Genomic DNA, 55,085 nt, shown 5'->3' on the forward strand with positions numbered 1-55,085 from the left:
GTAGTGCCACTTATCCGCCGGCACGAATTCTGGAACGATCATCGAGATGCCCATGGCAGTGAGGATCATAACGCCATAGGTCTTTCCCGAGTTGTCATTGTATGGCTGCTCTCCGTGTTTCAAGCCACCGAGCAGGGCGGCGAGGCCAAGGATGCCGTTGATGTCGAGCATCAGGGCTGCATAGATCGTGTCGCGAACGAGCGTGGGGGAGCTTTCGCCACTCATCATGATCGCGAGGATGATCACTTCCACGGCAACGGCCGACAGCGTCAGGATCATCGTGCCATAGGGATCGCCAACCTTGATTGCCAGGATCTCCGCATGATGGGCGACGCGAACCGAGGCAACGACGATGGTGGCGACAAGCGCTGCGGCCGCGATGAGCGATATGCCGCGGCCCATCTCAAGAACCGCATGCTCTGACATGTACGCGAAAGCGGCGACGACCATCGCCAATACCAAGAACATTTCGTCTTTCAGTCGCGGCACAATTTTCACGGAAAGCTCCGATCTTGATTCATCCGGAAAGTCTAAAGCGATGATTTTGCATGGCAAGCGAGCACGCGCAGAGGTGCGTTTGCAGTCTTGAGAATTTAATGGAATACTAACGCATCGGTCAGCCGGAAGCATATCGCGGCGCCCACTCGTCTCTTGCAATGCGGCCCGCGCAGAACTGGATGCAATCCGGTCAGTGTTCGGGCGCGAACAAGAAGAGGAGTGAAATGCATGGTCAAGGTGGTCTACGAGGTCGTTCCTCACGACGGGGGCTGGGCCTACCGGTTGGGCAATGTCTATTCCGAAGCATTTCCCACACACTCCGAAGCGCTCGAAGCAGCCCGCATCGTTGCGGCCGAACAGCAGGTTGGCGGTGATTCCGCGGAGATCAGCTGGCAGGATGATAAGGGCAAATGGCATGAGGAGTATGCCGAAGGCGGGGACCGGCCGGAGACCGAGGTCGTCGACGGCACCTGGAAAAGCCATTCCAGCGAAGCCTCGCCCCGCGCATGAGCGCACGGTTCATCATTCATGCGATGATCAGCCCGGGCGTTTGCGCGCCGTTCCGCTCACGTAATTCATCAGGCCGTCTACCAGCGCGTCGAATGTGACGCGGTAGCGGCGCGCCGTTTTGATCCCCTCATGCATGACGACCCAGGTGTCGAGAGGTATCCGGAAAAGCTCCGGCAGGACCGGCAACAGATCCGGATCTCGTGCTGCAAGGCCCGTCTGGCAGATCCCAATCCCCAGGCCGGCGCGAATTGCCGAGATCTGCGAAAGCGGGTTATCACTTTTAAAAGCGAAGGCGAGCCCGTCCGGCAATGGAAAGCGCGCCATCATGGTCCGGATATAGGCCGTTTGCCGGTCGAAGCCGACAAGGCGGTGTCCTGCGAGGTCAGCGATCTCCTCCGGCATGCCATGTTGCTCGATGTAGCGACGATGGGCGTGAAAGCCGAGCGGTATTTCTCCGATGCGGCGGACGATGAGCTGATCCTGGGCCGGCTCGGCCATCCGGACGGCGATATCCGCCTCCCGGTTGAGAAGATCCTCGATGGCGTCAGACGCCGAGAGCTCGATGCTGAGTTCAGGATGGGCCGCCACCAGTGGTGCGAGGATAGGCGGCAAGACCTCGACGCCGATGACCTCGCTGGCGCTTATCCGGACAGTGCCAGCGACCCGCTCTCGATGTCCCGATGCAGTTCGCAGCAGGGCGGCGGATGTCGCCGCGAGCGTTTCCGCGTAGGGCTTCAATTCCAGGGCCGCATCGGTCGGCAATAGACCGTTCGGCGAGCGGACGAAGAGCTGCGAGCCGATTGCGTCCTCCAGCGCGTCGATGTGCCGCCCGACCGTCGGCTGCGTCAGGCCCAGTTCACGGGCCGCCGCCGAAAGCGATCCTTGCTCCAGGACGGCCAACAGCGTTCGGTAGAAATGCCAGTCCGGTTCCCTGTTCATGCATTTATGTATATCTGTGCAACGAATTTCGTCAATTTTGTTTGTGTTGGAACATAGGCATGATCGGCTTCAGTCGAAGTTGACGGAGACCATCATGACGGAACAAAACGGACGGGTTGCTCTGGTGCTTGGTGCAACAGGCGGGATCGGAGGCGAGGTCGCACGGAAGCTCGCCGCACGCGGCTGGCAGGTGAGGGCGCTCAATCGGGATGCCGCAAAGGCGCGCGCGAGGGCGTCGAATTTCGAGTGGATCCAAGGCGATGCGATGAACGCCATCGATCTGATGACGGCGGCCCAAGGTGCCAGCCTTATCATCCACGCCGTCAATCCGCCGGGCTACCGCGACTGGGAAAAGCTCGTTGTCCCGATGCTCGACAACACCATTGCAGCCGCACGTTCGGTCGGTGCGCGCATCCTTCTGCCGGGCACCGTCTATAATTTCGGACCGGATTCATTTCCGGTCCTTCGGGAAAACAGCCCGCAACATCCCGTGACGAAGAAGGGAGCGATCCGCGTCGAAATGGAAAGGCGACTGGAGGTTGCCTCGCGAACCGGCGCGCGGGTCATCATTGTCCGTGCTGGCGATTTTTTCGGACCGGGGGCTGCCAGTAGCTGGTTCTCACAAGGCATGGTCACGCCGGGAAAGCTGCTGACCACCGTCAAGAATCCGGCGCGGTGCGGCGTCGGGCACCAATGGGCCTATCTGCCTGATGTTGCAGAAACGATGGTCCGTCTCATCGAATGCGGTGACCGCCTGCCATCCTTTGCCGTCTATCACATGGACGGCTTTTGGGATGCCGATGGTTGTCAGATGGTGGCTGCTATCAAACGGGTGGCCGGCGCCACCATAAAGACGCAGGCCTTTCCCTGGTGGATCGTGCCGCTGGCCGCTCCCTTCGTCACTTTCATGCGTGAGCTGAAGGAGATGCGCTACCTCTGGCGGGAGCCGCTGCGGATGTCGAATGAACGATTGATCACCGAACTCGGCAGCGAGCCCCATACGCCGATCGACGAAGCTGTTCGCGCGTCGTTGGTCTCGCTCGGCTGCCTGCCGAGCGCTGGGCAGGAGGGCGAGGCACGCGTTTCGGTACAGGCCGTTCACTAGCACCTGTTTAGGGTTGCGTCTCCATCTGTGTTCGGCTCATCAATGAGAAGAACGCACCCGCGAAGGTGCGTAAGGCCAAGGAGGCGTAGCGCCCATGTCTCTTCTGATCGATCTCTGGCGTCCGACACCAAGATCCGAGCAGCGGCGCAATGGGCGAACGGCGCGCCTAGTCCCGCTGTAATTCAGCTAGCGCGATGCGCGCTACAGCGAGTGGACTTTCGGCCAGTGCCGTCGATCCATCGCTGAGAAACCAGGCGGCTGACAGGCCCGAATAGGCAGCAATCCATTGGAGCAGTCGTTTCGGCTCAAGGCCAGCCTCGGAGGCGACAAGTCGAAGCTGCCTCTGCAGACGACCGGGGGTGCTTATGGTCTGAAGGTCTTCGTTAGCGAAGATATTGGCGTAATCAAAGCCGCGTTCGCCGATCAAGCCTTTTGGATCAATCGCCAACCAGCCGTACTGTTCGAAATGGAGGATGTTGCTGTGGTGAATGTCGCCGTGCAGGACGACGGGATCGCGCGGATCGGAAAGCAGTGTTCTGGCAATCAGGTTGCACTGACCCAGTATGTCGCCATGAACTTCTGCCGCCGAGGTAAGGTCGCGAAACCAGCGGGTAAGCGGAATGAGCTCCGGCCGGGGCTTTTCGCGTGGGGTGTGAAGCTTTGCGACTGTGCTGCAAATAATGCGGGTTGCCGCATCGTCCGCGCCGTCTATCGCCATTGCCAGAAGCGAGCGGTGGCCCATCGCGCGCTCGAGCAGAACGGCCTCGCTGTCGTGCGCGTAGACCCTTGCCGCGCCGATGCCGCCCCACCATTGCATCAGGGCGCCACCGGCCCGCTCAGCCTCGTCCTTTGATATTTTCAGCATCGCAGGTCTGCCGTCCGACAGAACGGGCAGGAGATGGCTGGAATGGGTGATGATCGGTTCGCCGTCGATAGTCAGTCGCCAGCGCTTGATGTGCGATTCGAACATGGTGACATGCTAGCCAGGCGCTGAAAAAAGAAAATCCCGCCAGATGGCGGGATCTCCGTTGGTAAGTGTAGGCTCAGGCGGCTTTTTCTTGCGTTGGATAGTCTACGTATCCGGTAGCACCGCCACCATAAAGCGTTGCCTGGTCAAGGCCGGCAAGCGGCGTGTTGTCCTTGAGGCGCTGAACGAGGTCCGGATTGGAGATGAACGGTTTGCCGAACGCAACGAGGTCGGCGCGGCCGCTTTCCACGGCGTCGATCGCCATGTCGCGGTCATAGCCGTTATTGACCATCCAGTTCGCCATGCCGCCAGCCTTCTCGTAAGCGTTGCGGAGCGCCTTGTAGTCGAAGGGCTTGTCGCCTTGCTGATAGTTGCGATCACCGCCGGTCGCACCCTCGACGACGTGGATGTAGGTGAGGTCATACTTTGCCAGACCTTTGACCACATACGTGAAGATCGATTGTGCATCCGGGTCGGAGGAATCGTTTGCCGGCGTCACGGGTGAAATGCGGATGCCGGTGCGGCGGGCGCCGATCTCGGCCGTGATCGCATCAACGACTTCGAAGAGGAAGCGTGCGCGGTTCTCGACCGAGCCACCGTACTGATCCGTCCGGTCGTTGATACCGGAGCGCAGGAACTGGTCAATCAGATAACCATTTGCAGCGTGGATCTCGACGCCGTCGAAGCCGGCTTCAATCGCCGCGCGCGCGGCTTTCCGATAGTCTTCAACGATGCCTGGGATTTCCGAAGTTTCGAGGGCGCGCGGTTCGGACGTCGGCACGAAGCTTCCTGTGCCGTCCGGGTTGACGAGATAGGTCTTGGATTTTGCGGCCGTATTCGTCGAGGAGACTGGCTTGCCGCCGTCCGGCTGCAGCGTCGTGTGCGAGATACGGCCGACATGCCACATCTGAACGACAATCCTGCTGCCCGCCGCATGCACGGCATCGGTCACACGCTTCCAGCCCTCGATCGCTTCCTTGGAATAGAGGCCGGGAACATCTGCGTAACCCTGGCCCTGATGCGTAATGGCCGTTGCCTCAGTGACGATCAGCCCAGCCCCTGACCGCTGGCGGTAGTATTCGACGTTGAGGTCGTTCGGAACGGCGCCCGGCGAGCGGTTACGCGTAAGCGGCGCCATCACGATGTGGTTCTTGATGGCAATATCGCCAACCGTTGTCGGTTCGAAAAGCTTGCTCATGGGAGTCCTTTCTTAGGTGCTGGAAAATCACTCGGCCGTGGCGGACGCGCCTACCGTTCGACGGAGGGATAGGGGAGGGTGGTTGTAACGCGCCCGATCAACGGAGGGGGCGCGCGAGTGGTGCGAGTTGCGCTAGAGCCCGTGTTGGAAAGCGGTCCGGTCGTTCTGCGTTCAACGTACCGAGCATGAGCGCGCTCAGGCAGTGCATCGCAAAGGCGAGCGGGCACCTACAGATCCTTCGAGAGTTGCTTCAAGAAAGCCGCGATGGTCTCCTCGTTGCGTTTGTAGAAGATCCACTGGCCGATGCGTCTTGTCGTCACGAGGCCGGCGCGGCTCAAGGTCCCTAGATGTGCCGAGACGGTCGACTGCGAAAGGCCGCAGCGCTCGAACTGGCTTGCGCATATGCCCATCTCAAGCGGGTGCTCCTGCGAGGAAAAATGCTCCTCGGGGTTCTTCAACCAGCTCAGGATCTCCATCCGTGTCGGGTGGGCTATCGCCTTCAGGATTTCGTCTTTTTCCATCGCCGCTCATCGAATTATAAATCGTCATTAGGCGATATATGGATTTGTCATTCTCGATATGCAAGTCACGACGGCGTGAATTGTTGCATTTCCCGGCCTGGCTAAATTTTGGGCAAAAAAAGAGGGCCACCGAAAGATCGGGGCCCTTTAAAGGTGTGAAGGTCAATAAACCTCCAGAGGGGAACAGCTAACGCGGTGGCACTGGGAGAGAAGCCACGAAATGCATCAGCTGAGTGGGATATGATGCTTTGAGAGGCAGATTTCAATGCATGTTTGCGCATGCCTGCTATGCGTTGCACAATTTTCTGCTGCAGTGCGAAAAAATCGGGCAAAAAAAGAGGGCCACCGAAAGATCGGGGCCCTTGTAGGTGTGAAGGTCAAAACCTCCAGAGGGGAACAGCTAATGCGGTGGAACTGGGAGGAAAAGCCACCGTGTGCATCAGCTGTAAGCGATATGGTGTTTTAATAAGCAGACGGCAACCCCAATTTATGCATGCCAGACATGCATGCATTGCACGGCTTGTATTTCTGGGCCGAACAACTAGAAGTTCCAGTTGCGCGCCTTGCTGACAATGAAGTCGCGGAATGCCTTCAGCTTCGCCGCATTCTTCATCTCGTCGGGATAGCAAAAGTAGGTGTCGAACGACGGCACGTCTGCGTTGATCGGCAGCTGGATGAGGCCAGGGTCGCGTCCGACGATGTAGTCGGGCATGCAGGCGATGCCCATTCCGAGCAGGCAGGCGCGCTTGATCGAGGTCTGGCTGTTGATCTGCAGGTGCGGGATGCGCTTGTTGTCGGACGAGCGTCCGGCGACTTCCAGCCAGTTGACGTCAAGCAGGTAGCTCGGTGCGGGTTCGCCGAATGTGATGATGCGATGGTTGTCGAGGTCTTCGACCGTCTGTGGCTCGCCATGGCGGTTGATGTAGGAGGGGGCCGCATAGACGTGCATGTGAACGGTGAACAGCTTGCGCTGGATCAGATCGGATTGAACCGGTTGCCGCAGGCGGATGGCGCAATCCGCGTAGCGCATGTTGACGTCCACTTCCTCGTTGTCGAGGATCAGTTGGATCTGGACGTCCGGATAGAGCTGCATGAACTCCTGGATCTTGTCCGTCAGCCACCCCTGGCCGAGACCGACCGTGGTGGTGACGCGCAGTTTACCGGTCGGCGTTTCCGTCGTTTCGGTCAGCTGCATCTTCACCGTTTCCAGCTTCAGCAGCACGTCGTGAGCGGTCCGATAGAGCAGTTCACCCTGTTCCGTCAGGATCAGGCCGCGCGCATGGCGGTGGAAAAGCTTGGTGCCGACATCCTGCTCGAGCGCGCTGACCTGACGGCTGATCGCGGACTGGGACAGGTGCAGTTTATCCGCCGCATGCGTGAATGAACCCGCTTCGGCAGCTGCGTGAAAGATACGCAGCTTGTCCCAATCCAATGGCATTCCCCCACCCCTCATAGCCGATCCTACTCCGCGGCAACGGCGACGGGCATATGGCCCGTCAGATATCGTTCGGCTTCGAGAGCTGCCATGCATCCCAGACCGGCGGCGGTAATCGCCTGGCGGAACGTATCGTCGGTCACGTCACCGGCGGCATAAACCCCCTCCAGGCTGGTTGCCGTCGAATCCGGCGCGGTCCAGAGATAGCCGTTGTCCTTCAGCTTCAGCTTACCCTTGAAAAGCTCGGTCGCCGGCGCGTGGCCGATCGCAACAAAGACGCCGTCAACAGCGACCTCGGCAATCGCACCGGTGCGGGTGTCACGCAGGCGGGCGCCTGTAACGGACGGCGGCATCGGCGGCTTGGCCGGCGTGCCGGTGATCTCGGCAACCTCGGTGTTCCAGAGCACTTTGATATTCTCCTTCGAGAACAGGCGTTCCTGCAGGATTTTTTCCGAACGGAAGCTGTCGCGACGATGCACGACCGTCACCGACTTCGCGATGTTGGAGAGATAGAGGGCTTCCTCGACGGCGCTGTTGCCACCGCCAACGACGATCACATCCTTGTTTCGGTAGAAGAAGCCGTCGCAGGTCGCACAGGCCGAGACGCCGAAGCCCTGGAAATGCTGCTCGCTTTCGATGCCCAGCCACTTCGCCTTGGCGCCGGTTGCGATGATCAGCGTATCGGCCGTCCAGACCTGGCCGCTATCCGTGCGCGCCACGAAAGGGCGCTGGTTCATTTCGACTTCGGTGACGATGTCGTTGACGATTTCTGCGCCGACATGCTTTGCCTGCTGCAGCATCTGGTCCATCAGCCATGGCCCCTGGATGGGATCGGCAAAGCCTGGATAATTCTCCACGTCAGTCGTGATCATCAGCTGTCCGCCTTGCTCCATCCCGGCGATCAGCACAGGCTTCAGCATTGCACGGGCTGCATAGACGGCAGCCGTGTAGCCGGCGGGGCCGGAGCCGATAATGAGCACCTTGGTATGGCGGGCGGACATGGGCATTTCCTTTTCGACTGTCGGGAGCGGCGGCTAAAAAGCGAATAGGGCCGTTTCCATTCGCCATTTATGAACGTCCAGTGCTTTTATTCAAGGGCAGCCTTGCGTTACCAACAAGGCTTTGTCGACACACTGTGTAACAATCCATCGCTTAGGTGAAACTTTCTTGCGTATTGCGCCGCTTTATATAGAAGCTGGCAGCCACGAATTAAAGGAAGGACAGGATCGTGCTTCGCGCCGAACTCGATGCCATCGATATAAAGATATTGCGTGAGCTGCAGGCGGACGGCCGCATGACCAATGTCGAGCTTGCCGACCGCGTCGGCATTTCGGCGCCACCTTGCCTGCGCCGCGTGCGAAAGCTCGAAGAGACTGGCGTCATCGAAGGCTACCATGCGATGCTGAATAGCCCGAAGCTCGGCTTCGATCTTGTCGCCTTCTGCATGGTCGGCCTCAAGCATCAGTCGGAAGCCAATCTCAAGGCGTTCGCCGCCGCGACGGCGCAGTGGCCGCTGGTTCGTCAGGCCTGGATGGTTTCCGGAGACAGCGACTTCCTCCTGCATTGTGTTGCAGAGAACCTCACAGGGTTCCAGGACTTCGTCATCGAGGTGCTGACGGCGAACGAGCACGTGGATACGGTGCGCACGATGCTGACAATCCGGCAGGTCAAACGCGTGGGTCTGGTCGAAGTCTGAGCGGCCAACGAGCAAGCGATGCTCTATGAATGGAACGGCTTATGCCTTAAGGAAGGCGCTTTGCTAGCCGTTCGTCGCGGATGAAGATACGAAGATCATTCCATGACCAAATTGCCCATTTCCGCGTTCATCATTTGCCTGAACGAAGAAACGTATCTCGGCAATTGCATCGAGAGTTTGGATAGGTGCGCGGAGATTGTTGTGGTCGATTCCGGTTCGACGGATGGCACGGTCGCTCTGTTGCAGTCTTACATCGACCGGGGATGGCCGATCCGGCTGTTTCACGAGAAGTGGCGTGGTTATGCCGGGCAGAAGCAATTCGCGCTCGATCGGTGCACTCAGCCATGGCGCTTGAATGTCGATGCTGATGAGCGGCTCGATGCGTCCCTGCGAAAGCTTCTGCCGGAGCTGATTGCCGCTTCAGAGGATATTGTCGGATGGCGCGTGGCGCGTCGTCCCTACCTCATCGGTTACGGATACACGCCTGAATATGTTCACGAGAGAAAGAATCTACGGCTCATCCGCAAGGGCAGAGGTGCCTATGATCTCGCGCAAGCCGTTCATGAAGGTATCGTGCCGACCGGGCGTGTGGAGGATGCGAAGACAGGCAGCCTCCTTCACTACAGGCCACTGGTCATCGATGAACAAATCCTGAAAGAAAACAAATACTCGACCCTGAAGGCTGACCAGCACTTCGGCCTGGGCGAGAAGACGACGTTCGTCAGGCTTCTTTTCAGTCCGCCAATTTATTTCCTACGGCTGTATTTCCACAACGGTTTATGGCGCTGTGGGCCGTCGGGCTTTATCGAGGCTATGACCGGCGCTGTGTACGCCTTTCTCACCCAGGCGAAGCTGTATCAACGTCAGGTTGCAGAGGGGCACCCAAGCTTTGATGACGCAGGAAGACATTAAGGTCCAATCGCGATGAAGGTGATGCATATTCATTTTGGCAAGGAGGGCGGAGCGGAGCGCTTCTTTGTCAACCTCGTCAATGCGCTCCACGACCGCGGGATCGAGCAGCGCGCGCTCATTCGGCCCGATCGCAGTTGGCGCAAGGACATAGAAAAATGCGGCGAGGTTTACGAGGGTACATTCCGGCGCATTTCGCTCTCGCGTTTTGTCTTGTCGGCGCGCATGCGCGCCATCCTGAATGAATTTCAGCCTGATGTGATCATGTCGTGGCAATTGCGCGCGAGCCGCTTCATGCCGCGCTACAAGAACGCTCGGCGCATTTCGCGGCTCGGAGACTATCCAGAACACCTCGGCTACTATCGCAATTCCGAAACGCTCATCTGCATCACGCCTGATATTGCCAGGCGAGTCCGCGAACTTGGTTGGACGCGTGGCGTCGAGGTGATTGCCAACTTTACGCGTTCCGCTCCCAGTGAGCCGATCGCCAGGCAAGCGCTGCAGACGCCCGCGGACGCTTTCGTTGTGATCGGCATGGGGCGCTTCGTAAAGCGGAAGGGCTTCGACGTTCTTATAAAGGCGATTGCAAGAACGCAGGGCGCGTTCCTGTGGTTGTTGGGCGACGGACCGGAGCGGGAGAACCTTGAAAAACTCACCGACGATCTCGGCCTGCGAGACCGCGTGCGGTTTGCTGGGTGGCAGACCAACGCCTATGCCTATCTTGCCTCCGCGGATGTCTTTACGGTCACCTCGCTTCACGAACCGCTTGGCAATGTGTGTCTCGAGGGCTGGGGGGCAGGGAAACCGACCATCGGCTCTCGCGCCGAGGGGCCGAGCTGGGTGATGACCGATGGCAAGGATGCGTTGATGGTCGATTGCGGCGACGTCGAGGGGCTTGCCGGTGCGATCGCGCGTATTCGCGACGAGCCGGCCTTGCGCACCTCGTTGATCGAAGGCGGCCAAGACACGCTCATGAACCGGTTCTCCGAGGATGCGATCACGCAAGCCTACATCCGCTTGTTTGAAACCGGGAAAAGCGAACCGTGAGGGTGATGCATTTTCATTTTGGCAAGGATGGGGGAGCCGAGCGGTTCTTCGTGCATCTTGTCAATGCTTTGGCCCGGCGTAATGTCGAGCAGAGCGCAATCATCCGACCCAACCGGATATGGCGCAAGGACATGCCGGCCTCGGTCCGGATATCCGAAAGCAACTTCCGCAATCTCTCCCTTGATCGAATCCTGCTGCCGCTGAGAGTTGCAATCAATGCCCGGTTGGCAAGACCGGATGCGATCATGGCCTGGGCACCTCGCGCGAGCGAGCTGATGCCCAACTACAAAGGATGCATCAAGATCTCCAGGCTCGGGGACTATCCGACCAATCTGAGGTACTTCGAAAATTCCGACATTCTCGTGTGCAATACGCCCGGCATCGCCGAACATGTGCGCGAGCTGGGTTGGACGCGGGGCATAGAAGTGATCTCGAACTTCACGAGCACCGGACGGGTTGCCCCGATCGAGCGTGCAGCGTTCGACACACCAGCGGATGCGCCTGTTGTGATGTCGATGGGCCGTTTTGTGCCGCGCAAGGAGTTTGCGCTGCTGACAGCGGCGGTTGCGAAGATTCCCGGCGTCTATTTGTGGCTCGCCGGCGAAGGCGAGGAGATGGAGAACGTCAAGAAGGTCGCGGCGGATCTTGGTGTGACGGACAGGGTGCGGTTTCTCGGTTGGCAGAAGGATACGCGGCCATTCGTGGCGGCTGCCGATATTTTTGTCATGCCATCAAACCACGAGCCGCTTGGCAATGTCATTCTGGAGGCATGGGCGCAGAGCAAGCCGGTCGTTTCCAGCCGCTCCGAAGGCCCCTCGTGGTTCATGCGGGATGGCGACAACGGGCTGCTGGTTGAAATCGGCGATACCGACGGTTTTGCGCAAGCCATCGAGCGGCTGATCAACAACCCGGCCCTTGCTGAAAAGGTTACCGCGGGCGGTCGCGAGACGCTGATGAAGCAGTTCTCCGAAGACGCGATTGCCAATGCCTATCTTGAGCTCTTCAAGCGCAAACCTGATGCTGTCGCCTACACCGACCGGTAGACGGCGCTGAGCTTGCGCGCTTCCCCTTCAATACTGAAGGCATTCATCACATGGGTGCGCGCGCGAACCGATGCGAGCTGTCGGCGGCTTTCGTCGTCCATGAAGAGACCGCAAGATTGAACCATTGCATCGAGATCGTCGCGCGGGACAATGGCGCCGGTTTCCTTGTCGCCGGTCACTAGCAATTCCGCAAACGCACCGACGTCAGTGGCGACCACGGGGACAGCGCTTGCCATTGCTTCGAGCGGCGTCAGGCCAAAACCTTCCCAACGCTGCGGAGCGATGAAGAGATCGAGCGTACGATACCAGTCGTTGATATTGGTGTGCTCACCGACAAAGAGAATGCGATCGGTCAAGCTGGCGGCAGCGACGCGCGCCTTCAGTTCCTTCTCGAACTCGACGTGCTGGGCGGTTGCGCGCCCGGCAATAATGGCGATCCAGTCCGGTCGAGTTGGCAGCAGGCGGATCATGCTATCGACGAAAAGGTCCGTGCCCTTTTGGTGGCGAACCCGGCCAAAGCAGCCGGCGATCTTCATCGTCGCGTTGAGACCAAGCATCTGTTTGGCTATTGCCTTGTCATCTGCCGGAGAGAAGCGAGCCGTGTCTATTCCGTGCAGAACAACGGTGTTCGGCACTTCGAGATAGTCGGCCGTTTTGCCGCTTGTTGCGATCACGGCGTCCATTTTCGAAATCAGCCATTTCGTCCAGCCCGTGTGGCGGCGCTGAGAAGCCGAGGTGAAGACGATCTTCAACGGCATGCGCAAGACATCGCGCATCAAAATGGCCGGAAACATCTCGATGTTGCGGCGAGCGTGCCATATGCGGAAAGGCAGGCCGCGGGGCGTACGCCAAAGCTTCGGCAGATCACGAAAGCGAATGTGCGGCAAAGATGCCGGAAGACCCGGTCCGAGAGCCGCAATCTTCTCGCCGAGTGCACGCTGGACCGGGATCAACTGAATGATGGTCGAGGTGACGCCGGAGAGCCGTTTCTTGAAGTTCGGCGCAATAATCTCGACGTCACGGATATTGACGATAGCCGGTTGGCCGCGACCTTCCACGGGTTAATCAGCCCCAAGAAATGGCAAGAACTTCGTAAGCCTTGGAGCCGCCGGGTGCATTGACCTCGATAGAGTCGCCGACTTCCTTGCCGATCAGCGCACGCGCGATCGGAGAGGAAATCGAAATGCGGCCGGCCTTAACATCGGCTTCCTGGTCGCCGACGATCTGGTAAGTCTTTTCTTCTTCCGTGTCCTCGTCGACGAGCTTCACCTTGGCGCCAAACTTAATCTTGTCGCCAGACATCTTGGACAGATCGATGACTTCGGCACGTGCGGTCAGGTCTTCAAGCTCGCTGATGCGGCCTTCGTTGTGGCTCTGCGCTTCCTTTGCTGCATGGTATTCAGCGTTCTCGGAAAGGTCGCCGTGGGCGCGCGCTTCTGCGATCGCTTCGATGATTCGCGGGCGCTCTTCCTGCTGACGCCAGCGCAGCTCTTCCTGCAGCTTGACGAAACCACCCTGTGTCATCGGTACCTTATCAACCATTTTTCTGTCCTTCACTCCCTGCGTCAACTTAGCTGCAGACACAAAAGAAAACAGGTCCCGAAGGGGAACTTCGGAACCGTGCAACAATCCTAGTTACTCGGCTTATAGCAGATCGCTACCGGCGATTTCCATAAAATTCGTATTCACTGGCAGCAGCCGGTCCGCCCGCACATCCTGATAAGGAGGCAAGAGGCGGATCAAGCATGGCGGATCGCAGACGGGGATTCCAGCCGCTAGGGAACGAAATGAGGGTTTGCGGGCAGGTTCGGTGGATCGTAGGAGCTTGCATCCTTCCGCTCTTTGACCGAGATATGGATCAGCGCATCGTCCGGAATGAAACGCCGGTCGCTCAAAGGAAAATAGATCGCACTCCGGCTGCCGTGTTTGCGCCAGGAGTTTTCCGGTACGCGCCGCGGGATATACTCAAGGATTTTCCACCCGACGCTCATGGAATCATGGAGGGGAACGGTGGCGTCCAGCGGCACATATTTCTTCCCGCTTTTTCCAAGCACGATGTCGTTGACGGTGCGGCTGCGATAGAGGAGCCCGGCGGGCTTCGTTTCCTTGATCATCCAGGCGAGGGGTATTTTGACCGCTCCGCTCTGTGCTTCCGGATAGCCGCCGCCGATATCGCCATGCACGCCGGCAAACCACACTTCCTCGAAGTTCTGCTTTGCCGGCACCTTTGGGCGGAATGGGCGCCCCCAATATTCTTGATCCGGCATCCAGAGATCCGGCTGGAACATCGTTCGCCGTTCATCGATCGCGACGGCGTGGCGCACCCACTCGACGCTCGGATTTTTGCGGGTGAAAGGGTGGGTCTTGAATTGCGGATGCCATTTGCCGGCCTCGATCACCGACGCGACTGTGTCGAAGAGGCCCAGCAGCTTGATCGGCGGGCGGTCGTTTCTGAGGGTGCGCTCATAGAGACGCATGGCAGCGAAGGCCGACGGGGCATCCTCGCCGCCATCTTCTGCCGCGCCGCCAAGCTGCTCCTCCTGCGCGGGAATCCCTTTATAAGTCCTGTAGGCATAGTCGAGCAAATTGAGATGATACCGGCTCGTCAGGCCGAAGGCATGGATGAAGCCCGCCAGGACGCGCGCCGAATAGGCACCGCGGCTGAAGCCGAAGATGTAGATGCGGTCGCGATCCGGATGTCGCCCATCGGCGTCAGGCGGGCCGCGATCGTAGTTCTCCACCAGGAAGCGGTAGGCTTCCTTGACGTTCTGATCGAGACCCCAACCGGTCGCGAGCCCGAAAATCTCGTAGGATTTGCGAAGCAGTCTCGACCAGGCATTGGTCGCGCCGAACGTGCCGATGCCCGGATCGTAATAGACGATCTGCTCGTCCGAGCGTTTCAAGGTGCCAAATAGTCTGAGGACGTTGGTCCGGTCGGCCGAAATCTCGTTCGACGTGCCGTCAAACAGAATGACAACGTTCTTTGCCATGAACCGCTCCGGATGCGCCGCCGCAAAGGTAGCATCCGGGCGGTTTTACCGCAACTTTCGGTCGTTTTAGCTTAAAAGTAGCTCTGCAGCGGACGAACTTCCAGGTTGCCGGCCCGCAGTGCCTTGATCGCCTGCGCGGCGGCCTCGGCTCCGGCCATCGTCGTGTAGTAGGGCACCTTCTGCATGAGGGTTGCTCGGCGCAGCGACTTCGAGTCGGAGATTGCCTTGTTGCCGTCGGTCGTGTTGATCACGAGCTGGACCTGGCGGTTGCGGATTGCGTCTTCGATGTGTGGGCGCCCTTCCAGGACCTTGTTGATTTTCGTCGAGTCGATGCCGTTTTCAGCCAGAAACCGCTGCGTGCCGCCGGTTGCGAGAACCTTGAAGCCTTCGCCGACGAGAACGCGGATGGCCGGCAGGACGCGCGGCTTGTCCTCGTCGCGGACGGAAACGAAGACAGTGCCTTCACGCGGCAGTTCGACACCGGCACCGAGCTGCGACTTGGCGAAGGCCAGTGCGAAATCGGTGTCGAGACCGATGACTTCGCCGGTCGAGCGCATTTCCGGGCCGAGCAGGGTGTCGACACCCGGGAAGCGGGCGAACGGGAAGACGGCTTCCTTGACGGCGATGTGCTTCAGCGTGCGTGGATCCGGCTTTTCGCCGTAAGCGGCAAAGGTCGCGTCGAGCTTCTCGCCAGCCATGACACGGGCGGCGATCTTGGCGATCGGCGCGCCGATGGTCTTGGCGACGAAGGGCACGGTGCGCGAGGCGCGCGGGTTCACTTCAAGCACGTAGACGGTGCCGTCCTTGATGGCGAACTGCACGTTCATCAGGCCACCGACGTTCAGAGCCTTTGCCATCGCCTTGGCCTGGCGCTCCAGCTCGTCGATCAGTTCCTTCGAGAGAGAACGCGGCGGCAGCGAGCAGGCGCTATCGCCGGAGTGAATGCCGGCCTCCTCGATATGCTCCATGATGCCAGCGACGTAGACGTCGTCGCCATCGCAGAGGCAGTCTACGTCGACTTCGATGGCGTTGGTTAGGTAGCTGTCAAAGAGCAGTGGGTTCTTGCCAAGCAGCGTGTTGATCTGGCCGGTCTTGTCGTTCGGGTAGCGCTGCTTGATATCCTCAGGCACCAGCTCCGGAACGGTGTCGAGTAGGTAGCTCTGCAGCTGGCTCTCGGCGTGGATGATCTGCATGGCGCGGCCGCCGAGAACATAGGATGGACGCACGACCAGCGGGAAGCCGATCTCGGCGGCGACGAGGCGAGCCTGCTCGACCGAATAGGCAATGCCGTTGTTCGGCTGGTTGAGGTCGAGCTTCATCAGGAGTTTCTGGAAGCGGTCGCGGTCTTCGGCAAGGTCGATCATATCAGGCGCGGTGCCGAGGATCGGGATGCCGTTCTTCTCGAGTGCTTCGGCAAGCTTCAACGGTGTCTGGCCGCCGAACTGAACGATGACGCCGACGACTTCGCCCTTTTCCTGCTCCGCGCGCAGGATTTCGATGACGTCTTCGGCCGTCAGCGGCTCGAAATAGAGGCGATCGGAGGTGTCGTAGTCGGTCGAGACCGTTTCCGGGTTGCAGTTGATCATGATCGCTTCGTAGCCGGCATCCTTCAGCGCGAAGGCGGCATGGCAGCAGCAATAGTCGAATTCGATGCCCTGGCCGATGCGGTTCGGACCGCCGCCGAGGATGACGACCTTCTTGCGGTCGGAAACCTGGGCTTCGGAGCGTGCTGCGCCGACGAAGGGGGTCTCGTAAGTCGAGTACATATACGCGGTCGGCGAAGCGAACTCGGCAGCGCAGGTGTCGATGCGCTTGAAGACCGGACGGACGTTCAGGCGGTTGCGCAGCTCGGCGACTTCCTTCGGGCGCTTGCCGGTCAGCGTTGCGAGGCGGGCGTCGGAGAAGCCCATCGCCTTCAGCGTGCGCAGGTTAGCAGCGTCGGTCGGCAGGCCATGCTCGCGGATACGCGCTTCCATGTCGACGATCGCCTTGAACTGGGCGATGAACCAGGGGTCGATCTTCGAGCCTTCGTGCACTTCTTGCGGGCTCATGCCTGTGCGCAGCGCCTGGGCAACCATGCGCAGGCGATCCGGCGTTGGCGTACCGATGGCGGCGCGAATGGCGTTCTGGCTGGATTCACCTTCCTCGACATCCGGAATTTCGATCTCGTCGAGGCCGGTCAGGCCGGTTTCGAGACCGCGGAGCGCCTTCTGCAGCGATTCGGCGAAGGTGCGGCCGATCGCCATGACTTCGCCGACGGACTTCATCGCTGTCGTGAGCACAGGCGAGGCGCCCGGGAATTTCTCGAAAGCAAAGCGTGGGATCTTGGTAACGACGTAGTCGATCGACGGCTCGAACGAGGCCGGCGTCGCGCCGCCTGTGATGTCGTTTTCCAGTTCGTCCAGCGTGTAGCCGATCGCGAGCTTGGCGGCGACCTTGGCGATCGGGAAGCCGGTCGCCTTGGAGGCCAGCGCCGACGAGCGCGAGACGCGCGGGTTCATTTCGATGACGACGAGGCGGCCGTCCTTCGGGTTGACGGCGAACTGCACGTTCGAACCGCCGGTCTCGACGCCGATCTCGCGCAGTACCGCGATCGAGGCGTTGCGCATGATCTGGTATTCCTTGTCCGTCAGCGTCAGTGCGGGGGCGACAGTGATGGAGTCGCCGGTGTGAACGCCCATCGGATCGATGTTCTCGATCGAGCAGATGATGATGCAGTTGTCCGCCTTGTCGCGGACGACCTCCATTTCATACTCTTTCCAGCCGAGCACGGATTCTTCGATCAGCACTTCAGTGGTCGGCGAAGCATCGAGGCCGCCGGAGACGATCTCGAAGAATTCCGAGCGGTTGTAGGCAATGCCACCGCCGGTTCCGCCAAGCGTAAAGGAGGGGCGGATGATGGCTGGCAGGCCGACGTGATCGAGCGCCTGGGCGGCGATCGCCATCGCGTGACTCATGTAGCGCTGCTTACGGTCACTTTCGCCGAGGTTCCAGTGGTTCTCCAGTTCGTCCAGTGCCTTGTCGAGGTCAGTGCCGGAGAGGCTTGCCTTCAGCTTGTTACGCTCGGCCTCATGCGTCTTGCGATCGGTATCCTTGATATCGGTGGCGTTCGCCAGCATCGAGCGCGGCGTTTCCAGGCCGATGCGGGCCATGGCCTCGCGGAAGAGCGCGCGGTCTTCGGCCATATCGATTGCAGCGGGCTTCGCGCCGATCATCTCGACATTGTAGCGGTCAAGGACGCCCATGCGCTTCAGCGACAGCGCTGTGTTGAGTGCCGTTTGGCCGCCCATGGTCGGCAGCAGCGCGTCCGGGCGCTCCTTGGCGATGATCTTGGCGACAACTTCAGGAGTGATCGGCTCGACGTAGGTGGCATCGGCGAGGCCCGGGTCGGTCATGATCGTTGCCGGATTGGAGTTGACGAGGATGACGCGGTAGCCTTCCTCCTTCAGCGCCTTGCAGGCCTGGGTGCCGGAGTAGTCGAATTCGCAAGCCTGGCCAATGACGATCGGTCCCGCGCCGATGATGAGGATCGATTTGATATCTTGGCGCTTGGGCATCGTCTTTTTCCGTTTCCTAGCTGCGCAGAAAGCCGGCCAGGGTGGGAGGCACCGGCCGGGTCGCGCATGTGATGGTCTTTTCAGGCTAGAAGCGGCTTATAGGCAAATGTATTTGCAAACGGAACCCCATAAATTGCGGAATCGACAGGAATTGGCGGAGCTTGTGAAGGTCTAGTCAATGTCCGGTACGACAAGCGTCCTGATCTCGCCCCGGCGGGCGGGACTGGAGATTGCTTCTACGGCGTCATTGAAGCCGATCCGGCGGGAGATCAGCGGCTCGACCTTGATGGTCCCCGATGCGATGAACTCGGCCGCGCGCTGGTGAGTGAACGGGTTGAGGAAGGAGTTCACCAGCTTGATCTCGCGAAAGAGGAGGTCGAAGGGCTCGACCCCAATCTTCATGCCCCGGGGCATGACGCCGAGGATGACGACGGTGCCGCCGCGCCGCGCAAGGCGGGGCGCCTGCTCGATCGTTTCGGCAACGCCCGCGCATTCGATGACGACGTCGGCGCCGCCCGGCAACAAACCGTCTGCCGCGATCAAGCGTGCCACGATATCGCCGGTTAAGGGATCCGCACTCGCGGTCGCTCCGAGCTTTTCGGCAAGCGTCCGCTTCTCCTCGGTGCGGGTAACAAGCACAACCCTGGTCGCTCCTGCCAGTCGGGCCAACTGCACGATGAGCAAGCCGATCACACCGCCGCCGAGGACGACGACCGAGGCGCCTGTTCGGATTTCGGCAAGGTCTACGCCGTGGATGCAGCAGGCGAGGGGTTCGCAGAAGGCTCCGTGGAGGGGATCCAGTGCCGAGGGCAGTTCGAAGGCCTGCTGCTGCGGAATGCAGACATATTCGGCAAAACCGCCGTCGCGATGGATACCGATCGCCTGCAGGTTATGGCACAGATTGACGCGACCGCGCCGACATTCGGGGCAGCGGCCGCAGGCAATGTTCGGATCACCGGTCACGCGCATGCCTGCACGAAAGCCGCTCACACCGTCGCCCACCTTTTCGATGATGCCAGCAAACTCGTGGCCGAGCGTAACGGGTGGCTTGGACGGAAACTCTCCAAGGAACAGGTGGCGGTCGGTGCCGCAAATGCCGCAGGCCTCCGTGCGAACAAGCAATTCGCCAACACCCGGTTCGGGACGCTCTACCTCGCGCAGGGCCAGCTTTCCCGTCGCTTCGAGCCGTACCGCCTTCATCGTTCGTCTCTCCTCCTCAGACTTCTTCGTGCAAGGAGGCCTGAATAGAGAGGTCTCGTCAAGCGGGTGCCGCGTGTCGCGCTTGGTAAGCATTTATTTGCCCTGCATTTGCGAAAATATCGTCAGGCCGACCTTTTTAGCGGTGCCGGTTCGTGAAAATTAATAAAGAGCGTGCTTTCTATTTATCGTTGCAAACCAGGAGGGCGGTTTGCTTGCAGGGGCGTCTTGAATTGACAATGTCTCAGCGTGATAAAAGGCTTGCGAGCCAGAGAACGTGGACTTTGGAGGTGCTATCGCACCTTAAGGTCCGGATGACGGCGGACCTTTGGCTTTATCTCGCCGTAGCAGTCTATTTCGTGATTGGTGTCGTGTTGCTGATCGCCGATGGCCACGCCGAGATGATGTCTTTCGGGCTGTATTTCGACCAATGGACCTATCTGTTCCTGTTCTTGATGCCTTTGATGGCGATCATCTTCGACTATGCGTGGATTTTCTTTCGCTTCGACGATAGGCGATCGCTGGCTGTGCGAAGAGCATTTTCGCCTCAGCGTTTGGCCCATCTCTTCTCGGGCATGGCGTTGCTGATGGCGCTGATGATTTTTCAAGGCACGTTCACATCGATCAAGAATCTATTGCCGATCATTCGGGGCGGCTTTCTCTACGATCAATGGCTCGCGAATCTCGATGCCCTGCTGTCGTTCGGCCGCGATCCCTGGAAGCTCCTGCTCTCGATCGCTGGCCACGACGCCATCATCAAGATCGTGGATTGGAATTACAGCGTATTGTGGTTCGTGGTCTGCTTCGGAACGCTCTTTTACGTGGCAACCTCGCCGCGAGCGGCGTCGATGCGTGTCCGCTATATCAGCATGTTCATGCTCGTCTGGGTGGTCTGCGGAAATATTCTTGCCGGCATCTTCATATCGGCCGGGCCTGTCTTTTATGGCGCGGTGACCGGTGATGAGTGGCGCTTTGCGGAGCTGGCCACTTTTCTGGCCTTGCCCGACGGTCCTACAGCCGCCAATCTGTTTCAAAGCTATCTTTGGTCGCTTCACGCGCACAGCACGTCCGGGTTCGGCTCGGGCATTTCGGCCTTTCCCAGCGTACATGTGGGGCTGATTGCCTTGAACGCATTCTTCGCGGCGGAGGTCTCACGCAGGCTGGGGATCATCGCCTTTTGTTACACCGCATTCGTAATGGCGAGCTCCGTCTATCTCGGCTGGCACTACGCAGTCGACGGCTATGCTTCGTTGCTTGTCGTTGGGGTCGGCCATTTTGCTCTTAGAAGTCTGCTTGATCGCAAGCCAGGATTGGTCGCAACCGCGCTTCACGGTGCGGTCGCAACCGCTTGACTGTTTGAATATCGAAGGCCGATTCCACTGTCGTCGGCGGCCAAAGCGCTCTCCCGGGTAGCTGGAATTTCCCAACCGCCGAGATATATACATAGCGACCGAAGGTTTAGCCCGGGGGAACCGTCATGGAATGGAAAGGCCGGCGTCAGTCCGACAACATCGAGGATCGTCGTGGCGATCCTTCCATGGGCGGATTGGGCAGAGGAGGAGGCTTCAGTTTTCCATCCGGCGGCGGCATGGGTCGACGTGGCGGTGGGCTGAGCATCGGCACCATCATCTTCCTCGTCGTCATCTATCTTGTCCTCAAGGCCATGGGCATCGACCTGCTGCAGATCATGGATGGCGGCATGACAACAGGCGGACCGGGCTACGAGCAGAGCGAATCGGGAAGCCAGACGCCCGCCAATGATGAAATGACGGCATTCGTTCGTACAGTGCTTGCCGAGACTGAAGACACCTGGAATGGGATCTTCCAGTCTCAGGGGCGTCAGTATGAGGAGCCTCGCCTCGTTCTCTTCTCCGGACAGACGCAGTCTAAATGCGGTTTTGCCTCGGCGGCGACCGGGCCGTTCTACTGCCCGAGCGACCACAAGGTCTACCTCGACACGGCCTTCTTCAACCAGCTAAGCCGCCAGTTCGGTGCCTCCGGCGATTTTGCCGAAGCCTATGTGGTGGCCCACGAGGTCGGCCATCATGTTCAGAATTTGCTGGGCATCCTGCCGAAATTCAATCAAGCGCGTCAGCGCATGAGTGAGGCGGACGCCAACAAGATGTCGGTTCGCGTCGAACTGCAAGCCGACTGCTTTGCCGGCATCTGGGGCAAATTCACCGAGCAGAAGGGTATTCTCGAGGCCGGCGATCTGGAGGAGGCGTTGAACGCAGCCCAGCAGATCGGCGACGACACGTTACAGAAGCGCAGCCAGGGCTATGTGGTGCCGGAAAGCTTCAACCACGGCACCTCGGAGCAGCGGGCCCGATGGTTCAAGCGCGGCTTCGACAGCGGGCAGTTGTCCGCGTGCGATACGTTCTCAGGGCCGATCTGAAACAGCCTCTTTTGAGCTGGCCGCCGCTCGGGGGGCATTCGTCGATTTCGTCAGACGCGAGCAGTGCAAAGGCCGCACAGGTCTGCCTTTGTTCCGGTTCTCGATCAACAGAAGTCGTGAGCCTATCAAAAGATTTGAGATGTTCACGGATTGTTTCGCTCATGTACGTGAGCTATGTAACATATCCGGCGACGAGATCGTCTTTTCAGAAAACAACCTGCTGTAGAGATGTCTGATGCTCGATCCGAAATTTGTTCGTCGCGGCCTCTTCCTCGTCTTCATGATCCTGTTTCTCGACGTGATCGGGATTGCGATCATCATGCCGGTGTTGCCGGCCTATCTCGAGCAATTGACCGGCGGGTCCGTGAGCGACGCAGCTCTCGATGGCGGCTGGCTGCTTGTTGTCTACGCAGTCATGCAGTTCCTGTTCGCGCCATTTCTCGGCAATCTCAGCGACCGCTTCGGACGGCGCCCCATCCTGCTTCTGTCGGTGCTAACGTTTGCGATCGACAACTTCATCTGTGCGGTGGCGACGAGCTTCTGGATGCTCTTCATCGGTCGCGCGCTGGCGGGCCTCAGCGGCGGCAGCTTTGCGACCTGTTCGGCCTACATCGCTGATATTAGCAATGATGACAATCGCGCTAAAAATTTCGGCTTGATCGGCATTGCGTTCGGCGTTGGTTTCACGATCGGGCCTGTCATCGGCGGCTTCCTCGGAGAGTTCGGCCCCCGGGTGCCGTTTCTCGGGGCTGCGGCTCTTTCGTTCGCAAATTTCGTTGCCGCCTACTTCATGCTTCCCGAGACCTTGGAGGCAAGGCATCGTCGGACGTTTGAATGGAAGCGTGCCAATCCGCTCGGTGCGCTGAAGCAGATGCGCAGCTATTCCGGTATCGGGCCGATCTGTGCGGTCATGTTCCTTTTCTGGCTGGCGCATGCCGTCTATCCGGCTGTCTGGTCCTTCGTGTCGACCTACCGATATGGCTGGAGTGAAGGCCAGATTGGGCTCTCGCTCGGCATTTACGGCATTGGCGCCGCCTTCGTCATGGGCGTCATCCTGCCGAAAATCGTGCCCGTGCTCGGCGAGTGGAAGACAGCCGTCCTCGGCTTGTCTTTTTCCGTCGTTGGACTGACGGGCTACGCCTTCGCCTGGGAGGGCTGGATGGTTTACACGGTGATCGTGCTGACTGTGATGGAGAACGTCGCTGATCCGCCGCTGCGAAGCATAGCAGCCGGCAAAGTGCCGCCGTCGGCGCAAGGTGAGCTGCAAGGGGCGCTTACAAGCCTCAGCAGCATCACCACGATTGTCGGACCACTGATCTTTACGCAGCTGTTCGGCTACTTCACGAGGCCAGAAGCGCCGGTGCCGTTTGCCGGAGCGCCGTATCTGCTGTCGGCGATCATCATCCTGATCGCGGCCATCGTGTTTTTGGCGAAGGTGCGTACGGTCAAGGCCGCAGACGTCGTCGGGCAGCCAGCCGAATGAGCCATCAGAATTCGTGATGCGATGATGAATTTTTCATCATTTGCATAGTTTTGAGTAGTTCTTTGCGGGGCTTTGATCTAAGCCGTCTTGATGTTTTGCTGCAACTTGCGGCCGTCACTGATTCAATCACAGGAAAAGTGTCATGGACACGCCGATCGACGCGCGCAAGCTTGCGCCGAAAACCGATAACCATTGGGCTGCGCATTTCCGCGCCACGCTGGCGCTCGGAATCCCGCTGATCGGCGCGCAGTTGGCTCAGCTCGGCATCCATACGACCGACGTGATGATCGTGGGGCGCCTCGGCGCTGAAAATCTTGCCGCGATGGTGCTTTCGGCGCAGTTCCTGTTCACGATCCTCGTCTTCGGCTCGGGTTTCGCCATCGCGGTCATACCGATGGTTGCGCAGGCCTACGGCAGGGGCGACGTCGTCAGCGTGCGCCGGTCGCTGCGCATGGGTCTTTGGGTCGTGCTCGCCTATTGGGTGATCATGCTGCCGGCGTTCTTCAACTCCGAGCGGATACTGCTCGCCGCCGGGCAGAAGCCCGAAGTGGCGGCACTGGCGCATGGCTACATCCTGATCGGTCAGTTCGGTGTGTTGCCGGGCCTGCTCTACAACGTCATGCGCTCGCTCGTCAGTGCGATCGGCAGAGCGGCGGTCGTTCTCAACGTGACGATCGCGATGCTGGTGCTGAATGCCTTCTTCGCCTATGCGCTGGTGCTTGGCCATTTCGGCTTTCCGGCAATGGGCCTCGAAGGAGCAGCGATCGTTTCGGTCGCCGTGCAGACTGCCGGCTTCCTGTTTATCGTTGCCTATGTGCAGAGCAGGCAGGACACGCGACGCTACGAGATTTTCGTGCGGTTCTGGCGTCCCGACTGGAAGGCATTCTGGGAGGTCGCGCGTCTCGGTCTGCCGATCAGCGTGACGCTCCTCGCCGAGGTAAGCCTCTTTACGGTCGCCTCCTTGCTGATGGGGCATATTGGAACGATCGAGCTTGCGGCCCATGGTATCGCGCTGCAATGGGCTTCGATCGCCTTCATGATCCCGCTCGGCTTGTCGCAGGCGGCAACCGTTCGGGTTGGTGTGGCGCACGGGCAGGGCGACTACACCGCCGTCGTTCGAGCCTCGATCGCAGTGGTCGTCATCGCCTGCCTGATCGCGAGTGCCGGTGGCATCCTGTTTGCTGCCGCTCCTGAGTTCCTGGGAAGCTGGTTCCTCGATACGAAGCTGCCGGAGGCGCCGCAGGTGCTTGCTTATGCCGGGCCGCTGATCGTCGTAGCAGGGCTCTTTCAGTTGGTCGATGGCCTCCAGGCAATCGCCAATGGCCTGCTGCGTGGGCTGAAGGATGCACGCGTGCCGATGATCCTAGCACTGATTGCCTATTGGCCGATCGGCTTCTTCCTTGCCTGGGCCTTTGCGTTCCCGCTTGGCTTCGGCGGTATCGGCATCTGGTTCGGCTTTTTGGTCGGGCTTGCGGCGGCAGCCGTGATGCTTTGCGGACGCTTCTACCTGCTTCTGCGCAGCGAGAAGGATATGGCCGGCGCCTAGCCGGCCAATTCGGATCAAGCCGCGATCGGCTTATAATTGGCGATGTCGGCACGAATGCCGAGCCGTTCGAATAGCGCTTGCGGATCGAAGTTTCGCGCACGGTGGGCGGCCTGCACGACGGCCCTTACCCGGTCGATCACCTCCGCACTTTCCCATTGTGCGATCGTCACGAAGTTGAACTCGCCTGGTCCTGAAACCTGCTCCAGCACCTGATGGCTGATGAAGCCTTCTTGCGCCTGCAAGACTTCGTGCGTTTTCAGCACGTTCATCAGGAACTCCTCGCGCGCTGCCTCCGGAACAGCAAACTTGTCGATCCGGTAAAACGCTCCGTTCATCCTTGTCTCCTTTGCCTGGATGTCACGAGGCGGGTGTAATTCCTCAAGTTAAGTTGAGGTCAATAGGCCAAAACAAAAAGACCCGCTCGATAGCGGGCATTCAAACTGCGCGAGATGGACGGTCGCTCGGCGAGCCTCCTCTCACCCTCAGGCGCGGCTGCCGCTGCTAGTAGTTATACATCGACATCGGATCATTGACGCAGGCGTAGTCCAGGAGACACTGCCGCCCGGTGCGGTCCCGCAAACTGGCAGTACTCAGCTTGTCTCCAGGCCCGCATTGGGCCGGCGGATAGCGGAAGTTGCGGCCCCCGAAGCCGAGGCGCACATAAACCTTCTTAGATTGGCGGATAATCTGCGCAAGCTGAGCGCAGCTGTAATCCTTTGCATCGACCTTCACGGGCCCGGCGGCAAGAGATACCGTCGGGAGCAAGCACGCAACTGCTAGGATTAAGCATCTCATGGCTGCCTCCCTGACCGAAGGTCAGTAAATCAGCACTCTCGACACTATTCAAACGGATATCGCGTGGCCGCAGCCATCGTTGAGCGCAACAGCTCAACAAAGAAAAAGCCCGCTCGGAAGCGGGCTTTCGAATTGCTGGAACGGCTGTGTCTCAGCGCTCGGCGAGGGCTTCCTCGCCCTTCTTCGCACGCACCAGATTGATGAAGCGGCGGAAGAGGTAGTGGCTGTCCTGCGGCCCCGGGGAGGCTTCCGGGTGATGCTGCACCGAGAAGATCGGCTTGCCGGCGACGCGTAGCCCGCAGTTGGTGCCGTCGAAGAGGGAAACGTGAGTCTCCTCAATACCATGTGGCAGAGACTTCGTGTCGACCGCGAAGCCGTGGTTCATCGAGACGATCTCGACCTTGCCTGTGGTGTGGTCCTTCACCGGATGGTTGGCGCCGTGATGGCCCTGATGCATCTTCTCGGTCTTGGCGCCGAGGGCGAGGCCCAGCATCTGATGGCCGAGGCAGATACCGAAGACCGGGATGTCGGTCTTGATCAGTTTCTGGATGACGGGAACGGCGTATTCGCCTGTCGCAGCCGGGTCACCCGGGCCGTTCGACAGGAAGATGCCGTCCGGCTGCATGGCCAGCACGTCCTCGGCGCTCGTCGTTGCCGGCATCACCGTGACCTTGCAGTCGAGGCCGGCAAAGAGGCGCAGGATGTTGCGCTTGACGCCATAGTCGAGGCAGACGACGTGATACTTGGCATTTTCGGAGGCGAGCTCGCCGTAGCCCTCGTTCCAGATCCAAGGGGTCTGCGCCCATTGCGAGGATTGGCCGGAAGAGGCGATCTTGGCGAGGTCGAGACCTTCGAGGCCGCTCCAGGCCTTGGCTTCCGCCTTCAGCGTCTCCACGTCGAACACACCGTTCGGGTCGTGGGCGATGACGGCGTTCGGCGAGCCGTTCTCGCGGATCCAGGCCGTCAGCGCGCGGGTGTCGACGCCGCAGAGGCCGATGATGCCGCGGGCCTTCAGCCAGGCATCGAGATGCTTGGCAGCGCGGTAGTTGGACGGCTCGGTGATGTCGGCCTTGAAGATGACGCCGACGGCGCCGTGGCGTGCCGCGGGCGTCAGGTCTTCGATGTCTTCGTCGTTGGTGCCGATGTTGCCGATATGCGGGAAAGTGAAGGTGACGATCTGGCCGAGGTAGGAGGGATCGGTGAGGATTTCCTCGTATCCGGTCAGCGCTGTGTTGAAGACCACTTCGGCCTGGACCTTGCCGGTCGCGCCGATGCCCTTGCCTTCAATGACGGTTCCGTCTGCGAGAACGAGCAGGGCGGTCGGCTTTTCGGTTGTCCAGGGTGCAGTTGCGGTCATCTTCATCCCGTTTCCGGCAGCCATACGTCCTTGGGCAACGTTGGCCGGCCATTTGGTTCGCAAGCATATGCGCGCGGCAAGGCACGCGCTCTCAGGCCTGATCACGAATTTTTGGTGCAGGTGGCGGTAAATAGCCACGCTATTGCGCGAGGTCAATCTTTGTACCGCACATTCTGCCGGTTTTCTCGCGCTTTCTGCCGCCTGTTTCCGCAATTTATTTGATCCCATGCATTCGCGTGGTTTATGAAGCGGCATTCAAACAGGAGTGATTACAATGTTGCGCGATCAACTCGCCGCCGCCCTCAAGGATGCCATGAAGTCCAAGAACGCCGAACGGCTTTCGACCGTTCGCCTGATCCAGGCAGCGATCAAGGACCGGGATATCGCCAATCGCGGCGCCGGAAAGGAAGAGGCTGGTGACGACGAGATTTTGCAGATCCTCGCCAAGATGGTGAAGCAGCGCGACGAATCGGCGAAGATCTATGAGGAGAATGCGCGTCCCGAGCTGGCCGCGAAGGAGCGTGCCGAGATTGGCGTGCTTCAGGACTTCCTGCCGAAGCAGCTTTCGGACGCCGAAGTGCGCAGCAACATCGCCGCGATCATCGCTGAGATCGGTGCGGCGGGCCCGAAGGATATGGGCAAGGTGATGGCCGTTCTGAAGGAGCGCTATGCCGGCCAGATGGACTTCTCCAAGGCATCCGGCGCCGTCAAGGAACAGCTGAACTGATCAGCGCAGGCTCGCCGTCTTCCTGGCGGCGGGCCCTAGGACCGCCTCTGCGGCGGCATCGACAACCGTGAATTTTGCCGCCTGATATCCCCAGTATTCCATGACAAAAGCGCGCGATATCCAAGTGTCGCCCTTATAGGGCGGCTGGGTCCAGCCCACGCTTCCCATTTCGGACGCCTGCGTCAGCAGGCGCTTCAGATGCGTGTTGGAGATCATGAACTGGTCACGGATTTCCTTGAGCGACAGCGGCCCGATGTAGGCCCGCTCCGAGCTGCGATCGAAGGTGTCGATGCGGCTCATGAGGTAGTCCATGATCAGGCCGCCGGAATTGGCCCAGTTGAACAGACTGTATGTTGCGCCGGGGTCGCGCACGGCGTCGCTATCGATGATCGCCTTGGAAATCAGCGGCTGTATCTTGGAGAAGGCTGCCGGGTCGGCGTTGATTCGGTCCAGCCGATTGCTGCCGTCCAGACTGTCGAGAATGAAAAGATGCGTGGCGAGCCACCTGAAAAAGTGCTCGTGGGCAGTTTCCGTCGGCTCCAACAGGCGCGTGCGCTTGTCGCTGGTACTCTCGACCGGGCGAAGGAACCGGTATGCAAGCATTTCCTGGATAAAGGCTGCGGCGGTGTTGCGGCTGGCAATCTTGTTGGCCACGACGAAGGCGATGAAACGGCCGGAATAGAGGCCGAGTTTCGGTTCGCCAGGGTAGCCGAAATGAAGGGCGAAGCCGGCATGGGCCATCAGCCAGCGCTGTTGCGCGGCAAAGATCGATGCGATGCGCGGGCTCTCGCGATAGATCGACAGCATTTCGCGGGCGCAATGCAGCACGGCCACGAAGAAGGCGTCGCTTTCTAAAAAATCTTCAACTTTATGTGGCATGCGACCATCCCGATAGGTCGCTTTCATTAGGCATCGGACGATAACTGTCAATGCCTTCCGCGGCCGATAGTGGAGGCGGAAATATCAAAAATTAAACCTTTGGGTGAAATTAAAGAAGGCAGGAGCTGGGGGTGCTCCTGCCTTCTTGCTCTTTGCTTCCGGTGGCAACGCAGGACCGAGATCCAAGCCAACAGGTACTTGCAAAGACACCCTTGCGAGGCGGCGCCGGGGGTAGGGATGGTGCCTCGCACGGGGATCGCTGTGTTGGCTCTGAAGTTATTGCGACGCGGCAAGTGATTCAAATTACAAAAAAATAATGATTGGCGACGGAGGCTGCCTTAGATGTGTCATTCGTGCTTGAGGTTGTGGCTTTGCGACGGGCAATCATCATTTCGAGCAATTGCGAAGCTGTTGTTCCGTCATCGATTTTTGACGATTGGCAAAAAATGAGTGGCCGGCACGCTAGTCTGGCATACACGCAAAACGCGGGTTGCGGTTTTCAGTGTCGCACCCCATGTCGCAGGGCTGGTAACGTATTTTTGAACGCGCATTCCTGGAGATTTTTCAAGCCGCGAAGGCCCTGTGAATAGCGCGTCCTTCGGCCAAATGCCGTGGCATGTGCCGATGAACCTGCTTATATGGACCCAGCTAAGAGGTTCACATGCGCTTTTCCAATTCCTTTCTCGACGAGATACGCGATCGCGTGCCGATTTCGGACGTGATCGGTCGTCGTGTGAGCTGGGATAAGCGCAAGACCAACGTCTCTCGCGGCGATTATTGGGCCTGTTGCCCGTTTCACGGCGAAAAGTCGCCGAGCTTTCACTGCGAGGACCGCAAGGGGCGCTACCACTGCTTCGGCTGTGGCGTAACCGGCGATCACTTCCGATTCCTGACGGATCTGGAGGGGTTGAGCTTCCCGGAGGCCGTGCAGCAGATCGCCGATATGGCAGGCGTTGCTATGCCGGTTGCCGATCCGGTCATGGAAAAGCGCGAGAAGGAGCGCACCTCGCTTCTCGACGTGATGGAGCTCGCGACCAAGTTCTTTCAGGATCAGCTACAAACGGCAAACGGCGCGCGGGCGCGCGCTTATCTGCGCGATCGCGGGCTGACGGGGCGGACGATCGAGACGTTCCGGCTTGGCTTCGCGCCAGACAGCCGCAATGCCCTGAAAGAGTTTCTGGCAGGCACGGGCGTTGCCAAGGAGCAGATCGAGGCTTGCGGTCTGGTGGTCCACGGTCCCGACGTGCCGGTCTCCTATGACCGTTTCCGTGACCGCATCATGTTTCCGATCCTGTCGTCCCGCGAGAAAGTGATTGCTTTCGGCGGGCGGGCCATGTCGGCGGACGCGCCGGCCAAATATCTCAATTCCAACGAGACGGAGCTCTTCCACAAGGGCAATGTGCTCTACAATTTCGCGCGCGCCCGCCGGGCGACGCAGGGCGCGAACGGCGAGGGCACGATCATCGCCGTCGAAGGCTATATGGACGTGATCGCGCTGCATCAGGCCGGCGTCGAGAATGCCGTCGCGCCGCTTGGCACCGCATTGACCGAGAATCAGCTCGACCTCCTCTGGAAGATGACGCCGCAGCCGGTGCTTTGCTTTGATGGCGACGGCGCCGGCATTCGCGCTGCCAATCGCGCAGCCGATCTGGCGCTCCCGCATATCAAGCCGGGGCGCACCGTTCGCTTTGCCCTGCTGCCAGACGGCAAGGATCCGGACGATCTGGTGCGCAACGAGGGGCGCGCGCCCTTCGACAAGGTGATGAGCCAGGCCAAGCCGCTGGCTGAGATGATCTGGGGCCGTGAAATCAATACTGGGCAGTTCGAGACGCCTGAAGCGAAGGCGGAGCTCGAAGCGCGGTTGAAGCAGCTCGTCGCCGTCATTGCCGATGAGAATGTCCGCCGTCACTACCAGCAGGACATGCGCGACCGGCTGAACGGCTTCTTTCAGCCGCAATTCCAGAATCGTAGCAATGAGCGGCGAAGCTTCGATCGCGGCGCCGGCCAATCCCGCGGCCGTGGCGGGGAGGGCGCGCGCGGCCCGCGCCTTTCCGGCGGCGGCATTTCCGATCGGCTGGCCCGCTCCGGTCTGGTTCGTGGCCATCAGGAAACACCTGCCTTGCGAGAGAGCGTGCTGGCGCTGACGGTCATCAACCATCCGGCCTTGATGCAGGACGAATATGACGAGATCGCCTCGATCGATTACGACAACCGCGAGCTTCAGCGGCTCTGGTCCGTCATGCTCGGGGCTGCAGCGGCCGTCGCCGGGCCGCATCTGACGCGTGAGTATCTGCTGGAGCGCATGGAAGAGCAGGGTTTCGGTCCGTTGCTGCAAGGGCTTGAGCAGCAGATTCGCAATGCTCGCCTCTGGATCGCTACATCAGAGGCGGCGATGGAGGATGCACGGGAGGGGTATCGGCAGGCGCTCGCCTTCCATAAGCGTGCCAAGGCTTTGCGCTTCCAGAAGATCGAGCTTGAGCGTGAGATCGCCGAGGCGACCGAAGCCGGCAACGGCGAGGTGATCGACCAGTTGATGCGCGCTTTGCAGGAGGTCCATTTCGAAGGGCTTCGCCTTGAGAACCAGGAAGCGATCATCGATGGTTTCGGCGTGCTTTCCGGCCGCGTCAAGGGAGCGGCGAGCCATTGATGGGTTCGGCAGATCGGGGACGCGACGTTCGGCTTCAGCTTCCTCACTGTGCCGACAACCGCCAACAGACAGTCGACGGCGGGCGGCACGTCATTCCGAATCCGAAATGATTTCCATAAACCGGCGGCCGTATCGTTCGAGCTTGGTCGCGCCAACACCTGAGATCGACAACATTTCGTGATCTGTCGTCGGTCGCTCGGTTGCAAACGCGATGAGTGTGGTATCCGGGAAAATCACATAAGGAGCGACGCCCATTTCCTTGGCGATGGACATCCGTTCCGCTCGCATCGCCTGGAAGAGCTGCTCATCGCGACCAGACAGGCCAGTACCCCTTGTAGCCTGCGGCGTCCTACCTTTCGCCCCCTTGCCAAATTTTTCCCGGTAATCCTTGCGCAGGACAACGTTGATTTCCTTCTTGAAGACCGCACGAGCTGACTGATCGAGCTTTATGGCTCCAAACTCGTCATGGGCGACCGAAATGAAGGAATGGGCGAGCAACTGTCTAAACACAGATTGCCAGGTGCTGGCCGGAAGGTCTTTTCCTGCGCCGAACACGGGCATCTCAGTATGGCCGAACTTCGAGGTGCGATCCGTTAAGTTGCCGGTCAGCACGTCGATCAGATGAGCCACGCCGAAGCGCTCGCCCGTTCGATAAACGGCCGCCAATGCTTTGATAGAGGCTGCGGTACCATCCCAGGTTTCGACCGGCCGGTTGCAGGTGTCGCAATTTCCGCACCGCGCGGACGCCGCTTCGCCGAAGTGGCCAAGGATCGCCTTTCGCCGGCATCCCGCCGTCTCGCAGATTCCGAGAAGGGCGTTCAGTTTCGCCCGTTCTATGCGCTTGATCTCGTCCGTCGCTTCGCCTTCGTCGATCATGCGGTGACGCTGGACGATGTCCGCCATGCCGTAGATCATGAAGGCTTCAGACGGGAGACCATCGCGACCTGCGCGTCCAGTTTCCTGGTAATAGGCTTCGACCGAAGAGGGGAGGTCAACATGCGCCACGTAGCGAACGTTCGGCTTGTTGATGCCCATCCCAAAGGCCACGGTCGCGACGAGGCAAAGGTCTTCTTCTAAACGAAACGCGTCCTGGTTCGCTGCCTTCTCGTTCGGATCCATCTTGGCATGGTATGCTTTGGCCTTGATGCCGTGATCGTTTAGCCATTCAGCGGTCTCTTCGACCTTCTTCCTCGATAGGCAATAGACGATCCCGCTCGATCCCTCGTGCCGCTTCAGGAAGCGCAGGAGCTGACTTCTGGCATTGTCCCGCTCCACGATCTCGTATGAAATGTTCGGGCGGTCGAAGCTATCCATGTAAACGGCGGCGTCATCCAGTTCCAACTGCCGGATGATGTCAGCCCGTGTATGAGCGTCCGCGGTCGCCGTCAGCGCAATTCTGGGGACATCGGGGTAAAGCTCCTTGAGCTTCCCAAGTCCAAGGTAATCTTTGCGAAAATTATGTCCCCAGGAACTGACGCAGTGGCATTCGTCGATAGCGATCAGGGAAATCGGCACGCTTCCGAACAGGTCGGCAAAGCCAGGCATCACAACGCGCTCCGGCGTTACATACAGGAGCTTGATCTTGCCAGCTCGCAGACTGGACCGGACACGGCGGGATTCTTCTTCGGATTGCTGCGACCAGAGGCACTCGGCTGCCACGCCCAGCGACTTCAGCTCCTCAACCTGATCCCTCATCAACGCGATGAGCGGCGAGATGATAATGGTCGTTCCCGGCAGGCAAACACCGGGTATCTGGAAGCACAGGGATTTGCCCTTGCCCGTCGGGAATAGCACGAGCGCATCGCCTCCAGACATGACATGGCGAATGACGTCTGCCTGCTTTCCACGGAAGCTGTCGTACCCCCAGACGCGTTTCAACACTTCCTCGGGGGAAGCGCGGTCGTCGAACAGTGCGCAAGACGCGGAGCGTTGGCTGGCAGCAGGCATCATTGAACGCCTTGCGAAAGGTTCCGGGGCTGATGGCGTTTTTGTACGAAGAAAACTCATGGCGTAGGGATACTACGATTCGCATAAAGCATGCCGCGAGAAGCTGAGGTTTCCCCGCTTCCTGACATCGATAAGGCTTTCAAAGGATGCTTCGAGATCCCGACGAGGGACGTTTGCCAGGTGTTGCTGCTCATGCGGACTGCCGCATTCATGCTCATCGCCGTGGTTTCCTGCGTCGTCTTCGAGATGGTGCCAGCTGTTTTCGGACGCGTCGAGGGGCTTCGATCTCCAGTCTTTGCTTTGCTAATCCGCGTTTCGCCTATCTTGCTAATTGTTCATACGATGTCCACGGGATGGCAAAATCCTGTGGGCATGCGGTTGTGGCCTTCAACAGACGTCATCGTCCGCGACTGCTATTCCGGCTGGCGGCTACAAGGCCAGACGAAGCGGTTCGGGATTCAGTCGTTCAATGTGGACGGGGAGCGATCCCGGTGCGTTCCACGCTGAAGTCCATCGGGGCGCGCCCCCGTTCAGTCGCGGAAGTCTACTTTTACCCCCGGTTTCACCATGCTGGCGAGTTCCTCGACGTCCCAATTGGTAAGCCTGACGCATCCGTGTGAGCCAGCCTTGTCGATCAGATTGGGCTGCGGAGTTCCGTGAATGCCATAGGTTGGCTCGGAGAGGTCGATCCAAACCGTTCCGACTGGGTTATTGGGGCCGCTTGGCAGTTCAAGTTTCTTTTTATTTTTGCCCTGCTGGAAGTTGAGCTTGGGATTGTAAACGTATTTTGGATCGCGAGCGACGCCAATAACCTTGTGTCGCCCGATGGGGGAGGGGTTGTCCTCGCTGCCGATAGTGGCGGGATATACGGCCAGGATGGATCCGTCCTTAGCATATGCGATCACCTGACCACTCTTGCGTCTCGCTTCGATGCGTTTAACGCTCCCGGTTCTCGGCGCACCTATGACCGCGACCGAAATTGTTTCGCCCGGGATGAATTTTTTCTCAGGGTTCAGCGCTTTCAACAGGTTAGTGTCCATGTGGAATCTCTCTGACAGCCTCTCAGCTACGCTGGTGTAGCCAAGATGCTGCATTTCAGCCTGCTTGGCGTAGTCCTTCGGTATGTTCTCGACCAAATCCGCGGCGTCATCCGGAGCGATCACATAGGGTCCGATGACATGGTGATCATCGTTCAAACGCTTGGCCATCTCCGGATCTGGCTTCCCATCGACGGGCAAACCCTGCATTGCTTCGAAGCCAGCGACAGCCTTCGTCAGGTTCTCCCCGGGGAGCCCGTCGATGACGCCCGGCGACGAACCCGCTCGATCCAGGAGAACCTGAAGGTGGACGAGGGCCGGGTCCGGCTGCGGTGATCGCTCTGCCGGTTGGTCGGAGATGCTGGCTGTCACTGCATCGTTGACGGCTTGGGCCGAAATTTCCTGCCCGTTTCCGATACCGTGGGCCAGAAGCGAGATGAATCCGCCGATCAGTAGGGTTTTTATCATGTTCCTAGAAACGCTGAGTCATCAAAAGGTTCCGCTGCCAACCCTCACTGGCGATACGACGCTCATTGCCTTCGCGACCGAGCGGCCGCGCACGCACAAGGAGATGCTCGCCATCTCGGGCGTCGGCCAATCGAAACTCGAGCGCTACGGCGATGCGTTTCTAGACGTGATCCTCAGCCACGACGGCTAGGGTTTGACCGTACGTTTTAACAATGGCATCTTCCATGCCACGACACATGCAGGCATCCCGCGATGCACTGTTCGCATGGTGCCTCCTTTTGCCTTCGGTCCATAGCTTGCCATTGCCGCCATCGTTTCCAACAACCGTCGGCGGAGAGAGTGAAAACATCCCACAGACATTGCCTTGAACGCGCAAGTTAACAGCGGAGAATGTTGGATGCCTGACCCGTCGCAATCGCAGCCGCATTCTCATCTGGGATCTCTGGTCATCATCGCTGCCGTGGTCGCCATCGGAGCAGGGGCGTTCGCTTACACTGCAGGTTGGTTCTCGCCCGGGCGTCTCACCCCGACGAAGCTCGTCGGTGCGCTGGCGCCACCCGATGGGCCGGCGCTTGGCCATCGGCGAAATCACGCAAAAGGCATCTGTTTCACCGGCATATTTGAAGCGAACGGGAATGGCACGGCTCTCTCCCGTGCGACCGCTTTCGTTGCTGGGCAATATCCGGCTGTCGGACGATTCAATCTTGGTACGCCTGACCCGAGTGCAACCGACGCCACGGTTCGCGTGCGGGGGATCGGAATTCAGATTTCGACCCCCGACGGCGACGTTTGGCGCATGGCCATGATCGATCCGCCAATCTTTCCGGTCGCCACGCCTCAGGCGTTCTACGAGCTGCTCGAAGCGTCGAAGAGCAAGGATCCGGAGGTCATGAAAGCTTACGCCGCAGCGCATCCGGAATTTGCGGCATTCGGCAAGTGGGCAACGACTGCGCCGTGGACCGCCAGCTACGCGGAAGTGGCATTCAATAGCCTCAACGCCTTCATCTTTACCGATGGTGCCGGCGCAGACCACGCTGTCCGCTGGTCGCTGACGCCGCAAGCGCAGGTCACGCCGATTTCCGCTCCTGACCTGGAAAAGCTTGGTCCCAACCACTTGGACGAGGACATCATGGACCGCGTCAGCAAGGCGCCGCAGCGCTGGACGATGGTCTTAACGCAAGCCGACCCATCGGACCCAACCTCGGATCCGACGAAGGCGTGGCCACCGGAGCGCAGAACTGTTCAGGCCGGCACGCTGGTCGTGCAGAAGATCGAGGTGGAGGCAGACGGCCCTTGCCGCGACATCAACTTCGATCCGACCGTCTTGCCTGATGGCATCAAGGTGTCCGACGATCCGTTCCCGGCAGCGCGCTCGGCAGCTTATGCCAAGTCTTATGACCTCCGTACTTCGGAAGCGAGTTACTACCCTCGAACCGCCGGGAGCACAAAGCCATGAGCCGCACCAACACCGAGTTCACCGCGCTTCAGCGCTCATTGCACTGGCTGATGGCAATCTGCATTCTGGCAATGCTTTTTATCGGCGTCGGGATGGTGTCCACGATCGGGCGGCAGTACACCCCTTTGCTGGCCACCCATAAGACGCTCGGCATCACAATTCTCGTACTGGCCCTGATCCGCCTTGTGGTCCGATTTATCTATGGCGCGCCGGCGCTGCCTGTCGATCTTCCCGAGCCGATGAAGCTCGCCGCGCACCTGTCGCACCTTGCCTTGTACGCACTGATGATCGGCATGCCGCTGATTGGCTGGGCCATGATGTCTGCAGGCGCCTATCCTATCGTCCTTTACGGTCAGATACGGCTTCCTGCGATCCTGCCGCAGAGCGACAGCCTGCACACACTGCTGTGGAACGCGCACTTCTATCTGGCCTTTGCCTTTTTCGCGCTCGTCTTGCTGCATCTTGCGGCCGCGCTGTTTCATGCGCTTGTCCGGCGCGACGGGGTCTTGCAGACCATGCTGCCGGTCGAGAACAATGATGTGCCACTGAAACCCCAACGGAACGAACATTAGAGCGCCTCGCGAAGGAGCAGCTCGATCTGCCAGCGTCGGCCGCTTGTCGAGCATGCAGCCGAGATCGCCTGGAATGTTGTCATCGCCGGCACGGCGCCCACGCTCATCACAAGCGCCTCGGATGCCCGTCGTGGACGCTGACCGGTTCTGATCTCTGTCAATCCACACAGTGGATATGATTTGACGATCTGCGTCCGCAAAACCAGGCTTGAGGACGGCAAGACAGGCGCTTGGCTATGTGCTAGTGCAGGGCATCGGGAAACATCACAAGAAGGGCATTCAATGACCTCGCAATTCCTCTCCCACCTGCGCACCGAACTTGCCGCACTGAAGGACGCCGGGCTTTACAAGTCCGAGCGCATCATCACGTCAAAGCAGGGGGGCGAAATCGCCGTTACCTCAGGCGAGCGGGTTTTGAACTTCTGCGCCAACAACTACCTCGGGCTCGCCGACAACGAGGAGCTTGCCGAAGCGGGCAAGAAGGCGCTCGACCGCTATGGCTATGGCATGGCCTCAGTGCGCTTCATCTGCGGCACGCAGGAGGAGCACAAGCAGCTCGAGGCGCGCATTTCCTCCTTCCTCGGCATGGAAGACACCATCCTCTATTCCTCGTGTTTCGACGCTAACGGCGGCCTGTTCGAAACGCTGCTCGGCGAGGAAGATGCGATCATCTCAGACGCGCTGAACCATGCCTCGATCATCGACGGTGTGCGCCTCTCCAAGGCCAAGCGCTTGCGCTATGCCAACAATGACATGAAGGCGCTGGAGGAAGAGTTGAAGAAGGCGCAAGGCAGTCGCTTCAAGCTGATCGCCACCGACGGTGTCTTTTCGATGGACGGCATCATTGCCAATCTGCAGGGCGTCTGCGATTTGGCCGAGAAGTATGGCGCGATGGTCATGGTCGATGACAGCCACGCCGTCGGCTTCGTTGGCAAACACGGGCGCGGGTCGGCGGAGCATTGCGGGGTCGAGGGCCGGGTCGATATCATCACCGGGACGCTTGGGAAGGCGCTCGGCGGTGCTTCCGGCGGCTATACCTCGGCCAAGGCGGAAACGGTCGAGTGGCTCCGCCAGCGGTCGCGTCCCTATCTGTTCTCGAATACGCTGGCGCCGGTGATCGCCGCGGCGTCCCTCAAGGTCTTCGATCTCATTGAGAATGGCGATGCACTGCGCGAGCGGCTGGCGGCCAATGCGACGTTGTTCCGCTTGGAGATGACGAAGCTCGGCTTCACGTTGGCGGGCGAGGGGCATCCGATCATTCCGGTCATGCTCGGCGATGCCAAGCTGGCGCAGGACATGGCGGCGCTGATGTTGAAAAAGGGCGTCTACGTGATCGGCTTCTCCTTCCCGGTTGTGCCGAAAGGGCAAGCACGCATCCGCACGCAGATGTCGGCCGCGCATTCGCGTGCGGACGTCGAGCGGACGATCGCAGCCTTCGCGGAAGCTGGCCGCGAACTCGGTGTCATCTAAAGGGTTTGGGAGAGTAGGATCATGTCGAACATGATGAAGGCACTGGTCAAGGCAAAGCCGGAGGTCGGGCTTTGGATGGAGCATGTTCCCGTTCCCGAGGTCGGGCCGAACGATGTGCTGATCAAGGTGAAAAAATCCGCGATCTGCGGCACCGATGTGCATATCTGGAACTGGGACCAGTGGGCGCAGAAGACCATTCCGGTGCCGATGGTGGTTGGCCACGAATTCTGCGGCGAGATCGCACAGATCGGCTCGGCGGTAACGAAATATCATGTCGGCGAGCGGGTCTCCGGCGAGGGACATATCGTCTGCGGCAAGTGCCGCAACTGCCGCGCAGGTAGAGGGCATCTGTGCCGCAATACGCTGGGCGTCGGCGTCAACCGCCCCGGTTCCTTCGGAGAGTTCGTCTGCATTCCCGAGGCGAACGTGGTGCCAATCCCGGATGATATTCCCGACGAGATAGCCGCGATCTTCGATCCATTCGGCAACGCGGTGCACACGGCGCTGTCCTTCGATCTCGTCGGCGAGGACGTGCTTGTCACCGGCGCTGGGCCGATCGGCATCATGGGGGCGCTGGTCGCCAAGCGATCGGGGGCGCGCAAGGTCGTCATCACCGATATCAACCCGCACCGGCTCGACCTCGCCCGCAAGCTTGGCATCGATTATGTCGTCGACGCCTCGAAGGAGAACCTTGCCGATGTGATGAAGTCGATCGGCATGACCGAGGGCTTCGACGTCGGACTGGAAATGTCGGGCGCCGCACCGGCGTTCCGCGACATGATCGACAAGATGAATAATGGCGGCAAGATCGCCATCCTCGGCATCGCACCCGCCGGCTTCGAGATCGACTGGAACAAAGTCATCTTCAAGATGCTTAACCTGAAGGGCATCTACGGCCGCGAGATGTTCGAGACCTGGTACAAGATGATTGCCTTCGTGCAAGGCGGGTTGGATCTGTCGCCTGTCATCACGCACCGGATCGGCATCGATGACTTCCGGGAGGGGTTCGAGGCGATGCGCTCCGGCAACTCCGGCAAGGTGGTCATGGATTGGAACTGAGGGGGACTTATGATTTACGAGGGAAGCTGCCATTGCGGCAAAATCGCATTCGAAGTGGACGGGGAGTTCACCTCCGCCCTTGATTGCAATTGTTCACTTTGCCGACGGCGCGGAGGGCTGCTCGCCTTCGTTGCGCGCGACAAGTTCACGCTGAAAACGCCGCGTGAGACCCTGTCGACCTATACGTTCAATACGCGCACCATTCAGCACCGCTTCTGCGACACGTGCGGCATTGCTCCTTTCGCCGAAGCCAAAATGCCTGATGGCGCCGAGATGGCGTGCATCAACGTCCGCTGCATTCCTGCTGTCGATCTTGCAAGTCTAGAGATCCAACCCTGGGATGGGCAGTCTCACTAAGCGTTCGACCCGGATTGAACAACTGAAGGCGGGCAGACGAATCTTGGCGGCAACTTTGCCGTTCAAGAAGAATGCCTGCTGCTCTTGTCTTCTTGTGGTGACATCCTATCTATGCTTGGCAATCGCTTGAGCGGTTCCGGGCCTGTGGATAAGGCTTTTTCCGGGTTTTCTGAGGCTTTTTTGCTAGAAAAGCTTGACGAGAACAAAAAATATGGGAATCACCGTTCGACTTGGAAAGCGGTGAACTGGGTCAAGGGCGGATCGCACAACCATGGCCGGACATATGATGACTTTTGAGCTCTGTCGTCCGTCGCCGGCAATCGTGGTTAATCAGGCATTAAATCTCATCCCGTTAGGTGGGACTAGGTGATTCGAGACGGTCGTATGCGGCGTATCGGCTGCGTGCGGCCGTTCACTGCGGCGAGTTTGAATAGCGTCAGGAAGGCGACGACATAAATGGCAACCAAGGTCAAAGAGAACGAAGAAGCGGAAGTCGAACGCGACGGCGGCACCGACGGCCCTCTTCTCGATCTTTCCGATGACGCGGTCAAGAAGATGATCAAGGCCGCGAAGAAGCGCGGCTATGTGACGATGGACGAGCTGAATGCTGTCCTGCCGTCCGAAGAGGTGACGTCCGAGCAGATCGAAGACACGATGTCGATGCTGTCCGATATGGGCATCAACGTCATCGAGGACGAGGAAGCCGAAGAGGCCGGCGCCAGCGGTGGCGACGACGACGATTCCAGCTCCGACGACGAAAGCGAAGGCGGCGAACTGGCCCCTTCTGGCGGTACCGCCCTTGCGACCGCCAAGAAGAAAGAGCCGACCGACCGTACCGACGATCCGGTGCGCATGTACCTGCGCGAGATGGGCTCGGTGGAGCTTCTGTCGCGCGAAGGCGAAATCGCGATCGCCAAGCGCATCGAGGCCGGCCGCGAAACGATGATCGGTGGTCTCTGTGAGAGCCCGCTGACGTTCCAGGCGCTGATCATCTGGCGTGACGAACTGAACGAAGGCACGACGCTGCTTCGCGAGATCATCGATCTCGAAACGACCTATTCCGGCCCGGAAGCCAAGGCTGCACCGCAGTTCCAGAGCCCCGAGAAGATCGAGGCCGACCGAAAGGCTGCTGAAGAAAAGGAAAAGACGCGCCGCGTCCGTTCCGGCGACGACGACATCACCAATGTCGGCGGCGAGGGTCTGCCTCCGGAAGAGGAAGAAGAAGACGAAGACGAGTCCAACCTGTCGCTGGCCGCTATGGAAGCGGAACTGCGTCCGCAGGTCATGGAGACGCTCGACATCATCGCCGAGACCTACAAGAAGCTGCGCAAGCTTCAGGACCAGCAGGTCGAGCAGCGGCTTGCTGCCACCGGCACGCTGTCGTCCGCCCAGGAGCGCCGCTACAAGGAACTCAAAGATGAGCTCATCAAGGCCGTCAAGTCTCTGTCGCTGAACCAGAACCGCATCGACGCCCTCGTCGAGCAGCTCTATGACATCAACAAGCGTCTCGTTCAGAACGAAGGTCGCCTGCTGCGTCTGGCTGAATCCTACGGTGTCAAGCGTGACTCGTTCCTTGAGCAGTATCAGGGCGCCGAGCTTGATCCGAACTGGATGAAGTCGATCGGCAATCTGGCCGCACGCGGCTGGAAGGAATTCGCCAAGGGCGAAAATACGACGATCCGCGACATCCGCCAGGAGATCCAGAATCTCGCAACGGAAACCGGCATCTCGATCTCGGAATTCCGCCGCATCGTGCACATGGTGCAGAAGGGCGAACGCGAAGCACGCATCGCCAAGAAGGAAATGGTCGAAGCGAACCTTCGTCTCGTCATCTCCATCGCCAAGAAGTACACGAACCGCGGCCTGCAGTTCCTCGACCTCATTCAGGAGGGCAACATCGGCTTGATGAAGGCGGTCGACAAGTTCGAGTACCGTCGCGGCTACAAGTTCTCGACCTATGCGACGTGGTGGATCCGCCAGGCGATCACCCGTTCGATCGCCGACCAGGCCCGCACGATCCGTATTCCGGTGCACATGATCGAAACGATCAACAAGATCGTTCGCACGTCGCGCCAGATGTTGCATGAGATCGGCCGCGAACCGACGCCGGAAGAACTGGCCGAAAAGCTCGCAATGCCGCTCGAAAAGGTCCGCAAGGTTCTGAAGATCGCCAAGGAGCCGATCTCGCTCGAAACCCCCGTGGGCGACGAAGAAGATTCACACCTCGGCGATTTCATCGAGGACAAGAATGCGCTTCTGCCGATCGACGCGGCCATCCAGGCGAACCTGCGCGAAACGACGACCCGTGTTCTGGCATCGCTGACGCCGCGCGAAGAGCGCGTCCTGCGCATGCGCTTCGGCATCGGCATGAATACCGACCACACGCTCGAAGAAGTCGGTCAGCAGTTCTCGGTCACCCGCGAACGTATCCGTCAGATCGAGGCGAAGGCGCTACGCAAGCTCAAGCATCCGAGCCGCTCCAGAAAGCTCCGCTCGTTCCTGGACAGCTAAGTTTTCACCTTTGACCAAACGCATCCGAGAGCCGGGCCTTGTGCCCGGCTTTTCCTTTGGCGCGCATCCGCGGACCACGGTGTTCCTTGTTGTCAAATGGGGACAGGAGTAAGGTACGCTCCACGGGGGACAGGACCGACCACAGCGCATGAGCGAAGGTCGCCATAGCCTGTTGCGTAGGGCCGAGACCCTCCGGTGGGAGGTGTGCAATGACCACTTACATCGTGCTTATCAATTGGACGGATCAGGGCATTCGCAACGTTCGCGACTCGACAAAGCGCCTGGACGCGGCAAAGAAGCTGCTTGGCGATATGGGCGGCTCCTTCCAAAATTTTTTCCTGACGATGGGCGATCATGACCTAGTCGCCGTATGCGAGGCACCTGACGATGCCGTGATGGCCCGTTTCAACTTGTCTCTTGGAATGGCCGGCAATGTGCGCACGCGGACATTGAAGGCATTTCCGGAGGCCGCCTATCGCGAGATCATAGGTTCGCTGGGCTGATTTGTCGGGCTGCCGGGCCTGCTGCTGGCAAATATGTGGATCATGTCCTGCGCTGACGCATTGCGTCCGTGGAGCGCGAGGCTTTTTTGTTTTATGGCTTGATGATGCCTTGTTAAAAGGCCACATCGGTAGCGTGGCGTAGGGCATCGTTCGTAGGCATGCAGCAGGTTTCGGCAAAAAAATGGGGAGCATTCGGCTGGGGCATCTTTGCCTCCGTGGTGTTGCACCTTGCCGTCGTCGCCTTCTTTCTCGTGAAGCTGCCCGTGCCTGCTCCCCAGCCGGAGGAAGAAACTGTCAGCGTCGACCTCGTGCCGCCGCCGGAGGAGAAGAAACCCGAGGAAAAGCCGCCGGAACTGAAGATGCCGGAAGAGCCCAAGCCCGAGGAGCCGAAACCGGAGGAGAAGAAGGCAGAAGAAAAGCCGGCCGAGAAGCCTGCGGAACCGCCAAAGGAAGCAAAGGCCGAGCAACCGCCACCGCCGCCACCGCCACCGACGCCTCCGCCTCCGCCACCGCCGCCGCCTCCGGCGGAGGAGGCAAAAGCGCCGGAAGAGAAGCCACCGGAAAAGCCGCCCGAAGCCCAGTCCAAGGAACAGGCTGGCAAGTCGCAGCCCCTGTCGGCGCTGCGCCCAGTGGCGGAATTTGGCGACAAGGATACAGGACCAGAAAAATCGACGGAGGGGGATGCGTCCGTCGCGGGTGTGAAATCGGATACGCCGAAGCCTTCACCAGAGCCCAGACCGGAACCCCAAGAAGATCAAACGAAGCCAGAGGAAATGGCGGAAGCAGCCAAGGCGCCCGAAAGCAAGGAGCCACCCGCTAATCCGGTTCCGGAGGATGTCGAACTCCCGCAGGTCGACCTGGCCGATAACCATGCCGAGAAGAACGGCCCTGCCGCGGGAGCCGAAAGCGAGGCCAAGACGAGCTTCGAGCAGGGAAAACCGCCCAACTCAACAAAGCCCGATGCGACCGCAACCGCCCAGGCGGACAAGCCCATCGAACTGACGGAGGCGAAGACGTTGTTTTCGCAGAAGATGACCAACGATCCGGTGGCTAAGACGGCAATGGGTGATATGCCCCGAGGCGCTCGGTTCAATAACCTCTGCGGCAGTGAGCTTCGGCAGCAGTTGATCCATGGGTCTCCGTCATATCTGCCAGAGCTCATACCGTCCTACCGTCTTTCAAATGAAACTGTTCTCCAGGTCCGGCGGAGCGCGTTCAAAGCAGCTGGACGCTGGTACAACGTCAGCTTCCGTTGTGAGGTGGACGACGGAGCGATGAAAGTTAAGTCGTTCAGCCTGGCTGTCGGCGATCCTGTTCCGAGAAGCGAATGGGCGAGCCGCCGTTTAGACTAGCGTTCGCCAGTTCGGCGCAAGATAGCCGGTTTAACTCTTTCCCATCGCCACATGTCGGTGGCGCGTGAAAGGACAATGAGATGTCGAATGAGATCGAGCGCTTCTTCGAATTACAGGATGAGGCAACCAAGGCTGCCTTTGTCGAAAATCGCGGGGACGAGCTCACTGACATCCTGGTCGCCGCGCTTGAGGATGTCTTTGCGATTCTTGCCAGCGACGATTTTCGCGAAACGATCCATTGATCAGCCAAGCCTATAAGCATTGATCGCTGACGCGCTCGCGGCGTCCGGCCGACTTGCCGCTGCATTGTTTTCAGTCGTCTGGGCTGGCACTATAAGGTGTCACCTCTGGAAGCGTACGCATGGCCCGCAGTCAATTTCGCATGTTCAGGTCGGTCGTTCCCGGCATCGAGGCGGTGGCTGCCGATAGCAACCAAAGCTTCGCCCGCCATACGCATGAGCAATTCGGCATCGGGCTGGTTTCGTCAGGTGCGCAAAAGTCCCTGAGCGGCCGCGGGATGGTTGAGGCGGGTGCCGGCGATATCATCACGGTCAACCCGAACGAAGTGCATGATGGCTCGCCGATCGGCGAGGGGAGGTCGTGGAGGATACTCTACTTCGATCCCGAGATGATCGCTGCCAATGTGTCGGAGATCACGGAGGGACGGCGATCGGCTGTCGAGATTCCGCATCCGGTATTGCACGACAAAGCGATTGCCGCGCACTTCGAGGCAGCCTTTGGGCTGGTGACCAGTGCCGGGGAACCACGAATGCAGCATGAGGAAGCCATCCTTGAAATCGTCGCGCGTGTCGTTGCGGAGGTCGTGCCGAATGAAGGGCAGGTTGGTCCTCAGTCCATTTTAACCGCGCAGGAAATGATCGACTGCGATCCGACTGCGGCAATCTGTCTATCGGACCTTGCCCGCGCAAGCCGGCTCAGCCGGTTCCAGGTGTTGCGTAGTTTTGCCAAGGCGACCGGCCTGACACCTCATGCCTATCTGGTTCAGCGCCGCATCCATCTTGCCAGGCGCCTGATCGCCGGCGGCGCGCCCTTGGCAGAGGCTGCCCTTGCCAGCGGCTTCGTCGACCAAAGCCATATGACACGGGTGTTCGTCCGGAAATATGGGGTCTCTCCGCGCGCCTATGCAAATGCGGTCGCCTGACCGCGCTGCAATTTCATACAAGATTGCCAGACGTTTTTCGTCTTTCTTCTGCGCAAACGGGAGAAGACGATGCAGCGACATTTGCAAGGTTACCTCTATCTGACTTTGGCGATGATCACAGTGGGCAGCGCGGTGATCGCAAGTCGGGTCATTGCTTCAGGCATGCCGCCGTTCACGGCGACAGCTCTGCGCTTTGCCACAGCCTTCCCGTTCTTTGTGCTTTTGATGCGCATGACCCGGACGCGCTTGCCAAACTTGCCGTTTCGCGACTGGATTATCCTCTTCGTTCAAGCCGGGGCGGGTAGCGTTGGCTACACGACTTTGCTGATCTCCGGCCTGAAGCTGACGACCGCCGCCGACGCCGGTGTCATCATCGGGACGCTGCCGGTCGTGGCCGGGGCGCTTTCCGTTGCGGTTCTGGGCGAGCGACCCCATTCATCGATGGTATTTGCGGTCGCGCTGGCGGCAACCGGTGTTCTCTTCATTGCTCTTTCGCCCGATGCAGGGAGTGGATCCCTGCTTGGCAACGCGCTGGTTTTCGGGGCCGTGATCTGTGAAAGCCTGTTCATCCTCCTGAACAAGAACCTCAGTTCATCGATCCCGGCGCTGACACAATCCGCGTTGATGACGGGGATTGGCTTCCTTGTCGCCATGGTCGCGGCACTTTTGGCGGAGGGCGTGCCAAGCGCATTGCCTGCCGGTGCAATGTCGGCGGTGATCTATTACGCGCTGGTGCCGACTGTTGCCGGCTTCATTCTCTGGTATGCGGGGGCGGAGCGTGTGAGTGGGGTTGAGGCCTCGCTTTTCACCGCAGTCGCACCGGTTTCGGCGTTGCTTATGGCCTTCGTGATGCTCGGTGAACCGCTACATTTCTACCAAGTCGCCGGCGTCGCCTGCGTGCTGGCGGCGGTCGTTGGGCTTGGGTTGTTTCAGCGACGGGCGACGATGGCGAGGTAGAACGTGGCCAAGGCACAATACGATGAGCACAGATTCGCCACTCGGATGAAGCCAGCGCGATTCCGTTCGTTTGGCCGGCTCATGAAATTCGGCACGTCGGTTCCTATATCTGGTTTCTGGCCGAAAGGAGCTGCCGATGTCTGCGCAACCGATGAAGATACCCGGTCCCGATCATCCAATTACCGTCAGGCCCAATCCGGCGCGCGTCGTCGTAAAGCTCGGCGGTCAGGTCATTGCCGACAGTCGCAACGCGTTGACGCTGCAGGAAGCGTCCTATCCCGCCGTGCAATACATACCGCGCGCTGATGTCGACATGGCGCTTCTGACCCGAAGTGACCACCATACCTATTGCCCCTATAAGGGGGAGGCCTCGTATTTCAACATCGTTTCGGGTGGTGACATCGCCGGGGATGCGATCTGGACCTATGAAAATCCGTATGCTGCGGTCAGCGAGATCAAGGAGCATCTCGCCTTCTACCCCGATCGGGTGGACTCTCTCGAGGAGTTCCCGGGTTAGTGCGGCGCAAGCGCCCATCGAGGTGAGTTGACGCAGCGTTCGATATCGGAACCGCTCGGCCCTGCATCCCATTGATCGAGATATCTTGCTGCGGAAGCGTGGCATGCTTGGGAGGAAAAGCAAGGACGGTCCGGCAGGGAAACCGGACCAGTCCCCGTAACTGATCGGAGGTCAATCGGATCAGAAAACGCAATACTGGGCGGCGCCCAAGGTTGATCCAGGGCGCCGGGATTTTGAATTAGAACGCGCGCTGCAGGCGGAAGAAGCCCTTGGTCACTTCGTCGGCGTCGTCCGGATCGGTGTAGTCGACCGTTGCCTTGGCGTAGAGGTTGTCGACAATCTGATAGTCGACGGTGATGCCGACCTTCCAGGCATCGCCCAGACCGTCGAAAGAATCGCCGTGGAAGGTGTCAAGATCAGGAACGTAGTTACCGAAGTACTGGGCCATCGGGGTAATCGTCCACTTGTCGGTAGCCTTGATCGCGTATTCGCCGGCAACCGTCCATTCCGACTGCGAGTAGTAGGAGTTCGGGCCAGACGCATAGATAGCTGCCAGGCCGAGCGTGCCCGGGCCGATATCAGCGAAGAGCATGCCGCGGACAGCGCCTTCTTCGTTGTCCGTGTCGTAGCCGCCGATAACCTGGTAGCTGACTACGCCAGCCTTGCCGCCAACGCCGAAGGCAATGCCGACGTTGTTCGGGTTTTCGCCGGTCTTGAAGTAGCCGTCTTCCAGTTCGTCTACGCTGATGCCGGCGTAGAAGTCACCGTTTTCATACTGGTAGCGGATGGAGTTGTGCAGCGTTTCAAAGCTGGAGAGAACGTCCGGCTCGCCAGAAAGGTCGTCATCCCACCAGGAGTAGAACAGACCAGCGCGGAAGCCGGCGATATCGATGTATGCCGAATCCAGAATGGTGCTGGTCGAACTGTTGTCGCCGTTGTTGCGGAAAACGATGACGCCGGTCAGCGGGCCATATTCCGTGTCGCTCTTGGCGGTGAACTGTACCTGGGCGCGTGTGAAGGCGTTCCAGTCGGACGTACCCTTCTCATCCGGACCGCCGTCAACCTGGAAACGAATGTAGCCATTGATCTTGAGGCAGGTTTCGGTGCCGGGGATGTAGAAGTAGCCTGAGCCGTACGCGTCGCAGACGCGGACGTATTCAACCGGCTCGGGTTCTGCTGCAACGATTGCGTCAGCAGCAAAGACCGGCGAGGACGCAGCAGCAAACGCTGCGGCGGAGGTCAACAATGCCATCCGTATATTCATTTGAAATCCATTTCCTTTTCGATTGAACCGCCGCCAGGGGAGATGGGGCCGTTCAGATAGTTTGCCTTTCGGCTGGCGGATCAGCGAACCGCTGAAGCCTTAATTTCATCCTCGATTAAATCTATCAATTCTCCCGGTAACAAAATCCCTGTTTGCGACAGTTCTTTGATGTGCCATGTTGTTTTTATGTAACAATATCAAATACTTAAGCATACGACTCCTTTACGCCGCATTTGTACGGCGCATAGTGATCGTCATGCTGTTCTCGGGGGCTCGCAGGAGCGCGTCTGACGCCATCATTGCAATGGTGCCAAAGGAAATCTCAGCGCAGATAGTCCCGCCGGAGGCCAAATTGAAGGGCACCGATTGGAACGCAGTGTTCCAAATTTGGAACGAATTCTCGTTCCATACGGTTGGCATCACCCCTTAGTAGCGGTAAGCGATAACGGTCGCAGGCCTATCTGAAAGGGGTGCCCGATGCTGAACGCAGAGGGTGTTTTCCAGGATCTAAACGATTTCGTCTATTTTGCCGCAGTCGTTCGTCACAATGGCTTTTCCGCCGCCGGGCGGGTGCTGAACATGCCGAAATCGAAGCTCAGCCGGCACATAACAGCGCTGGAGGCAAGACTCGGCGTCAGGCTACTGGAGCGGACGGTCAATCGATTCCGCGTGACGGAAATCGGACGCGCCTTCTACAATCACTGCGAAAACATACTGCGTGAAGCGGATCGTGCCGCGAAGGCCATCAACGATGCGACCGGCGAACCGCAGGGGCAGATTCGCATAAGCGTGCCTCACGGATTGCTGGATGGCTCGCTTGGCGCCATGATCCCGGAGTTTCTCAACCGTTACCCCAAGGTTCAGCTGCAGATACTCAGTACGGATCGACGGGTCGACATCATCAACGAGCGCCTCGATCTCGCGGTTCGCGCGCAATTGGCCGAAGAGACGGACTCCGAACTGACGATGCGCGTGCTCAGCAAGGTGGATCTGATCCTTGTGGCGAACCAGAAAGTTGCGAGTTCGCTGCCGTCGATCGAAGGTGTCGAAAGTCTTGTCGACGCTCCGACGGTGTCGTTTGCCGGGCCGCTGACGGAGTGGCAGGACTGGGACGTCTGGGAGTTCACCGGACCCGATGGCACTCGATACCGGCATCAGCACAAGCCGCGCATGAGCTGCCGCAGCGTCGCGGCCGTGCTGGAAGCGATATACGCCGGGGTAGGGGTCGGGCTTCTGCCCGACCATATCTGCGCCGAGGGAATTCGCGATGGCAGGCTCGTGCGCCTTCTGCCCAATCACCAGATGTCCCAGGCGACGATCTACCTTGTCTTCACCGCAACGCGAGGTCTGCCGACAGCAGTTCGGGCGCTCGTCGATTTTCTCGTAGAGCAGTTCCGCAGCCTGCGCGTCACCACGCAGTGCCAGGAGGCCGAGATACAGGCGAAGGATCGGGCCCGGCTTATCGAGATGTCCGGCGCTCAGCCTGCATAGGCCTCGTCGAGCGCCGCGATATCGATCTTCACCATCTGCATCATCGCGGCCTGCACACGCATGGCCTTTTCCGCGTCCGGATCGTTGAGATAGCGCATTAAAGCGTCGGGTATGATCTGCCAGGAGACGCCGAACCGGTCCTTCAGCCAGCCGCATTGCTGCGGCTTGCCGCTATCGAGCAACCGTTCCCAGTAGTAGTCGACCTCCGCCTGATCCTTGCAACGAACGAAGAATGAGACAGCCTCACTGAACCTGAACTGAGGGCCTCCGTTCAGGCCCATGAACTGCTGGCCTTCCAGGTCGAACGTCGCGGCAAATGCCTTTCCATCCGGGCCTCGCTTCACCTGCGGGTCCCCGGCGTTCTTGAATATCGCCCTATAAAAGCTGATGGCGTCGTCGAGCTGGTTATCGAACCAAAGGCAAGGTGTGATCTTCTGCATCGGTTGTCCTCCTGGCGCTTAATCTGTGGCAAGGACGCGGAAAGAGGAGGCTTGCCGACAACCGGCAGCGAATTATTCCTGATCGGAAGTTGGCGGCAATTCACTTGCCTATCGCCGATGCTGCCTAATCTTAATTTGAAGAGGGATGTCGGTCCAAGCCAACTCCGTCTGTCCTTGGACTTGCAACAACGCAAAAAGGGAGAAAAACATGTCCTATGTCGATGGGTTCGTCGTGGCTGTACCGCAGAAGAACATTGAGGCGTACAAGGCCTTTTCCGCCACGACAGGCGCAGTATGGAAGTCCTACGGCGCAAAAGAGTTTGTGGAATGCATCGCCGACGACGTGCCGTATGGGGAACTGACCTCGTTTCCGCGCGCTGTGCAGGCGGCGGACGACGAAGTCGTGGTTTTTTCCTGGATCGTTTATGGCTCACGCCAGGAGCGCGATGACATTATGACGAAAGTGATGGCGGACCCTCGTCTTCAAGGCGACGCGTGGAAGTCGATCTTCGATGGCAAGCGGATGATCTTTGGTGGGTTCGTTCCCTTTCTGCAGCTTTGAGCAGCGGGCAGAAGCGGCATTGACATGAGGGCAGCTCAACGCCACGTCTCGTAAAAGAGACGTAAGCGGAATCGTAGTTATGGCCCAGAAGATCATCAGCATTTCCACCAGAGGCCAGGGCCTATACGAATTTACAGCGGAGGCCGCGTCCTTTGTTCGCGCCGGTGGCGCGGCCGAGGGCCTGCTGACCGTTTTCGTGCGCCACACCTCATGCTCGCTGCTCATTCAAGAAAACGCCGACCCGGACGTCCGCACCGATCTCGATGCATTCTTTCGCCGACTGGTGCCTCCCGCTTCCGACCCTTCGATGCGCTGGATTGTTCATACCACCGAAGGACCGGACGATATGCCGGCGCATATCAAGGCTGCGTTGACGCAGGTTTCCATCGGCATTCCGGTTGTCGGCGGGCGGCTCGCGCTCGGCACGTGGCAGGGGATTTACCTGTTCGAACACCGCGACCGGCCGCATCGGCGCGAGATCGTGCTGCATCTGAGCGGCTGAACCGGAACTGAACGGCCGGTTCGAAGATCATTCATTTTCAGAGGGTTATGGTCACCACAAATCCCGGGTGGGAGATGTAAGCAACCGTTCACAGAGTAGTGTCATGACCCATTTCATCGCCAAGGCTTCGTTTGCCGCCCTTATCGCATTGGCATCGAACCCGTTCGCGGCACCGACCGCCTCGGCTTCGGAATGGGGACGTGCACCAGCTGTCGATGTCCAATACCGTCCCGTGTATGCCTGCTCGCCCGTGAAAGCTGTCCAGAAGGCACGTTGGACAGGTCTGCGCTACGCGCGCGTCACGAACGTCACGCCGCGGCGTGTGGTCGTTTCCGGCCGCAATTATCGGGGCTGGGACCGGATGGTGTTCGCCAACGTTCGCGGATGCCCCTTGATCCGCCGCTGATTGGCGTCGTCCACAATGGCGCCGTCAGCTTGCCTTGGCCGCGCCATTTTCGCCCTGCTTTGTGCGAATCGCATATGAATGCGCAGATCCGGAAAGGTTGGACCTGACCTTGCCGGTAAGAGTGTATCGAATGGGGAAGGGCTCTGCCGCACCCCGATGGAGAACTTTCGATGATGCAATTTCTGGCCAAGGCGGGGCTTGCGACGCTGCTCGCCGCCGGCACTGTTGCCGGAGCAGCTGCACCGGCATCCGCCCAGGTAGACGTCTACATTGGCGGTGGTCGCCCGCCACCGCCTCCCGGTTACTATCGCCCGCCACCGCCTGACTATGATCGCCCGCGGCCGCGTCCGCGTGGCTGTGACCCGCGGCTCGCAGAAGATATCGCGCGCGACTACGGCTTTCGTCGTGCCCGCGTGGTCGACGTCACGCCTCGCCGCGTGATCGTCGAGGGCTGGACGCGCCGTGGCGCCGATGAAATCAGCTTCGGCAATATCCGCGGCTGCCCGGTCCTGCGCCGCTAACGGTCCCGATCACCAGACTCTGAAAAAAATAGAAAACCGCCTTTGCCAACGTCATTCGGTTCCGGCAAAGGCGGTTTTTTAGCACTTAGGGGATCGCGTGCGCGGCCAATTGAGCTGGTTGCCCCACGTCGCCGGTCTCGTCGGTCGATGTTGCAAGCGGCGCCTGGTTGTCGGCTGAAACGACGGCTCGCGGCAGGGGCGTGCCACGCTTCTTTTCACGCGCCAGCGTCAGCAAGCCCGAGCAGATAATGAGAACGATGCCGGCAGCCATTGGCAGGTCGATCGTGTCGTCGAAGATCAGATATCCGAATGCGATCGCCCACAGCATCTGGCTGTACTGAGGAGGGGCGACCAGGCTTGCCGGTGCCAGCCGCGCGGCTGTCATCAGCAGCACGTTACCGGCCGCGCCAAGCAGGCCATAGCTTGCGATGAACAACCACTGGCGCGGGGTTGGAACAACCATCTCCGACAGCATCAGAATGCCACTGACGGCAAGCGTGCCGAGCAAGGCTGCGCCGTACAGCGACAGGCGCTTTTCGGCCGGCCCCATCTTTCGCATGATGACGATCGAGATTGCTGCAGCCAGGCCGCCGATCGCCGCCGCAAGATGACCGACCGACAAATCGCGGAAGCCCGGACGGAGCACGACCAGAACGCCGATGAAGCCGACGATGACGGCGGCCCAGCGCTGCCAGCGTACGTCTTCCCCGAGAAAGATGACGGACAGAATGGTCACGAACGACGGCAGAAGGAACAGCAGACAGAAGGCCTCAGCCATCGGCAGCTTTGTGAATGTGATGATCGAAGCGATTGCTCCGATTGCGCCGCAGACGAACCGCAGCAGCCAAAGCGTGCGGTTCGTGCTTCTGAAGATATCGCGCCAGGTGTCATCTCTGCCTTTGATGAAGGGCAGCGCGGCGCAGCCGAATAGCGCGCCGACGAAGGCGATCTGATAGGCGGGAACCCCGCCATGCAATATCTTGATCGATGCATCGCTGAAGGCAAATACGGCATAGGCGCCAAACGCGACGAGAACACCGCGCAGCGGCGAAGAATGGGCTGTCATGGATCTAGAATCGTCCGCAGGAGAGCCTTTGAACTCTTACGGACCGCCGGCGGCAACGCGAGAGCCGATTGCGAATAGCTGCCATGCACAATCGCAAGCCCGGCTGTCATCATTTATCAGCTCGCATATGCCTCCAGGGGACTTTGCGAGCGCCGTCGGAGGAAATCCACGAGCAGGGGGTGCTGACCTTTCAGGATCTTTCGCTCCGCATCCGCCAGCGTGAACCATTCGGCTCGATCCACTTCGGGAAATTCCACCATCACGCCGGAGCGCGGCGGCCACTCCATCCGGAAGCGATTGCTGGCAGTTGCTTCCAGATCGATGTCGGCCTCGACGGCCCAGGCAACAACGATCTTGCCACCGGGTTGCTTATATTCCCCGAGATGATGAAAGCTTCCTTCGACGTCGACGCCCAGTTCTTCGCGGGCTTCACGTCTTGCCGCATCAAGTTCATCTTCGTCCTCGTCGACGAGGCCCTTGGGGATCGACCAGGCGCCGATGTCCTTCTTCGCCCAGTAGGGCCCCCCCGGATGAACCAGGAGAACCTCGTAGCCACCATCGTGGAGGCGGTAAATCAGCAGGCCTGCACTTCGCTTCGCCATATCGACTGCATCCTTCTGCTTACGGGGAAGAGCACTGGGCGCGGTTCGCGCCCAGTGTGCTGTTTTAATTAGGGGTCTGGCGAAGAGCCACGCCGTAGTCGCGGTAAACGCTCAGGCAATCGGTGTAGCTAAGCGAGCCGTTCTCGCCGTAAATGACATGGGCGCTGGATGCGCTGGTCGCCGCTTCTTCCGATACGAAGAGGATCGCCTCGCCAAGCGATTTTCCCGTGATCGGCTCTTCGGTGCCGTCTTCCTGCGTGATGCCTTCAATAATTGCCGCTATCTGGCGGTGGCTGAAAACCGCCCGTCTGTCTTCCGGTGTCATTGTCCTTACCTCTGCTTGAAATCAATGGATCTATCTGCCCAGCCGAAGCGGTTTCATGACTTCTTGCACAGCTCTGCCGAAATAGCTGCTCCGCTCGTCGGAATGCTCTAACAATGAGGGGCGGCAGGCGCTTTACCTAACCGTCGCCCGATATCGCCGTGCGCGCAAACCGCAGCTGCCGGCCGACTTAGGTCGCGATCCGCAACAGGTCGCGACAGGGCACTAGATAGAGTCGGATCATCGACCGACAAGATGGTTGCTGATAACTATCACCATCTAGTGACATGAAGGTCGATCCTGCTCATCACGATTGCGTTTGGCAATCGGGATGCATGCCCCTATATCGACGCTCACCACGCAAACAGAAGCGACAACGGATATGTTTCAAGCCGCGACCATAAATTCCACCAACAAGGTCGATTTCTACGCGGAGCTTTGCCAGCAGCTTAAGGGCCTGCTGCACGGTGAAAGCGATACGATCGCCAATGCCGCGAATACGTCGGCTCTGATGTTCGAAATGATGCCGGATCTGAACTGGGCAGGCTTCTACTTCCTCAAGTCGGATAGCGAGCTGGTTCTGGGGCCGTTCCAGGGGAAGGCGGCATGCGTCCGCATTGCGGTCGGCCGCGGTGTTTGCGGTACGGCTGTGGAAAAGGGGGCTTCGATCCTTGTCGAGGACGTAAATGCGTTTCCCGGGCATATCGCCTGTGACGCCGCGTCGCGTTCGGAACTCGTGGTACCGCTTCATCACGATGGTAAAGTTCTTGGCGTCATCGATCTGGACAGCCCGACCGCGTCGCGCTTCGACGCCGAGGATCAGGCCGGCGTCGAAGCTCTGGCCCGGATTTTCGTCGAGGCGAGCTACTGAACCTCTGCGGCTCGGTATCGCTCAAAGCAAAGGGACACGCTCGTGCAAGCGCGTCCCTTCGTTGTTTTCAATGAGAGCTAAGCGCTACTGCTTTCGCTTCTTGGCCTCGTCGTCCATCAACTCATACCACATCGCGTTGAGGACGGCGAAGGCGGCGGCCAGAGGCAGGCCGAGGATCCATGCGAAATACCACATCGTCTTTCTCCTTCAGTAGGCGTGGCCGCTCTTG

56 protein-coding genes (2 of these 56 cut by a window edge) are annotated in these 55,085 nt (G+C 59.5%); 31 read left to right on the top strand and 25 right to left on the bottom strand.

The window, feature by feature from the left end; all coding sequences use genetic code 11:
• Nucleotides 1–468: the 5' portion of a calcium:proton antiporter gene (locus PMI09_RS06355; RefSeq protein WP_443216172.1), read on the bottom strand. It extends 600 nt beyond the left edge of the window; 468 of the gene's 1,068 nt are visible here — the first part of the coding sequence; the start codon lies at nt 466–468; its stop codon lies beyond the left edge, outside the window.
• A 258-nt stretch (nt 469–726) separates the two neighbouring features.
• Between PMI09_RS06355 and PMI09_RS06360 the strand changes: the two genes are divergently transcribed.
• Nucleotides 727–1,008: a DUF2188 domain-containing protein gene (locus PMI09_RS06360; protein WP_007790042.1), complete on the top strand. Its 282-nt coding sequence runs from the start codon at nt 727–729 to the stop codon at nt 1,006–1,008.
• Between the two features lie 27 nt (nt 1,009–1,035).
• Here the strand turns inward: PMI09_RS06360 and PMI09_RS06365 are convergent, their stop codons facing one another.
• Nucleotides 1,036–1,947, bottom strand: coding sequence for a LysR family transcriptional regulator (locus PMI09_RS06365; protein WP_007790043.1), 912 nt, complete (start codon nt 1,945–1,947; stop codon nt 1,036–1,038).
• Between the two features lie 94 nt (nt 1,948–2,041).
• Here PMI09_RS06365 and PMI09_RS06370 point away from each other — a divergent pair, with 94 nt between their 5' ends.
• Nucleotides 2,042–3,052, top strand: a complete 1,011-nt coding sequence (locus PMI09_RS06370; RefSeq protein ID WP_007790045.1) for an SDR family NAD(P)-dependent oxidoreductase — start codon at nt 2,042–2,044, stop codon at nt 3,050–3,052.
• A gap of 166 nt (nt 3,053–3,218) precedes the next feature.
• On the opposite strand, the gene PMI09_RS06375 is transcribed toward PMI09_RS06370, so the two are convergent.
• The 5 genes from PMI09_RS06375 to trxB all read right to left on the bottom strand — a co-directional run bounded on the left by PMI09_RS06375 (nt 3,219) and on the right by trxB (nt 8,174).
• Nucleotides 3,219–4,022 carry an aminoglycoside phosphotransferase family protein gene (locus PMI09_RS06375; RefSeq protein ID WP_007790047.1) on the bottom strand — a complete coding sequence of 268 codons (804 nt, stop codon included), beginning with the start codon at nt 4,020–4,022 and terminating at the stop codon, nt 3,219–3,221.
• 73 nt (nt 4,023–4,095) lie between these two features.
• Entirely contained in the window at nt 4,096–5,217 is a 1,122-nt protein-coding gene (locus tag PMI09_RS06380) for an alkene reductase (protein ID WP_007790049.1), read from the bottom strand.
• 227 nt (nt 5,218–5,444) lie between these two features.
• The gene (locus tag PMI09_RS06385; RefSeq protein WP_007790053.1) at nt 5,445–5,738 is read right to left on the bottom strand and encodes an ArsR/SmtB family transcription factor; all 294 of its coding nucleotides are present in this window, start codon (nt 5,736–5,738) and stop codon (nt 5,445–5,447) included.
• A 541-nt stretch (nt 5,739–6,279) separates the two neighbouring features.
• Nucleotides 6,280–7,176 carry a LysR family transcriptional regulator VtlR gene (locus PMI09_RS06390; RefSeq protein ID WP_007534166.1) on the bottom strand — a complete coding sequence of 299 codons (897 nt, stop codon included), beginning with the start codon at nt 7,174–7,176 and terminating at the stop codon, nt 6,280–6,282.
• Between the two features lie 23 nt (nt 7,177–7,199).
• On the bottom strand, nt 7,200–8,174 hold the full coding sequence (trxB, locus tag PMI09_RS06395) for a thioredoxin-disulfide reductase (protein ID WP_007790056.1): 975 nt from the start codon (nt 8,172–8,174) through the stop codon (nt 7,200–7,202).
• A gap of 227 nt (nt 8,175–8,401) precedes the next feature.
• Between trxB and PMI09_RS06400 the strand changes: the two genes are divergently transcribed.
• From PMI09_RS06400 to PMI09_RS06415, 4 genes are all read left to right on the top strand, one after another.
• On the top strand, nt 8,402–8,869 hold the full coding sequence (locus PMI09_RS06400; RefSeq protein WP_007790058.1) for an Lrp/AsnC family transcriptional regulator: 468 nt from the start codon (nt 8,402–8,404) through the stop codon (nt 8,867–8,869).
• A gap of 102 nt (nt 8,870–8,971) precedes the next feature.
• On the top strand, nt 8,972–9,781 hold the full coding sequence (locus tag PMI09_RS06405; RefSeq protein ID WP_007790060.1) for a glycosyltransferase family 2 protein: 810 nt from the start codon (nt 8,972–8,974) through the stop codon (nt 9,779–9,781).
• A gap of 12 nt (nt 9,782–9,793) precedes the next feature.
• On the top strand, nt 9,794–10,825 hold the full coding sequence (locus PMI09_RS06410) for a glycosyltransferase (RefSeq protein WP_007790062.1): 1,032 nt from the start codon (nt 9,794–9,796) through the stop codon (nt 10,823–10,825).
• Nucleotides 10,822–11,868 carry a glycosyltransferase gene (locus tag PMI09_RS06415; protein ID WP_007790065.1) on the top strand — a complete coding sequence of 349 codons (1,047 nt, stop codon included), beginning with the start codon at nt 10,822–10,824 and terminating at the stop codon, nt 11,866–11,868. The genes PMI09_RS06410 and PMI09_RS06415 overlap by 4 nt, the downstream gene beginning before the upstream one ends.
• On the opposite strand, the gene PMI09_RS06420 is transcribed toward PMI09_RS06415, so the two are convergent.
• The 5 genes from PMI09_RS06420 to PMI09_RS06440 all read right to left on the bottom strand — a co-directional run bounded on the left by PMI09_RS06420 (nt 11,853) and on the right by PMI09_RS06440 (nt 19,615).
• Complete coding sequence (locus PMI09_RS06420) at nt 11,853–12,902, bottom strand: glycosyltransferase family 4 protein (RefSeq protein ID WP_037082096.1); 1,050 nt, start codon at nt 12,900–12,902, stop codon at nt 11,853–11,855. The genes PMI09_RS06415 and PMI09_RS06420 overlap by 16 nt on opposite strands.
• A 31-nt stretch (nt 12,903–12,933) precedes the next feature.
• Nucleotides 12,934–13,410: a transcription elongation factor GreA gene (gene greA / locus PMI09_RS06425; protein ID WP_007790068.1), complete on the bottom strand. Its 477-nt coding sequence runs from the start codon at nt 13,408–13,410 to the stop codon at nt 12,934–12,936.
• Between the two features lie 233 nt (nt 13,411–13,643).
• Nucleotides 13,644–14,858 carry a T6SS phospholipase effector Tle1-like catalytic domain-containing protein gene (locus PMI09_RS06430; RefSeq protein WP_007790070.1) on the bottom strand — a complete coding sequence of 405 codons (1,215 nt, stop codon included), beginning with the start codon at nt 14,856–14,858 and terminating at the stop codon, nt 13,644–13,646.
• 71 nt (nt 14,859–14,929) lie between these two features.
• Complete coding sequence (gene carB, locus PMI09_RS06435; RefSeq protein WP_007790072.1) at nt 14,930–18,415, bottom strand: carbamoyl-phosphate synthase large subunit; 3,486 nt, start codon at nt 18,413–18,415, stop codon at nt 14,930–14,932.
• A 171-nt stretch (nt 18,416–18,586) separates the two neighbouring features.
• Nucleotides 18,587–19,615 carry a zinc-dependent alcohol dehydrogenase family protein gene (locus tag PMI09_RS06440; protein WP_007790073.1) on the bottom strand — a complete coding sequence of 343 codons (1,029 nt, stop codon included), beginning with the start codon at nt 19,613–19,615 and terminating at the stop codon, nt 18,587–18,589.
• Nucleotides 19,616–19,926: 311 nt separating this feature from the next.
• Between PMI09_RS06440 and PMI09_RS06445 the strand changes: the two genes are divergently transcribed.
• From PMI09_RS06445 to PMI09_RS06460, 4 genes are all read left to right on the top strand, one after another.
• On the top strand, nt 19,927–20,964 hold the full coding sequence (locus tag PMI09_RS06445; protein WP_244423727.1) for a phosphatase PAP2 family protein: 1,038 nt from the start codon (nt 19,927–19,929) through the stop codon (nt 20,962–20,964).
• Between the two features lie 125 nt (nt 20,965–21,089).
• Entirely contained in the window at nt 21,090–22,007 is a 918-nt protein-coding gene (gene ypfJ, locus PMI09_RS06450) for a KPN_02809 family neutral zinc metallopeptidase (protein WP_007790077.1), read from the top strand.
• 235 nt (nt 22,008–22,242) lie between these two features.
• Nucleotides 22,243–23,490 (top strand): TCR/Tet family MFS transporter, encoded by a 1,248-nt coding sequence (locus tag PMI09_RS06455; protein ID WP_007790080.1) that lies wholly within the window; start codon nt 22,243–22,245, stop codon nt 23,488–23,490.
• A 142-nt stretch (nt 23,491–23,632) separates the two neighbouring features.
• The gene (locus PMI09_RS06460; RefSeq protein ID WP_007790082.1) at nt 23,633–25,036 is read left to right on the top strand and encodes an MATE family efflux transporter; all 1,404 of its coding nucleotides are present in this window, start codon (nt 23,633–23,635) and stop codon (nt 25,034–25,036) included.
• Between the two features lie 14 nt (nt 25,037–25,050).
• Here PMI09_RS06460 and PMI09_RS06465 read toward each other — a convergent pair whose 3' ends face one another.
• The 3 genes from PMI09_RS06465 to carA form a co-directional block, all read right to left on the bottom strand.
• Nucleotides 25,051–25,371 carry an antibiotic biosynthesis monooxygenase family protein gene (locus PMI09_RS06465; protein WP_007790084.1) on the bottom strand — a complete coding sequence of 107 codons (321 nt, stop codon included), beginning with the start codon at nt 25,369–25,371 and terminating at the stop codon, nt 25,051–25,053.
• Nucleotides 25,372–25,537: 166 nt separating this feature from the next.
• Nucleotides 25,538–25,831 carry a hypothetical protein gene (locus PMI09_RS32050; protein WP_007790086.1) on the bottom strand — a complete coding sequence of 98 codons (294 nt, stop codon included), beginning with the start codon at nt 25,829–25,831 and terminating at the stop codon, nt 25,538–25,540.
• Nucleotides 25,832–25,982: 151 nt separating this feature from the next.
• Nucleotides 25,983–27,188, bottom strand: a complete 1,206-nt coding sequence (gene carA / locus PMI09_RS06475; protein WP_037082098.1) for a glutamine-hydrolyzing carbamoyl-phosphate synthase small subunit — start codon at nt 27,186–27,188, stop codon at nt 25,983–25,985.
• 274 nt (nt 27,189–27,462) lie between these two features.
• On the opposite strand from carA, the gene PMI09_RS06480 reads away from it, so the two are divergent.
• A complete protein-coding gene (locus PMI09_RS06480) occupies nt 27,463–27,915 on the top strand; it encodes a GatB/YqeY domain-containing protein (protein WP_007790091.1) in 453 nt (150 codons plus the stop codon).
• Here PMI09_RS06480 and PMI09_RS06485 read toward each other — a convergent pair whose 3' ends face one another.
• Nucleotides 27,916–28,794, bottom strand: coding sequence for a hypothetical protein (locus tag PMI09_RS06485; RefSeq protein WP_007790092.1), 879 nt, complete (start codon nt 28,792–28,794; stop codon nt 27,916–27,918).
• 661 nt (nt 28,795–29,455) lie between these two features.
• Between PMI09_RS06485 and dnaG the strand changes: the two genes are divergently transcribed.
• The gene (dnaG, locus tag PMI09_RS06490; protein WP_007790094.1) at nt 29,456–31,441 is read left to right on the top strand and encodes a DNA primase; all 1,986 of its coding nucleotides are present in this window, start codon (nt 29,456–29,458) and stop codon (nt 31,439–31,441) included.
• Between the two features lie 90 nt (nt 31,442–31,531).
• On the opposite strand, the gene recQ is transcribed toward dnaG, so the two are convergent.
• Together recQ and PMI09_RS06505 are read right to left on the bottom strand one after the other, a co-directional pair.
• Complete coding sequence (recQ, locus tag PMI09_RS06495) at nt 31,532–33,391, bottom strand: DNA helicase RecQ (protein WP_007790096.1); 1,860 nt, start codon at nt 33,389–33,391, stop codon at nt 31,532–31,534.
• Nucleotides 33,392–33,918: 527 nt separating this feature from the next.
• Entirely contained in the window at nt 33,919–34,893 is a 975-nt protein-coding gene (locus PMI09_RS06505) for a L,D-transpeptidase family protein (RefSeq protein ID WP_007790097.1), read from the bottom strand.
• Between PMI09_RS06505 and PMI09_RS32515 the strand changes: the two genes are divergently transcribed.
• The 13 genes from PMI09_RS32515 to PMI09_RS06565 all read left to right on the top strand — a co-directional run bounded on the left by PMI09_RS32515 (nt 34,862) and on the right by PMI09_RS06565 (nt 46,809).
• Nucleotides 34,862–35,083: an HRDC domain-containing protein gene (locus PMI09_RS32515; RefSeq protein WP_274533073.1), complete on the top strand. Its 222-nt coding sequence runs from the start codon at nt 34,862–34,864 to the stop codon at nt 35,081–35,083. The two genes, PMI09_RS06505 and PMI09_RS32515, sit on opposite strands and share 32 nt — an antisense overlap.
• 207 nt (nt 35,084–35,290) lie before the next feature.
• Nucleotides 35,291–36,349 carry a catalase family peroxidase gene (locus tag PMI09_RS06515; RefSeq protein WP_007790099.1) on the top strand — a complete coding sequence of 353 codons (1,059 nt, stop codon included), beginning with the start codon at nt 35,291–35,293 and terminating at the stop codon, nt 36,347–36,349.
• Nucleotides 36,346–36,921 (top strand): cytochrome b, encoded by a 576-nt coding sequence (locus tag PMI09_RS06520; RefSeq protein ID WP_007790102.1) that lies wholly within the window; start codon nt 36,346–36,348, stop codon nt 36,919–36,921. The genes PMI09_RS06515 and PMI09_RS06520 overlap by 4 nt, the downstream gene beginning before the upstream one ends.
• A gap of 282 nt (nt 36,922–37,203) precedes the next feature.
• Entirely contained in the window at nt 37,204–38,391 is a 1,188-nt protein-coding gene (locus tag PMI09_RS06525; RefSeq protein WP_007790104.1) for a glycine C-acetyltransferase, read from the top strand.
• Between the two features lie 21 nt (nt 38,392–38,412).
• Entirely contained in the window at nt 38,413–39,450 is a 1,038-nt protein-coding gene (tdh, locus tag PMI09_RS06530) for an L-threonine 3-dehydrogenase (protein WP_007790106.1), read from the top strand.
• Between the two features lie 9 nt (nt 39,451–39,459).
• The gene (locus tag PMI09_RS06535) at nt 39,460–39,807 is read left to right on the top strand and encodes a GFA family protein (protein ID WP_007790107.1); all 348 of its coding nucleotides are present in this window, start codon (nt 39,460–39,462) and stop codon (nt 39,805–39,807) included.
• A 456-nt stretch (nt 39,808–40,263) separates the two neighbouring features.
• Nucleotides 40,264–42,318, top strand: a complete 2,055-nt coding sequence (rpoD, locus tag PMI09_RS06540; RefSeq protein ID WP_007790109.1) for an RNA polymerase sigma factor RpoD — start codon at nt 40,264–40,266, stop codon at nt 42,316–42,318.
• A gap of 209 nt (nt 42,319–42,527) precedes the next feature.
• Nucleotides 42,528–42,821, top strand: coding sequence for a GYD domain-containing protein (locus PMI09_RS06545; protein WP_007790116.1), 294 nt, complete (start codon nt 42,528–42,530; stop codon nt 42,819–42,821).
• 158 nt (nt 42,822–42,979) lie between these two features.
• Nucleotides 42,980–44,173: a DUF930 domain-containing protein gene (locus PMI09_RS06550; protein ID WP_007790118.1), complete on the top strand. Its 1,194-nt coding sequence runs from the start codon at nt 42,980–42,982 to the stop codon at nt 44,171–44,173.
• Between the two features lie 80 nt (nt 44,174–44,253).
• Nucleotides 44,254–44,415: a hypothetical protein gene (locus PMI09_RS31670; protein ID WP_007790121.1), complete on the top strand. Its 162-nt coding sequence runs from the start codon at nt 44,254–44,256 to the stop codon at nt 44,413–44,415.
• Nucleotides 44,416–44,534: 119 nt separating this feature from the next.
• Nucleotides 44,535–45,335 (top strand): AraC family transcriptional regulator, encoded by an 801-nt coding sequence (locus tag PMI09_RS06555; RefSeq protein ID WP_007790122.1) that lies wholly within the window; start codon nt 44,535–44,537, stop codon nt 45,333–45,335.
• Nucleotides 45,336–45,404: 69 nt separating this feature from the next.
• On the top strand, nt 45,405–46,292 hold the full coding sequence (locus tag PMI09_RS06560; protein ID WP_007790124.1) for a DMT family transporter: 888 nt from the start codon (nt 45,405–45,407) through the stop codon (nt 46,290–46,292).
• 136 nt (nt 46,293–46,428) lie between these two features.
• Entirely contained in the window at nt 46,429–46,809 is a 381-nt protein-coding gene (locus tag PMI09_RS06565) for a DUF427 domain-containing protein (protein WP_007790126.1), read from the top strand.
• A 238-nt stretch (nt 46,810–47,047) separates the two neighbouring features.
• Here PMI09_RS06565 and PMI09_RS06570 read toward each other — a convergent pair whose 3' ends face one another.
• A complete protein-coding gene (locus PMI09_RS06570) occupies nt 47,048–48,073 on the bottom strand; it encodes a porin (RefSeq protein WP_007790128.1) in 1,026 nt (341 codons plus the stop codon).
• Nucleotides 48,074–48,550: 477 nt separating this feature from the next.
• Here PMI09_RS06570 and PMI09_RS06580 point away from each other — a divergent pair, with 477 nt between their 5' ends.
• Nucleotides 48,551–49,564, top strand: coding sequence for a LysR substrate-binding domain-containing protein (locus tag PMI09_RS06580; RefSeq protein WP_007790132.1), 1,014 nt, complete (start codon nt 48,551–48,553; stop codon nt 49,562–49,564).
• On the opposite strand, the gene PMI09_RS06585 is transcribed toward PMI09_RS06580, so the two are convergent.
• A complete protein-coding gene (locus tag PMI09_RS06585; RefSeq protein WP_007790133.1) occupies nt 49,552–50,004 on the bottom strand; it encodes a VOC family protein in 453 nt (150 codons plus the stop codon). The two genes, PMI09_RS06580 and PMI09_RS06585, sit on opposite strands and share 13 nt — an antisense overlap.
• A 208-nt stretch (nt 50,005–50,212) precedes the next feature.
• Here PMI09_RS06585 and PMI09_RS06590 point away from each other — a divergent pair, with 208 nt between their 5' ends.
• From PMI09_RS06590 to PMI09_RS06605, 4 genes are all read left to right on the top strand, one after another.
• On the top strand, nt 50,213–50,566 hold the full coding sequence (locus PMI09_RS06590) for a DUF1428 domain-containing protein (RefSeq protein ID WP_007790135.1): 354 nt from the start codon (nt 50,213–50,215) through the stop codon (nt 50,564–50,566).
• Nucleotides 50,567–50,645: 79 nt separating this feature from the next.
• The gene (locus PMI09_RS06595) at nt 50,646–51,068 is read left to right on the top strand and encodes a secondary thiamine-phosphate synthase enzyme YjbQ (RefSeq protein ID WP_007790136.1); all 423 of its coding nucleotides are present in this window, start codon (nt 50,646–50,648) and stop codon (nt 51,066–51,068) included.
• Nucleotides 51,069–51,171: 103 nt separating this feature from the next.
• A complete protein-coding gene (locus PMI09_RS06600) occupies nt 51,172–51,474 on the top strand; it encodes a hypothetical protein (RefSeq protein WP_007790138.1) in 303 nt (100 codons plus the stop codon).
• 170 nt (nt 51,475–51,644) lie between these two features.
• A complete protein-coding gene (locus PMI09_RS06605; RefSeq protein ID WP_007790139.1) occupies nt 51,645–51,995 on the top strand; it encodes a hypothetical protein in 351 nt (116 codons plus the stop codon).
• Between the two features lie 85 nt (nt 51,996–52,080).
• On the opposite strand, the gene PMI09_RS06610 is transcribed toward PMI09_RS06605, so the two are convergent.
• From PMI09_RS06610 to PMI09_RS06620, 3 genes are all read right to left on the bottom strand, one after another.
• Nucleotides 52,081–53,061: a DMT family transporter gene (locus PMI09_RS06610; protein ID WP_007790140.1), complete on the bottom strand. Its 981-nt coding sequence runs from the start codon at nt 53,059–53,061 to the stop codon at nt 52,081–52,083.
• Nucleotides 53,062–53,177: 116 nt separating this feature from the next.
• Entirely contained in the window at nt 53,178–53,663 is a 486-nt protein-coding gene (locus tag PMI09_RS06615; protein WP_007790141.1) for an NUDIX domain-containing protein, read from the bottom strand.
• A 64-nt stretch (nt 53,664–53,727) separates the two neighbouring features.
• A complete protein-coding gene (locus PMI09_RS06620) occupies nt 53,728–53,988 on the bottom strand; it encodes a hypothetical protein (protein ID WP_007790142.1) in 261 nt (86 codons plus the stop codon).
• 379 nt (nt 53,989–54,367) lie between these two features.
• Between PMI09_RS06620 and PMI09_RS06625 the strand changes: the two genes are divergently transcribed.
• Nucleotides 54,368–54,856 (top strand): GAF domain-containing protein, encoded by a 489-nt coding sequence (locus PMI09_RS06625; protein WP_007790144.1) that lies wholly within the window; start codon nt 54,368–54,370, stop codon nt 54,854–54,856.
• A gap of 84 nt (nt 54,857–54,940) precedes the next feature.
• On the opposite strand, the gene cydX is transcribed toward PMI09_RS06625, so the two are convergent.
• Nucleotides 54,941–55,051: a cytochrome bd-I oxidase subunit CydX gene (gene cydX, locus PMI09_RS30085; RefSeq protein WP_007790147.1), complete on the bottom strand. Its 111-nt coding sequence runs from the start codon at nt 55,049–55,051 to the stop codon at nt 54,941–54,943.
• A 12-nt stretch (nt 55,052–55,063) separates the two neighbouring features.
• Nucleotides 55,064–55,085 carry the end of a cytochrome d ubiquinol oxidase subunit II gene (gene cydB / locus PMI09_RS06635; protein WP_007790149.1) on the bottom strand. 1,133 nt of this gene lie beyond the right edge of the window, so 22 of the gene's 1,155 nt are visible here — the last part of the coding sequence; its start codon lies off the right edge, out of view; the stop codon is at nt 55,064–55,066.

The sequence above is a fragment of the Rhizobium sp. CF122 genome (assembly GCF_000282035.1).
GTDB lineage: Bacteria > Pseudomonadota > Alphaproteobacteria > Rhizobiales > Rhizobiaceae > Rhizobium.

What these genes read in the sequence shown, in the direction of transcription:
- PMI09_RS06360 (WP_007790042.1), top strand. Translation starts at nt 727, where the DNA reads ATGGTCAAGGTGGTCTACGAGGTCGTTCCTCACGACGGGGGCTGGGCC.
- PMI09_RS06365 (WP_007790043.1), bottom strand. Translation starts at nt 1,947, where the DNA reads ATGAACAGGGAACCGGACTGGCATTTCTACCGAACGCTGTTGGCCGTC.
- PMI09_RS06370 (WP_007790045.1), top strand. Translation starts at nt 2,042, where the DNA reads ATGACGGAACAAAACGGACGGGTTGCTCTGGTGCTTGGTGCAACAGGC.
- PMI09_RS06375 (WP_007790047.1), bottom strand. Translation starts at nt 4,022, where the DNA reads ATGTTCGAATCGCACATCAAGCGCTGGCGACTGACTATCGACGGCGAA.
- PMI09_RS06380 (WP_007790049.1), bottom strand. Translation starts at nt 5,217, where the DNA reads ATGAGCAAGCTTTTCGAACCGACAACGGTTGGCGATATTGCCATCAAG.
- PMI09_RS06385 (WP_007790053.1), bottom strand. Translation starts at nt 5,738, where the DNA reads ATGGAAAAAGACGAAATCCTGAAGGCGATAGCCCACCCGACACGGATG.
- PMI09_RS06390 (WP_007534166.1), bottom strand. Translation starts at nt 7,176, where the DNA reads ATGCCATTGGATTGGGACAAGCTGCGTATCTTTCACGCAGCTGCCGAA.
- trxB (WP_007790056.1), bottom strand. Translation starts at nt 8,174, where the DNA reads ATGTCCGCCCGCCATACCAAGGTGCTCATTATCGGCTCCGGCCCCGCC.
- PMI09_RS06405 (WP_007790060.1), top strand. Translation starts at nt 8,972, where the DNA reads ATGACCAAATTGCCCATTTCCGCGTTCATCATTTGCCTGAACGAAGAA.
- PMI09_RS06410 (WP_007790062.1), top strand. Translation starts at nt 9,794, where the DNA reads ATGAAGGTGATGCATATTCATTTTGGCAAGGAGGGCGGAGCGGAGCGC.
- greA (WP_007790068.1), bottom strand. Translation starts at nt 13,410, where the DNA reads ATGGTTGATAAGGTACCGATGACACAGGGTGGTTTCGTCAAGCTGCAG.
- PMI09_RS06430 (WP_007790070.1), bottom strand. Translation starts at nt 14,858, where the DNA reads ATGGCAAAGAACGTTGTCATTCTGTTTGACGGCACGTCGAACGAGATT.
- carB (WP_007790072.1), bottom strand. Translation starts at nt 18,415, where the DNA reads ATGCCCAAGCGCCAAGATATCAAATCGATCCTCATCATCGGCGCGGGA.
- PMI09_RS06440 (WP_007790073.1), bottom strand. Translation starts at nt 19,615, where the DNA reads ATGAAGGCGGTACGGCTCGAAGCGACGGGAAAGCTGGCCCTGCGCGAG.
- PMI09_RS06445 (WP_244423727.1), top strand. Translation starts at nt 19,927, where the DNA reads ATGACGGCGGACCTTTGGCTTTATCTCGCCGTAGCAGTCTATTTCGTG.
- ypfJ (WP_007790077.1), top strand. Translation starts at nt 21,090, where the DNA reads ATGGAATGGAAAGGCCGGCGTCAGTCCGACAACATCGAGGATCGTCGT.
- PMI09_RS06455 (WP_007790080.1), top strand. Translation starts at nt 22,243, where the DNA reads ATGCTCGATCCGAAATTTGTTCGTCGCGGCCTCTTCCTCGTCTTCATG.
- PMI09_RS06460 (WP_007790082.1), top strand. Translation starts at nt 23,633, where the DNA reads ATGGACACGCCGATCGACGCGCGCAAGCTTGCGCCGAAAACCGATAAC.
- PMI09_RS06465 (WP_007790084.1), bottom strand. Translation starts at nt 25,371, where the DNA reads ATGAACGGAGCGTTTTACCGGATCGACAAGTTTGCTGTTCCGGAGGCA.
- PMI09_RS32050 (WP_007790086.1), bottom strand. Translation starts at nt 25,831, where the DNA reads ATGAGATGCTTAATCCTAGCAGTTGCGTGCTTGCTCCCGACGGTATCT.
- carA (WP_037082098.1), bottom strand. Translation starts at nt 27,188, where the DNA reads ATGACCGCAACTGCACCCTGGACAACCGAAAAGCCGACCGCCCTGCTC.
- PMI09_RS06480 (WP_007790091.1), top strand. Translation starts at nt 27,463, where the DNA reads ATGTTGCGCGATCAACTCGCCGCCGCCCTCAAGGATGCCATGAAGTCC.
- PMI09_RS06485 (WP_007790092.1), bottom strand. Translation starts at nt 28,794, where the DNA reads ATGCCACATAAAGTTGAAGATTTTTTAGAAAGCGACGCCTTCTTCGTG.
- dnaG (WP_007790094.1), top strand. Translation starts at nt 29,456, where the DNA reads ATGCGCTTTTCCAATTCCTTTCTCGACGAGATACGCGATCGCGTGCCG.
- recQ (WP_007790096.1), bottom strand. Translation starts at nt 33,391, where the DNA reads ATGATGCCTGCTGCCAGCCAACGCTCCGCGTCTTGCGCACTGTTCGAC.
- PMI09_RS32515 (WP_274533073.1), top strand. Translation starts at nt 34,862, where the DNA reads ATGAATCCGCCGATCAGTAGGGTTTTTATCATGTTCCTAGAAACGCTG.
- PMI09_RS06505 (WP_007790097.1), bottom strand. Translation starts at nt 34,893, where the DNA reads ATGATAAAAACCCTACTGATCGGCGGATTCATCTCGCTTCTGGCCCAC.
- PMI09_RS06515 (WP_007790099.1), top strand. Translation starts at nt 35,291, where the DNA reads ATGCCTGACCCGTCGCAATCGCAGCCGCATTCTCATCTGGGATCTCTG.
- PMI09_RS06520 (WP_007790102.1), top strand. Translation starts at nt 36,346, where the DNA reads ATGAGCCGCACCAACACCGAGTTCACCGCGCTTCAGCGCTCATTGCAC.
- PMI09_RS06525 (WP_007790104.1), top strand. Translation starts at nt 37,204, where the DNA reads ATGACCTCGCAATTCCTCTCCCACCTGCGCACCGAACTTGCCGCACTG.
- tdh (WP_007790106.1), top strand. Translation starts at nt 38,413, where the DNA reads ATGTCGAACATGATGAAGGCACTGGTCAAGGCAAAGCCGGAGGTCGGG.
- PMI09_RS06535 (WP_007790107.1), top strand. Translation starts at nt 39,460, where the DNA reads ATGATTTACGAGGGAAGCTGCCATTGCGGCAAAATCGCATTCGAAGTG.
- rpoD (WP_007790109.1), top strand. Translation starts at nt 40,264, where the DNA reads ATGGCAACCAAGGTCAAAGAGAACGAAGAAGCGGAAGTCGAACGCGAC.
- PMI09_RS06545 (WP_007790116.1), top strand. Translation starts at nt 42,528, where the DNA reads ATGACCACTTACATCGTGCTTATCAATTGGACGGATCAGGGCATTCGC.
- PMI09_RS06550 (WP_007790118.1), top strand. Translation starts at nt 42,980, where the DNA reads ATGCAGCAGGTTTCGGCAAAAAAATGGGGAGCATTCGGCTGGGGCATC.
- PMI09_RS31670 (WP_007790121.1), top strand. Translation starts at nt 44,254, where the DNA reads ATGTCGAATGAGATCGAGCGCTTCTTCGAATTACAGGATGAGGCAACC.
- PMI09_RS06555 (WP_007790122.1), top strand. Translation starts at nt 44,535, where the DNA reads ATGGCCCGCAGTCAATTTCGCATGTTCAGGTCGGTCGTTCCCGGCATC.
- PMI09_RS06560 (WP_007790124.1), top strand. Translation starts at nt 45,405, where the DNA reads ATGCAGCGACATTTGCAAGGTTACCTCTATCTGACTTTGGCGATGATC.
- PMI09_RS06565 (WP_007790126.1), top strand. Translation starts at nt 46,429, where the DNA reads ATGTCTGCGCAACCGATGAAGATACCCGGTCCCGATCATCCAATTACC.
- PMI09_RS06570 (WP_007790128.1), bottom strand. Translation starts at nt 48,073, where the DNA reads ATGAATATACGGATGGCATTGTTGACCTCCGCCGCAGCGTTTGCTGCT.
- PMI09_RS06580 (WP_007790132.1), top strand. Translation starts at nt 48,551, where the DNA reads ATGCTGAACGCAGAGGGTGTTTTCCAGGATCTAAACGATTTCGTCTAT.
- PMI09_RS06585 (WP_007790133.1), bottom strand. Translation starts at nt 50,004, where the DNA reads ATGCAGAAGATCACACCTTGCCTTTGGTTCGATAACCAGCTCGACGAC.
- PMI09_RS06590 (WP_007790135.1), top strand. Translation starts at nt 50,213, where the DNA reads ATGTCCTATGTCGATGGGTTCGTCGTGGCTGTACCGCAGAAGAACATT.
- PMI09_RS06595 (WP_007790136.1), top strand. Translation starts at nt 50,646, where the DNA reads ATGGCCCAGAAGATCATCAGCATTTCCACCAGAGGCCAGGGCCTATAC.
- PMI09_RS06600 (WP_007790138.1), top strand. Translation starts at nt 51,172, where the DNA reads ATGACCCATTTCATCGCCAAGGCTTCGTTTGCCGCCCTTATCGCATTG.
- PMI09_RS06605 (WP_007790139.1), top strand. Translation starts at nt 51,645, where the DNA reads ATGATGCAATTTCTGGCCAAGGCGGGGCTTGCGACGCTGCTCGCCGCC.
- PMI09_RS06610 (WP_007790140.1), bottom strand. Translation starts at nt 53,061, where the DNA reads ATGACAGCCCATTCTTCGCCGCTGCGCGGTGTTCTCGTCGCGTTTGGC.
- PMI09_RS06615 (WP_007790141.1), bottom strand. Translation starts at nt 53,663, where the DNA reads ATGGCGAAGCGAAGTGCAGGCCTGCTGATTTACCGCCTCCACGATGGT.
- PMI09_RS06620 (WP_007790142.1), bottom strand. Translation starts at nt 53,988, where the DNA reads ATGACACCGGAAGACAGACGGGCGGTTTTCAGCCACCGCCAGATAGCG.
- PMI09_RS06625 (WP_007790144.1), top strand. Translation starts at nt 54,368, where the DNA reads ATGTTTCAAGCCGCGACCATAAATTCCACCAACAAGGTCGATTTCTAC.
- cydX (WP_007790147.1), bottom strand. Translation starts at nt 55,051, where the DNA reads ATGTGGTATTTCGCATGGATCCTCGGCCTGCCTCTGGCCGCCGCCTTC.